General features: G+C 45.7%; 49 protein-coding genes and 1 riboswitch (1 of these 50 running past the window's edge). Of the genes, 37 read left to right on the forward strand and 12 right to left on the reverse strand.

What is annotated here, in order from left to right; translation table 11 throughout:
• The first annotated feature begins 436 nt into the window (after positions 1 to 436).
• Together J2T20_RS21910 and J2T20_RS21915 are read left to right on the forward strand one after the other, a co-directional pair.
• Positions 437 to 592, forward strand: a complete 156-nt coding sequence (locus J2T20_RS21910) for a hypothetical protein (protein WP_307591543.1) — start codon at positions 437 to 439, stop codon at positions 590 to 592.
• Positions 593 to 828: 236 nt separating this feature from the next.
• The gene (locus J2T20_RS21915; RefSeq protein ID WP_307591545.1) at positions 829 to 1,659 is read left to right on the forward strand and encodes a prohibitin family protein; all 831 of its coding nucleotides are present in this window, start codon (positions 829 to 831) and stop codon (positions 1,657 to 1,659) included.
• Positions 1,660 to 1,733: 74 nt separating this feature from the next.
• On the opposite strand, the gene J2T20_RS21920 is transcribed toward J2T20_RS21915, so the two are convergent.
• Together J2T20_RS21920 and J2T20_RS21925 are read right to left on the reverse strand one after the other, a co-directional pair.
• Positions 1,734 to 2,729, reverse strand: coding sequence for a ketoacyl-ACP synthase III (locus tag J2T20_RS21920; RefSeq protein ID WP_307591547.1), 996 nt, complete (start codon positions 2,727 to 2,729; stop codon positions 1,734 to 1,736).
• Positions 2,730 to 2,740: 11 nt separating this feature from the next.
• A complete protein-coding gene (locus J2T20_RS21925) occupies positions 2,741 to 3,082 on the reverse strand; it encodes a hypothetical protein (protein WP_307591549.1) in 342 nt (113 codons plus the stop codon).
• Positions 3,083 to 3,375: 293 nt separating this feature from the next.
• Between J2T20_RS21925 and deoC the strand changes: the two genes are divergently transcribed.
• The 6 genes from deoC to J2T20_RS21955 all read left to right on the forward strand — a co-directional run bounded on the left by deoC (position 3,376) and on the right by J2T20_RS21955 (position 10,878).
• Positions 3,376 to 4,053: a deoxyribose-phosphate aldolase gene (gene deoC, locus J2T20_RS21930; protein ID WP_307591551.1), complete on the forward strand. Its 678-nt coding sequence runs from the start codon at positions 3,376 to 3,378 to the stop codon at positions 4,051 to 4,053.
• Between the two features lie 247 nt (positions 4,054 to 4,300).
• Positions 4,301 to 5,593: a homocysteine synthase gene (locus J2T20_RS21935; RefSeq protein ID WP_307591553.1), complete on the forward strand. Its 1,293-nt coding sequence runs from the start codon at positions 4,301 to 4,303 to the stop codon at positions 5,591 to 5,593.
• A 272-nt stretch (positions 5,594 to 5,865) separates the two neighbouring features.
• A complete protein-coding gene (locus tag J2T20_RS21940) occupies positions 5,866 to 6,927 on the forward strand; it encodes a hypothetical protein (protein ID WP_307591555.1) in 1,062 nt (353 codons plus the stop codon).
• A gap of 334 nt (positions 6,928 to 7,261) precedes the next feature.
• Complete coding sequence (locus tag J2T20_RS21945) at positions 7,262 to 9,229, forward strand: heavy metal translocating P-type ATPase (protein ID WP_307591557.1); 1,968 nt, start codon at positions 7,262 to 7,264, stop codon at positions 9,227 to 9,229.
• Between the two features lie 163 nt (positions 9,230 to 9,392).
• On the forward strand, positions 9,393 to 10,334 hold the full coding sequence (gene trxB / locus J2T20_RS21950) for a thioredoxin-disulfide reductase (protein WP_307591559.1): 942 nt from the start codon (positions 9,393 to 9,395) through the stop codon (positions 10,332 to 10,334).
• A 310-nt stretch (positions 10,335 to 10,644) separates the two neighbouring features.
• Positions 10,645 to 10,878 carry a glutaredoxin family protein gene (locus tag J2T20_RS21955; protein WP_307591561.1) on the forward strand — a complete coding sequence of 78 codons (234 nt, stop codon included), beginning with the start codon at positions 10,645 to 10,647 and terminating at the stop codon, positions 10,876 to 10,878.
• A gap of 100 nt (positions 10,879 to 10,978) precedes the next feature.
• On the opposite strand, the gene J2T20_RS21960 is transcribed toward J2T20_RS21955, so the two are convergent.
• Positions 10,979 to 11,179, reverse strand: coding sequence for a hypothetical protein (locus J2T20_RS21960; protein WP_307591563.1), 201 nt, complete (start codon positions 11,177 to 11,179; stop codon positions 10,979 to 10,981).
• Positions 11,180 to 11,328: 149 nt separating this feature from the next.
• Entirely contained in the window at positions 11,329 to 12,489 is a 1,161-nt protein-coding gene (locus J2T20_RS21965; RefSeq protein ID WP_307591565.1) for an ROK family transcriptional regulator, read from the reverse strand.
• Between the two features lie 278 nt (positions 12,490 to 12,767).
• Between J2T20_RS21965 and xylA the strand changes: the two genes are divergently transcribed.
• From xylA to J2T20_RS22010, 9 genes are all read left to right on the forward strand, one after another.
• Positions 12,768 to 14,084, forward strand: coding sequence for a xylose isomerase (gene xylA / locus J2T20_RS21970; RefSeq protein ID WP_307591567.1), 1,317 nt, complete (start codon positions 12,768 to 12,770; stop codon positions 14,082 to 14,084).
• 140 nt (positions 14,085 to 14,224) lie between these two features.
• Positions 14,225 to 15,721: a xylulokinase gene (xylB, locus tag J2T20_RS21975; RefSeq protein ID WP_307591569.1), complete on the forward strand. Its 1,497-nt coding sequence runs from the start codon at positions 14,225 to 14,227 to the stop codon at positions 15,719 to 15,721.
• A gap of 210 nt (positions 15,722 to 15,931) precedes the next feature.
• Entirely contained in the window at positions 15,932 to 17,719 is a 1,788-nt protein-coding gene (locus J2T20_RS21980) for a sensor histidine kinase (protein WP_307591571.1), read from the forward strand.
• Positions 17,716 to 19,263 (forward strand): response regulator transcription factor, encoded by a 1,548-nt coding sequence (locus J2T20_RS21985; protein WP_307591573.1) that lies wholly within the window; start codon positions 17,716 to 17,718, stop codon positions 19,261 to 19,263. The genes J2T20_RS21980 and J2T20_RS21985 overlap by 4 nt, the downstream gene beginning before the upstream one ends.
• Before the next feature lie 798 nt (positions 19,264 to 20,061).
• The gene (locus J2T20_RS21990) at positions 20,062 to 21,021 is read left to right on the forward strand and encodes an ABC transporter permease (RefSeq protein ID WP_307591575.1); all 960 of its coding nucleotides are present in this window, start codon (positions 20,062 to 20,064) and stop codon (positions 21,019 to 21,021) included.
• Positions 21,022 to 21,036: 15 nt separating this feature from the next.
• Positions 21,037 to 21,945 (forward strand): carbohydrate ABC transporter permease, encoded by a 909-nt coding sequence (locus J2T20_RS21995; protein ID WP_307591577.1) that lies wholly within the window; start codon positions 21,037 to 21,039, stop codon positions 21,943 to 21,945.
• Between the two features lie 109 nt (positions 21,946 to 22,054).
• On the forward strand, positions 22,055 to 23,797 hold the full coding sequence (locus tag J2T20_RS22000) for an ABC transporter substrate-binding protein (RefSeq protein ID WP_307591579.1): 1,743 nt from the start codon (positions 22,055 to 22,057) through the stop codon (positions 23,795 to 23,797).
• 99 nt (positions 23,798 to 23,896) lie between these two features.
• Entirely contained in the window at positions 23,897 to 26,272 is a 2,376-nt protein-coding gene (locus tag J2T20_RS22005; protein WP_307591581.1) for a glycoside hydrolase family 95 protein, read from the forward strand.
• Between the two features lie 1,035 nt (positions 26,273 to 27,307).
• On the forward strand, positions 27,308 to 28,453 hold the full coding sequence (locus J2T20_RS22010; protein ID WP_307591583.1) for a transglutaminase domain-containing protein: 1,146 nt from the start codon (positions 27,308 to 27,310) through the stop codon (positions 28,451 to 28,453).
• A gap of 220 nt (positions 28,454 to 28,673) precedes the next feature.
• On the opposite strand, the gene J2T20_RS22015 is transcribed toward J2T20_RS22010, so the two are convergent.
• Together J2T20_RS22015 and J2T20_RS22020 are read right to left on the reverse strand one after the other, a co-directional pair.
• Entirely contained in the window at positions 28,674 to 30,155 is a 1,482-nt protein-coding gene (locus tag J2T20_RS22015; RefSeq protein ID WP_307591585.1) for an amino acid permease, read from the reverse strand.
• A 120-nt stretch (positions 30,156 to 30,275) separates the two neighbouring features.
• Positions 30,276 to 30,476: riboswitch (Lysine riboswitch) on the reverse strand.
• Positions 30,477 to 30,580: 104 nt separating this feature from the next.
• Complete coding sequence (locus J2T20_RS22020) at positions 30,581 to 31,717, reverse strand: virulence factor (protein WP_307591587.1); 1,137 nt, start codon at positions 31,715 to 31,717, stop codon at positions 30,581 to 30,583.
• 296 nt (positions 31,718 to 32,013) lie between these two features.
• Here J2T20_RS22020 and J2T20_RS22025 point away from each other — a divergent pair, with 296 nt between their 5' ends.
• The gene (locus tag J2T20_RS22025) at positions 32,014 to 33,009 is read left to right on the forward strand and encodes an MBL fold metallo-hydrolase (RefSeq protein WP_307591589.1); all 996 of its coding nucleotides are present in this window, start codon (positions 32,014 to 32,016) and stop codon (positions 33,007 to 33,009) included.
• A gap of 108 nt (positions 33,010 to 33,117) precedes the next feature.
• Positions 33,118 to 34,743, forward strand: coding sequence for an ABC-F family ATP-binding cassette domain-containing protein (locus J2T20_RS22030; protein WP_307591592.1), 1,626 nt, complete (start codon positions 33,118 to 33,120; stop codon positions 34,741 to 34,743).
• 219 nt (positions 34,744 to 34,962) lie between these two features.
• On the opposite strand, the gene J2T20_RS22035 is transcribed toward J2T20_RS22030, so the two are convergent.
• Positions 34,963 to 35,145: a hypothetical protein gene (locus tag J2T20_RS22035; protein WP_307591594.1), complete on the reverse strand. Its 183-nt coding sequence runs from the start codon at positions 35,143 to 35,145 to the stop codon at positions 34,963 to 34,965.
• 100 nt (positions 35,146 to 35,245) lie between these two features.
• On the opposite strand from J2T20_RS22035, the gene J2T20_RS22040 reads away from it, so the two are divergent.
• From J2T20_RS22040 to J2T20_RS22095, 12 genes are all read left to right on the forward strand, one after another.
• On the forward strand, positions 35,246 to 36,115 hold the full coding sequence (locus J2T20_RS22040; protein ID WP_307591596.1) for a cation diffusion facilitator family transporter: 870 nt from the start codon (positions 35,246 to 35,248) through the stop codon (positions 36,113 to 36,115).
• A 219-nt stretch (positions 36,116 to 36,334) separates the two neighbouring features.
• Positions 36,335 to 37,393, forward strand: a complete 1,059-nt coding sequence (locus tag J2T20_RS22045) for a C40 family peptidase (RefSeq protein WP_307591597.1) — start codon at positions 36,335 to 36,337, stop codon at positions 37,391 to 37,393.
• A gap of 654 nt (positions 37,394 to 38,047) precedes the next feature.
• Positions 38,048 to 38,554, forward strand: coding sequence for a DUF948 domain-containing protein (locus tag J2T20_RS22050; RefSeq protein ID WP_307591599.1), 507 nt, complete (start codon positions 38,048 to 38,050; stop codon positions 38,552 to 38,554).
• A 54-nt stretch (positions 38,555 to 38,608) separates the two neighbouring features.
• The gene (locus tag J2T20_RS22055) at positions 38,609 to 39,139 is read left to right on the forward strand and encodes a hypothetical protein (RefSeq protein WP_307591602.1); all 531 of its coding nucleotides are present in this window, start codon (positions 38,609 to 38,611) and stop codon (positions 39,137 to 39,139) included.
• Between the two features lie 89 nt (positions 39,140 to 39,228).
• Positions 39,229 to 39,576, forward strand: coding sequence for a general stress protein (locus tag J2T20_RS22060; RefSeq protein WP_307591604.1), 348 nt, complete (start codon positions 39,229 to 39,231; stop codon positions 39,574 to 39,576).
• A 178-nt stretch (positions 39,577 to 39,754) separates the two neighbouring features.
• Entirely contained in the window at positions 39,755 to 40,930 is a 1,176-nt protein-coding gene (locus J2T20_RS22065) for a PP2C family protein-serine/threonine phosphatase (protein ID WP_307591606.1), read from the forward strand.
• Complete coding sequence (locus J2T20_RS22070; protein ID WP_307591608.1) at positions 40,927 to 44,589, forward strand: response regulator; 3,663 nt, start codon at positions 40,927 to 40,929, stop codon at positions 44,587 to 44,589. The genes J2T20_RS22065 and J2T20_RS22070 overlap by 4 nt, the downstream gene beginning before the upstream one ends.
• 81 nt (positions 44,590 to 44,670) lie before the next feature.
• Positions 44,671 to 45,540, forward strand: a complete 870-nt coding sequence (locus J2T20_RS22075; RefSeq protein WP_373457843.1) for a CheR family methyltransferase — start codon at positions 44,671 to 44,673, stop codon at positions 45,538 to 45,540.
• Between the two features lie 18 nt (positions 45,541 to 45,558).
• Entirely contained in the window at positions 45,559 to 47,229 is a 1,671-nt protein-coding gene (locus tag J2T20_RS22080; RefSeq protein ID WP_307591610.1) for a response regulator, read from the forward strand.
• An 86-nt stretch (positions 47,230 to 47,315) separates the two neighbouring features.
• Positions 47,316 to 47,654, forward strand: a complete 339-nt coding sequence (locus J2T20_RS22085) for an STAS domain-containing protein (RefSeq protein ID WP_307591612.1) — start codon at positions 47,316 to 47,318, stop codon at positions 47,652 to 47,654.
• An 18-nt stretch (positions 47,655 to 47,672) separates the two neighbouring features.
• The gene (rsbW, locus tag J2T20_RS22090; RefSeq protein WP_307591614.1) at positions 47,673 to 48,125 is read left to right on the forward strand and encodes an anti-sigma B factor RsbW; all 453 of its coding nucleotides are present in this window, start codon (positions 47,673 to 47,675) and stop codon (positions 48,123 to 48,125) included.
• On the forward strand, positions 48,122 to 48,892 hold the full coding sequence (locus J2T20_RS22095; protein WP_307591616.1) for a sigma-70 family RNA polymerase sigma factor: 771 nt from the start codon (positions 48,122 to 48,124) through the stop codon (positions 48,890 to 48,892). The genes rsbW and J2T20_RS22095 overlap by 4 nt, the downstream gene beginning before the upstream one ends.
• Positions 48,893 to 49,004: 112 nt before the next feature.
• Here J2T20_RS22095 and J2T20_RS22100 read toward each other — a convergent pair whose 3' ends face one another.
• A complete protein-coding gene (locus J2T20_RS22100; RefSeq protein WP_307591618.1) occupies positions 49,005 to 49,337 on the reverse strand; it encodes a DUF5665 domain-containing protein in 333 nt (110 codons plus the stop codon).
• Positions 49,338 to 49,475: 138 nt separating this feature from the next.
• The gene (locus tag J2T20_RS22105) at positions 49,476 to 49,907 is read right to left on the reverse strand and encodes a YtxH domain-containing protein (protein WP_307591620.1); all 432 of its coding nucleotides are present in this window, start codon (positions 49,905 to 49,907) and stop codon (positions 49,476 to 49,478) included.
• A gap of 257 nt (positions 49,908 to 50,164) precedes the next feature.
• Here J2T20_RS22105 and J2T20_RS22110 point away from each other — a divergent pair, with 257 nt between their 5' ends.
• The gene (locus J2T20_RS22110; RefSeq protein ID WP_307591622.1) at positions 50,165 to 51,166 is read left to right on the forward strand and encodes an asparaginase; all 1,002 of its coding nucleotides are present in this window, start codon (positions 50,165 to 50,167) and stop codon (positions 51,164 to 51,166) included.
• 136 nt (positions 51,167 to 51,302) lie between these two features.
• A complete protein-coding gene (locus J2T20_RS22115) occupies positions 51,303 to 52,022 on the forward strand; it encodes a pirin family protein (RefSeq protein WP_307591624.1) in 720 nt (239 codons plus the stop codon).
• 129 nt (positions 52,023 to 52,151) lie between these two features.
• Here the strand turns inward: J2T20_RS22115 and J2T20_RS22120 are convergent, their stop codons facing one another.
• On the reverse strand, positions 52,152 to 52,376 hold the full coding sequence (locus J2T20_RS22120; RefSeq protein ID WP_307591626.1) for a DUF1128 domain-containing protein: 225 nt from the start codon (positions 52,374 to 52,376) through the stop codon (positions 52,152 to 52,154).
• A gap of 134 nt (positions 52,377 to 52,510) precedes the next feature.
• On the opposite strand from J2T20_RS22120, the gene yyaC reads away from it, so the two are divergent.
• Complete coding sequence (gene yyaC, locus J2T20_RS22125) at positions 52,511 to 53,038, forward strand: spore protease YyaC (RefSeq protein ID WP_307591628.1); 528 nt, start codon at positions 52,511 to 52,513, stop codon at positions 53,036 to 53,038.
• 491 nt (positions 53,039 to 53,529) lie between these two features.
• Positions 53,530 to 54,324, forward strand: coding sequence for an alpha/beta fold hydrolase (locus J2T20_RS22130; protein ID WP_307591630.1), 795 nt, complete (start codon positions 53,530 to 53,532; stop codon positions 54,322 to 54,324).
• A 9-nt stretch (positions 54,325 to 54,333) separates the two neighbouring features.
• Here the strand turns inward: J2T20_RS22130 and J2T20_RS22135 are convergent, their stop codons facing one another.
• Both J2T20_RS22135 and J2T20_RS22140 read right to left on the reverse strand, forming a co-directional pair.
• Positions 54,334 to 55,662, reverse strand: coding sequence for an MFS transporter (locus J2T20_RS22135; protein ID WP_307591632.1), 1,329 nt, complete (start codon positions 55,660 to 55,662; stop codon positions 54,334 to 54,336).
• Entirely contained in the window at positions 55,663 to 56,196 is a 534-nt protein-coding gene (locus J2T20_RS22140; RefSeq protein WP_307591634.1) for a winged helix-turn-helix domain-containing protein, read from the reverse strand. It lies immediately after the preceding gene.
• A 227-nt stretch (positions 56,197 to 56,423) separates the two neighbouring features.
• Between J2T20_RS22140 and J2T20_RS22145 the strand changes: the two genes are divergently transcribed.
• Positions 56,424 to 57,095: a DUF6483 family protein gene (locus tag J2T20_RS22145; RefSeq protein ID WP_307591636.1), complete on the forward strand. Its 672-nt coding sequence runs from the start codon at positions 56,424 to 56,426 to the stop codon at positions 57,093 to 57,095.
• A gap of 155 nt (positions 57,096 to 57,250) precedes the next feature.
• Positions 57,251 to 57,671, forward strand: the start of a protein-coding gene (locus J2T20_RS22150) for a class I SAM-dependent methyltransferase (RefSeq protein ID WP_307591638.1). The gene runs 773 nt beyond the window's last position; 421 of the gene's 1,194 nt are visible here — the first part of the coding sequence; its start codon is at positions 57,251 to 57,253; its stop codon lies off the right edge, out of view.

The following is a 57,671-nucleotide window of genomic DNA, read 5'->3' on the forward strand; positions in this document are numbered from 1 at the left end:
CCGTTCCCCCAAAACAGCGAAGGTGGCTTAAAGCATTTATTACTTTCTAACCTGCAGCCGATCAATTCCCCGCCCTAGTAGGCCGATTCCAGCCAATTCAAATGTATAAATACACTTGATTCCGCACCAGTAGCTCGATTCCAGCCAATCAAATGTAATAATACAATTGATTCCGCGCTAGTAGCTCGATTCCAGCCATTCAAATGTATAAATACACTTGATTTCGCCCTAGTAGGCCGATTCCAGCCATTCAAATGTAAAAATACACTTGATTCAGCGCTAGTAGGTCATGGCTTATGGGACACCCTCTTTTTTACATATTTAGAGACAATATAGAACCCATTTCCTTCAATTAAGTAACTTAACTGTCCTTAGCTTCACTTGTAATTCTTCTAAACTAATCTTTAAGTCATCAATTATAAGAGGGAGTGTATATATGATTAAGCTTTGCAAAAGAACGGCAGCAGCATTGCTAGCAACGCTGCTGCTTGGATTGCTTGAGGGGTTTGCCGTCCATGGAACACCAATGAATGTATATGTTACCGCTGGAATAAGGATCATGCAGAGGTCACCTACATTAATGAAGCATTGAAAGCCTATTCTGTGAATCTGACCGACGATAAAGTGTTTAATGTGAGTTACCAGAGCGGTAAACAAACCGAGAGGTATAGTCTTATACCTGAAGGTCTTATACTTGGATTTCCATCTGCTCCATAATTTGAGACCTTTTTAAAGCAATGGCCGTATATAGTGATATCAAATGTTGGAGCCAACTTTTCTTGTAGAAAGCACACGGCTTCAACATCACTCAGGGAGGTCTTAATGAATATGGACATTAATCCAAAGATCAAGCCATTTCGTACAGGGAAATTAGTCAGCGGGGTAGCAGCGGTCTTGATTGTGCTGATTATTGGGGGGAATGCATTTACATCCGTAGAATACGGGCACGTAGGGTTGTACAAAACATTCGGTAAGCTGAACGATAATACGCTGGCGCCGGGTATCCATTTTAAAATACCTTTCATCCAGACGGTTATTCAGGTGAACACACAGGTAACGAAAGCAGAGACAGATACAACAGCCTCCTCGAAAGATTTACAGCCGGTATCTACGCATGTAGCTGTGAACTATTCAATTAATAAAAGCTCGGCATACAACTTGATGAATAACATCGGCGGGAATTTTGATACGGTTATTATTAATCCGGCCATACAGGAAATCGTCAAGGAAGTAACAGCGAGATATCCCGCAGAGGATTTAATTAAACGAAGAGATGTGGTGGCAGCTGAGATCAGCGAGTACTTAACCTCCAGGCTTGCCAAATATGATCTGGTTGTAAACGATATTAATATTGTGAACTTTAAATTCTCCGAGGCTTTCGATCAGTCTATTGAAGCGAAGCAGGTCGCCCAGCAGCAGGCACTGAAGGCTGAAAATGATCTTAGACGGATTGAGATCGAAGCCAAACAAAAAATCGCACAGGCTCAAGCAGAGGCAGAATCTCTGAGGTTGAAGAAGCAGGAGGTAACTCCAGAGCTGGTGCAGCTAAAACAAATTGAGGTATCCGAGAAAGCACTGGAGAAATGGGACGGCAAGCTGCCAAGTGTAACTGGCGGGGCCACTCCCTTTATTGATATTGATTCACTAACTCAGAAATAATAGGTTATATTTCGAAGCCAAAAAGGCCCTGCTCCCCTTGAGCAAGGCCTTTTTGGTGAAGATTAATACTATAATCAGTATCTGAAAAGCATCGTCGGAATCTGCCATCCCGCGCCTACTGACCAGAAAAACACATAGTCGCCTCTTTTAATGACTCCATCCTCAACTCCGCGCTGAAAAGCGATGAAAGGACTGCTTGTACCTGTATAGCCGAATTCGTCACCAACGTAGATGAATTTTTCATGCGTTGCTGCAAGGCCGCTCTGAATCAGTTCAATATTTTTAAGGGAAAACTGTGACAGGCAGAAAGCGGAAATATCCTCAATCGTTAGTTCATATCGAGCTAAAAGCTCTTTTATATCATTTATTGCAGCATCTACGCAGACCGTACCGTCAAAAGGGATCCATCGGATGCGCAGTTGCTCTGGCGTAACATCCTTACTGTAAATGTTCGATAAACCGCAGGCCGGGAACGTAATATTAGCGCTGCCCTCTGAATCTATGTAGAATAAGGAGTCGATAAATCCCTTACTCTTGTCGGTGCTGCGTTCGAGAATGACAGCTGCTGCTGCATCTCCGAAGTTAGGATAAGTAATCTCGTCATCGGGATTACAATGAATAGAGCTGTGGTCACATCCAACGACTAATGCGTATCGGACATGAGGATTAGACTGCATATAACGGCTTGTTTGCTCTACGGAGGTCACCATTCCGGCGCAATTGGCGTTGGAATCCATAGTAATGGTGCGGTGTTTTCCCTGAAGCTTATGGTGCAGCAGAAGAGCATTGGTAGGATAGGTATATTCCGGTGTCTGAGAGACAAATACGATCATATCCATATCTTCTCCGGTTAATCCGGCTTCCAGCAGCACCTTTTGGGCTGCCTTCAGACCCATCGTAAATGCATTCTCCTCTTCGCTATCCGCAATATATCTCCGTTCCCGACCCATTACTTGCAAAAATCGTTCAATGTCCTTGCCCATGCTGTTAAAATGGTTCAGGTAAAAATCATTATGCACGACACGTTCCGGATGGTAATAAGCGGCTTGGCGAATCGTAATAGAGTCCAAATTAAGTCCTCCTAAACTTCTACTATTTCATAATTTTCCAGCTTAGTAGAACGGGCAACACGGCCGAGCTGCATCTTGAGAACCGGATTCTTGGCAATCGTAAAAATAACCTTTTTGAAGCCGGATTCTTTATACATGATGTAGCATTGCTCCAGCATAGGGAGCACGTCCGGGGAAGAAACATTTAGACCTGTACAATCCAGAACGATTTCATATTGTGTAGGGTCAAATTTACTTACATGTTCGTTGTACTCCTGGATGAAGCGGCCGGCATCTTCTTGTGACATTGCACCCTCTACCATTACCTTAAGTGTGCGGGTTTCAGTGCTTGGTGAAAAATTGAAATTTCCCATTTGTGAAAGATCTCCTCCTAATATTTAATATTAATAAAACAAAAGAAAAAATATGTCGAAACATATGAGAGTTATTATACCTATATTCCCTATTTTGGAAAGTGTTATTTGGCATATTAACCCTATTTTTTTTAATCTTTATTAATCAGGGAACCACATCCATTTCGTACAGTGATATACAAGGCACTGTGCTTTGCAGTAGTAGAGCCCTTTAACTTTGCAAAGAAGACATCTATTGGTATGATGAAGGAATGTGAGAACATACATTACTCAAATTATGGAGGAATACAACGATGAGTGAAAATACCTTATCCCGAATGATTGATCATACGCTGCTTAAAGCGGACGCACGTAAAGAAGACATTATTAAATTGGCAGAGGAAGCTAAAGAATATAAGTTTGCCTCCGTTTGCGTTAATCCAACATGGGTGGCTGTTGCCCACGAAGTGCTGAAGGATACCCCGGAGGTCAAAGTGTGTACAGTTATCGGTTTTCCTCTAGGCGCTTCTACTCCAGAAACCAAAGCATTTGAAACGGCAAATGCCATCGCTAACGGTGCAGGAGAAGTAGATATGGTTATTAACATTGGTGCACTGAAGGGTGGCGACGATGAGTGGGTACTACGCGACATTACTGCTGTCGTTGATGCAGCCCGTGGCAAAGCACTCACCAAGGTTATCATTGAGACCAGTTTGCTATCCGATGAAGAAAAGGTTCGCGCCTGCAAGCTTTCTGTCCAGGCTGGGGCGGATTTTGTAAAAACATCTACAGGTTTCTCTACAGGAGGGGCAACGAAGGAAGACATCGCACTTATGCGGGCGACTGTGGGTCCCGATATTGGTGTGAAAGCTTCTGGTGGCGTTCGCAGTGCAGAGGATGCGCTAGTAATGGTCGGAGCCGGTGCAACCCGTATTGGAACAAGCGGCGGCGTAGCTATTGCGAAGGGTGAACAGAACGAGTCGGGATATTAAATCCGGAATTAGAGGAAAATGAACGGCGGCATGTGTAGAGAGAGTGATGCACGCCGCTTTTTTGTTCATTCGGATTCCTTATTAATAAAGATTTATGTAAGCGTTATATAAAATGTTCCGTGGTAAAGTGATAATTCACAGTGGAATAATAAGAATTTTCTTTTCAAATAACATGAAATGTGAGAGAATACTTACAATTCTTAATTGTTAAAGTTTTCTATTATTTATTATAAGGGAGGAAATATCGATGTCAGAAGATCGTAAACTGTCGTTCGAAACCTTGGCCGTCCATGCGGGTCAGGAGATTGATCCAACTACCTTTGCCCGTGCTGTTCCGCTTTATCAGACAACCTCTTATGGATTCCGTGATACTGAGCATGCTGCGAACCTCTTCGGACTTAAGGAATTCGGCAATATTTATACCCGTTTGATGAATCCGACCACCGATGTTTTCGAGCAGCGGATTGCCGCTCTTGAAGGCGGTGCGGGTGCGCTTGCAACCGCTTCTGGGATGGCGGCTATTTCCTTCTCCATACTGAATATCGCAGGTGCCGGTGATGAGATCGTGTCTGCAGCCAGTCTATACGGCGGTACATATAATCTTTTCTCTACAACGCTGCCTAAGCTTGGGATTAAGGTTCATTTTGTGGACTCGGATAACCCGGAGAATTTCCGCAGCGTAATAAATGATAAGACCAAAGCAATATTTGCTGAAACTATCGGCAATCCGCAGGGTAATATATTGGACATTGAAGCTGTCTCCGCCATCGCTCATGAGCATGGAATTCCTCTTATTGTTGATAATACCTTCCCAAGCCCCTATTTACTTCGTCCTATTGAGCATGGTGCAGATATTGTCGTGCATTCTGCCACGAAGTTCATTGGTGGGCACGGTACCTCTATCGGGGGGGTAATTGTGGATGCTGGGAAGTTCGATTGGAAGGCCAGTGGCAGGTTCCCGGGTCTGACCGAACCGGACCCAAGCTATCATGGAGTCGTCTACACTGAGGCTGTCGGACCTATAGCTTATATCATAAAGGCGCGTGTTCAATTGTTGCGTGATCTAGGTGCTGCTATATCCCCATTCAACTCATGGATGCTGCTGCAGGGCCTGGAAACACTGCATCTGCGGATGGAACGTCACAGCGGGAATGCATTGAAAGTAGCCGCTTATCTGGAAGCTCATGAAGATGTGGAATGGGTAAGCTACTCTGGACTTCAGAGTCACCCGTCTTATGAACTGGCCCAAAAGTATTTGCCTAAAGGACAGGGAGCCATTCTTACCTTTGGGATTAAGGGTGGAATTACGGCTGGACGTAAGCTAATTGAGAATGTAAAGCTCTTCTCTCATCTGGCTAATGTCGGAGACTCCAAGTCGCTTATTATTCATCCGGCGAGTACTACGCATCAGCAACTTACTGACGAGGAGCAAATCTCTGCCGGGGTATCCTCGGAGCTGGTTCGCCTGTCTATTGGTACAGAATCCATTGATGATATTTTGTATGATCTGGGGCAGGCGATAGCGGCCAGCCAGCAATAATAAAGTACTTATGAAGGGCACTTTACCCACTAGATCCAATCCTCCTTCGATATAGGAGAGAGGAAGATCAGAGCGGTAAAGGCCCTTTTTTTAAAATATACGAATCTATAGGTTCACCATATAAAGTGTGTAATTTCACATGTTTTGATACCGCTTGCATAATTCCAAGGCGTCCCCCGTATTTATAAGTAAAGCATTAGAGCCGGCGGGAACCAATACATCTAATGAATAAGCCGGCAGCAATCCAAAGCCGAAAAGGGTGGGTGCAGATAATGAAGGATGAGCATCAGCAGGATGGTTTTCGAAGTAATGAAGAGCGCCCGTTGAAGTTTAACGCTGGTGACCAAGCATGGGATGGAGTTAGCTTTTCTGTATCTCTAAAATCTGCATCTGCGGAATCTGAAAGCGTAGGAGGCAGCCGGGAAACAGCAGAAAGGTTTAACCGGAGCTACTTCAGCCGGACTGAATTGCATCCGGAATTCCTGGTCCTGCGTGAAGGAGAAAATGATCGACGCGTAGTAACTGCGGGCAATCCGGCAACGGCGGCTGGCCCGTGTCTCGTTAGGAGTGAAGCGTGGCTGCTGAAGCCGGAGCTTGAGAAACTTTATAATACTTGGATCACCAGTGACAATGAGGCTGAGACTGATCGGGTTTTGCAGCGTATTTATTATATACTCCGTTCCACAGCAGCTGGGCTCTTGGAATCATCGGACGGCAACTGGGTTGCAGTCACTCTTCCGTTCACCCCTGAGCTGTCCGCACGACCTCTCAAGTTGAATGCACTTCAGGATGTACAGCTTGAAGCACTGTTCGCTGCACTCGGCGAGCGCTACCGGCAGGGCTGCGATAGCCGGGTGGATCTGCTGGCGCCGTACCCCGCCAGCGGAGCCGAATTCGCGGCCATGCGCGAATTCATCGAGACCGTGGCCGAGCAGACCCTCGGCCACGCCTTTGCGGCGACTTGCCGCATCGGGGCGCTGCTCGCCCCCGATGCGCATCGCGCCGCCGAGGAAATCGTGCGTATCGCCGATTTCCTCGTGCTGGACGGCGCGGCTATGGCCGCCGCGCCGGAGGACGATGCCGCCGCGGAGGGCTTCGCCCTGGCGGCGGGGCAGGTCTTGACCGCCGTGCGGCGCATCAAGCCGGCGGCGGTAGTGCTCGCCGCGGGGGCACCGGCGGCGTCTGCATTGGCCGATCTGTACCGGATCGGCCTGAACGGGATCTTCTGCAGCGCGGACCAGCGGACTGAAGCGCTGCTGAGAGCAGCCTGCCTGACGTGGATGGCCCGGCAGGAAACCTTCGAACATACCGAAGGGGTAAGGGCTGTTAAGTAAGCCTATTCTCATTAAGAGTATTTGTGCTTAAAATAATGTAAAGCAGCTGTCACCGTTCAACTTTCGAACGGTGACAGCTGCTTTTTTTGTGTTTTTAGGCTTATCCACCTGTTTACAATAAGGTTTAAGGTGGTATAGTATATGTATAAGTTGCACTAAGGAAATATATTTGCACTATTACAACAATGATTATCATTCTCATTCACATTTAAATCTATCATGCTGTCCCGGCTTAGCCGGGGCAGCATGTGTCATTTTAAGGGACCTAATAATGGATCTCATTCTCAATGATCAATTGAAAGAACCACAACTCTATTAGGGAAGGTGATTTATTATGCAAGCAACATCTAAACATTTAACCCAAGGCAAGGCATTATCTCCAAGCTCAAAACGACCACAATTACCAAACCGCCGAAAGTTTGATCTGCAGGCGGTAATGAGCAATTCCGAAATGCAGGCCGCGCTGGGCAGCGGTATCTTGATGCTTATAGCATGGGCTGCAGGTGGGTGGTCCGAGATCATATCTGTTCTGCTCTATGTAATCTCATATACTGTAGGCGGATGGGTCAAGGCTAAAGAAGGTGTAGAGACACTAATCAAAGAACGGGATCTTGATGTGAACCTGCTGATGATTGCCGCTGCACTTGGTGCTGCTTCTATCGGCTACTGGAATGAAGGCGCGATGTTGATTTTTATATTTGCCCTAAGCGGGGCTCTTGAGAGCTACACGATGGAGCGTAGTAAAAAAGATATTTCTTCACTTATGGCACTTAAGCCGGCAACGGCGGTGCGAATTGAGAATGGAGCTATGAATGAGATTTCGATTGACCAACTGACCATTGGAGATCTGCTGCTGGTTCGCCCTGGGGAATTGATTCCATCAGACGGCAAGGTATACCGCGGGGAATCATCCGTGGATCAGGCCTCCATTACCGGAGAGTCGGTCCCTGTCGACAAATTTGCCGGTCATGAGGTTTTTGCAGGTACAGTCAATGGCGAAGGCCCTCTGTATATTGAAGTAACCAAATCTGCAGAGAACACCCTTTTTGCGAAGATTATCAAGATGGTAGAAGATGCAGAATCGGAAGTGCCTAACTCGCAGCGCTTTATCAAACGGCTGGAGTCTATTTATGCCCGGGTGGTAGTGGCTACAACGTTAGCTCTGGTTTTGCTGCCGCCGTTACTGCTGGATTGGAATTGGGCAATCACATTTTATAAAGCCATGGTGTTTCTCGTTGTTGCTTCCCCATGCGCGCTCGTCTCCTCCATCATGCCGGCGATGCTGTCCGCAATATCTAAGAGCGCGCGCAGAGGGATTTTATTCAAGGGCGGTGTCCATCTGGAAAATATGGCCCGCACCTCTATTGTCGCCTTTGACAAGACAGGTACATTAACCGAGGGAGCCCCGCAAGTTACTGATTTTATTGCTGGCGAGGAGTACGATCGGGATGAGCTGCTCATTATATGTGCCTCCCTTGAGAATATGTCACGGCATCCACTAGCGGAAGCCATTGTACGCAAAGCCGAGGATGAGTATCTGGTGCTTCGGAGTGTACAGGAGACTAAGTCCTTAACCGGTTGGGGGATTGAGGGTCAGATTGATGGACAGCAATGGCGGATTGGGAAAACCAACTTCCTTGATACGGAAACGATTGAAGGCTCCACTCGTATCCTTGACCATTGGAGAGCCCTTCGTCAGCAATTGGAAGATGATGGGAAGACCGTATCCATTATCATAGAGGGCGAGAAGGTTGCGGGCATGATTGCGCTGCAGGACACAGTACGTCCACAGGCAGAAGCAGCTGTGCGAAAGCTGCAGGCATTAGGGATTAAGGTGGCCATGCTGACTGGAGACCGTGCTGCTACTGCAGCGGTAATTGCCCGTAAGACAGGAGTAGATCTGGTGTATTCTGATCTTCTGCCGGAGGATAAGGTTAGATATATCAAAGCGATGCGTGAGACCTATGGTAATGTGGTTATGGTAGGAGATGGAGTTAATGATGCACCAGCTCTAGCCACGGCAACTGTGGGAATAGGGATGGGAATGAAGGGCAGCGGTGCTGCGCTCGAAATTGCAGATGTGGTTTTAATGAACGATAACATTGAGGAAATCGCCGTTACGATATCCTTGGCCCGCCGTACCCAAAGAATTGTTAAACAAAATATGATTTTTGCGGTAAGTGTCATCTCGGTTCTCATATTGAGCAATTTCCTGCAGGGAATCGCGCTTCCTTTTGGTGTCATAGGTCATGAAGGAAGTACTATTCTGGTTATCCTGAATGGGCTGCGGCTGTTGCGCTAGAATGTTAATTTTTAAAAATTAAATTGTTCACAAAATAGTTCCTGTAATAGGAGTCTGGCATATTGACAGAATCGTTTTCTGTTATCATAATAAATACTACATTGTAATCATTTTAAATAAGGACTGACGCATTGCCGTACAGCTCCATAAGGAGGATATAGTCATGTATAAATCAATTATTGTGGGAACAGGTCCCGCCGGATTGACTGCTGCAATCTATCTGGCTCGCGCCAATTTGAAGCCATTGGTTATTGAGGGACCTCAACCGGGTGGACAACTAACCACTACAACAGAAGTCGAGAATTTTCCGGGGTTTTCTGAGGGCATAATGGGACCGGATCTGATGGACAATATGCGTAAGCAGGCGGAGCGTTTTGGTGCAGAATTTCGTACGGGTTGGGTGAATAGTGTAGAACTGGGGGAACGTCCGTTTAAGCTGAATATTGAAGGGATGGGAGTCCTGGAGACGGACACACTGATTCTATCCACTGGAGCTACTGCGAAATACTTGGGTATTCCCGGTGAACAGGATAATATCGGACGGGGTGTGAGTACTTGCGCAACTTGTGACGGATTTTTCTTCCGCGGCAAAGAGATTGTGGTTGTTGGCGGTGGGGATTCTGCGCTGGAGGAAGCGGGTTTCCTGACTCGTTTTGCTTCAAAAGTAACTCTGGTTCACCGCCGCGGTGAACTGCGTGCCTCCAAAATCATGCAGGACCGCGTACGTGACAACGCTAAAGTATCTTGGGGCCTTAACCGTACTCCTCTAGAGGTGACTTCAGGCGATAAAGGTGTGAACGGACTGAGAGTGCTAAATAATGAAACCGGTAAGGAAGAGATTATAGAAGCCAGCGGTGTGTTCGTTGCCATTGGACATCATCCTAACACTGCATTCTTAGGCGGTCAGATCACAACGGATGCGAACGGCTATATTGTAACCAATCCAGGTACCTCAGAAACCAATATTCCGGGCGTATTCGCTTGCGGTGACGTTCAGGATACACGCTATAAACAAGCAATTACTGCAGCAGGCAGCGGTTGTATGGCGGCTATTGATGCTGAGAAATATATTGAAAGTTTAGAGCATAGCGCGGTCATTCTATAATTTAGTATTTAACGCCGGCTCAACTTCATATCATATAAGTGTATTTTATGCATCTATTTGGGTTTACTTAGTCGCTAATGCTCGTTTAAGTGTACTTAATACACTTATTCGGGCGAGCTTGGGCTATAATCGGTGATTTGCTGTTTTTTAGTTGCATCAAGTACAATTAAAGTTAGAAACAGCTCGTCAAATCACCAAATAGATGTATGAAATACAATTAACTTTGGGATCATCAGCCTAGTTAAGTGAAGTGAACGTTCAAGATTTATAGAAGCGGAGTTCCCGCAAAATTATAGGAGGAGATCATACTATGGAAAATGTAATTGTGTACACTTCGACCAATTGTCCGCATTGCCGTCAGGTGAAGAGCTTTCTGAGTGAGAAGGGCGTTTCCTACGAGGAGCGCAACATCGAGCAGAATGATGATTTTGCACAGCAGGTATGGGATATGGGGATGAGAGCTGTGCCTATAACCGTAATTGGCGAGTATAAAATTGTAGGCATGAACAAAACTCAGTTCTCCAAAGCTTTGGCGACAGAGTAATTAATTCTATAAATACCAAGCAAAAAGCAAGTTTCCGGGATTAGGAAACTTGCTTTTTTGTTTGTTGGAGACATTTTATTTGTACAAAAAATGATGATCGCTAGGTATCTAGAAACAACGTACTAATCTGAAAGATCACATATACCGCTATGCCGGAGCCAATTAGCATCAATCCGGACTTCTTCCTGGACTGGAACAGACGTAGTACGCCGAGGCTGATGAGCGGTGCAATGACAAGCAGAAACAGAAGAACAGCAATGAACATTTTCGCCGAAATATCGGACGTATCAACATAGGTCATGGGCGATCACTCCATTTCAAAAAGAGGCTTTGTGGTGACAAATGTCACACTATTATAACCTTCATTATATAGAATTGAAAGCCCTTAATCTGCACCTGAGAGTACCCTAAATACGTCAATATTACGTCAATTTGTTAACTGTTCATTACTCACAGGGTGACACGGATATTCCCAAGGAAATGCATAACCGCCGAGAATCCAGCACCAATCACAGTGCCGCGGCTGCCCAGCTTGGAGAATGTAATCTCCAACTGCTGCTTATGATAAGGCAGAGTGCGTTCCGCAACCACCTTTCGCAGCGGTTCACCGAGCCATTCTTCAGCCTCTGACAGTGCTCCTCCAATTACAATAACCTCAGGATTGAAGCTATTGATCAGATTGGTTATACCGATGCCTAGATATTCCCCCACCTTTGCAAAATGGCGCAGAGCATCCTCCTGCCCCTGAGATGCATAACGTACAAGCTCCGGCGTAGTTCGTGCCGGTAGATCGATATCCGCGTGATCATACGTTTTCTCCGAGGCATACAATTCCCAGCATCCGCGGCTTCCACAGCTGCATAGCTTGCCGTCGGCTTCGATAGACATATGCCCGGTCTCTCCCGCATACCCGCGTGCGCCTTTATACAATTCCCCGCCGATGATGATCCCTGAACCGATACCGGACCCTGCACTGACGTATAGAAGATGTCGCACATCCCGCGCGGCCCCAAAGTTCAACTCACCTTGGGCTCCAGCATTCGCTTCATTATCGATTGTAACGGGAACGGAAAAGGATGATTCCAGCAGGCCTCGCAGATTCACCATTTCCCAACCTAGATTGGGTGCAAATAAGACCACTCCGTTCTCATCCACCATACCGGGAACACCTACCCCAATTCCCACAATGCCATATGGTGTTACGGGAGCAGCGGCCATCAGCTCAGAAATTATTTTATGTATTTCTTCCAGAACATACGGCAGGTCGTGATGGTTCAAGGTGTAATCACGTTCACCCAGCACATTTCCACCGAGATCACAGAGGACAGCAGTCAGCTGTTTTACACGTAGCTCTATGCCGATAACACTGCCTGCCATCGCATTGAAATGCAGGATTAACGGTTTACGACCTCCGCTGGACTCTCCCGGGCCGGCTTCAATAACCAGTTCTTGCTGGCATAGCTCGGCAACCAAGTTGGATACAGTTGCTTTATTTAGTCCTGTCATTTCCGATACCCTTGCCCGTGAGAGGGGGGAGTGTTTTCGAATCATATGGAGGACAATGGATTTATTAATTTTCTTGACCAGTGCCTGGTCACCGGTAACTTTCACGAATTACACTTCCTTCTGGGAACGTTCTCATTTAGTTCTACGCAACTTAGTCTAGAGCCATGTGCTGTAAATTGCAACAGGATCGCGATCCCTTTTTCGGAATATTCAAGGATTGAGAACTTCGATTTAAGGTCATCATAACATGGGTTCGTTGTAAAAAACGCAAAATTTACGAGAATAAAAAAACTTTGTTTAACCAATATACAAAGTCTTTGCGATGTGTTAATATGAGTTTGTAACCGCTTGCGGACAAAGCACAATATGAGGAGGATTTTATAATGGCTTATTTTGAAACAGTAGGTAAGATTTCTTATGAGGGAAGCCGTTCTACCAACCCTTTTGCATTCAAATTCTACAATCCTGAAGAGATCGTTGCAGGGAAATCAATGGAGGAGCACCTTCGTTTTGCGATGGCTTACTGGCATACATTAACAGCTGGCGGTTCTGACCCGTTTGGTGCTGAAACTGCAATTCGCGGCTGGAATCATCTTTCTGGAATGGACAAGGCAAAGGCACGCGTTGAAGCTACTTTTGAATTCTTGGATAAGATGAACATTCCTTTCTACTGCTTCCACGATTTAGATATCGCTCCTGAAGGTGAAAGCCTGCGTGAATTCCATAGCAACATTGACACAATCGTTGATCTATTGGCTCAAGGCATGAAAACTTCCGGCAAGAAATTGCTGTGGAACACAGCTAACATGTTCACTAACCCACGTTATGTGCATGGTGCAGGATCTGCTTGCAACGCTGATGTATTTGCTTATGCGGCTGCTCAAGTGAAGAAAGGTCTGGAAGTTGGTAAGCTGCTTGGATCTGTAAACTATGTCTTCTGGGGCGGACGTGAAGGTTACGAAACACTGCTCAATACGGATATGGGACTTGAGCTTGACAACATTGCCCGTTTGTTCTCAATGGCTGTTGACTATGCGAAGGAAATCGGTTTTGAAGGACAATTCCTGATCGAGCCAAAACCAAAAGAGCCAACAAAACACCAATATGATTTCGACTCAGCTACAACGATTGCTTTCTTGCAAAAATACAACCTCGACAAGCACTTTAAGCTGAATCTTGAAGCTAACCACGCTACGCTTGCAGGCCATACTTTTGAGCATGAGCTTCGTGTAGCCCGTATCAACGGCATGTTGGGATCACTGGATGCCAACCAAGGCGATCCATTGCTGGGTTGGGATACAGATGAGTTCCCTGTTAACCTTTATGATTCCACACTGACGCTGTACGAAGTACTGAAGAACGGTGGCCTTGGTAAAGGCGGAATTAACTTTGACGCTAAAGTACGTCGTCCTTCCTTCGAGCCTGATGATTTGTTCCTGGCACACATTGCCGGCATGGACACTTATGCTAAGGGCTTGAAAGTGGCCGCTAAGTTGATTGAAGATCGCGTATTCGAGAACTTCATCGACAAACGCTACAGCAGCTTCACTGAAGGTGTTGGAGCTGATATCGTGTCCGGTAAAGCTACACTGGCTTCGCTGTCCGAGTATGCACTGAACAATGAGAACCCGCGTGCTAACCAATCCGGTCGTCAAGAGTATTTGAAAGCTACATTGAACCAATACATTTTGGCTGAATAGTAGAATAAGAATAGACCAAAGGTACAAAGCTTTATCGTAGTTTATTGCAACGGGGGTTGCTGAAGAAAGCATTCTTCGGCAGCCCCTTTTTCTACATGTATGCTCTCGAAGTGCTGACCGAACTTATAGGAGGATAATATATGAAATATGTAATTGGTATTGATCTAGGCACCAGTGCTGTAAAGTCGGTTCTCGTAGACCAGAAGGGAACAGTCATCGGTGAGCATTCAGAAGCTTACCCGCTGAGCAGACCGCAACCGGGCTGGAGCGAGCAGAACCCTGAAGATTGGGTGAAGGGTACACTTACCAGCCTTCGCCGCTTAATGGAAGGTACAGGAATAGACGCTTCCTTGATCGACGGAATCAGCTTTTCCGGGCAAATGCATGGACTTGTATTAGTGGATAGTGAAGGTACAGTATTGCGTCCGGCTATGTTATGGAATGATACCCGTACTACTGCTCAATGCCGCAGAATTGAAAGCACGCTCGGTCCGAAGCTGCTGGAAATCGCTAGAAACCGTGCGTTAGAAGGCTTTACACTGCCTAAGATTCTGTGGGTACAGGAGAATGAGCCGGAACTGCTGTCCCAGGCTTATCAATTCCTGCTGCCTAAGGATTATGTGCGCTATCGTCTAACGGGTGATTATGCTATGGACTATTCCGATGCAGCCGGAACTCTTCTGCTAGATGTAGGCTCCAAGCAATGGAGTGCCGAAATCGCAGAAGCCTTCGTCTTACCGTTGTCTCTCTGTCCGAGACTTGTGGAGTCATTTGAATCAACAGGCACTTTATTGCCTGAAATTGCTGAAGTCTCCGGTCTGCTCCCTACGACCCAAGTATTTGCAGGCGGTGCGGATAATGCTTGCGGAGCGCTTGGAGCAGGGATATTGGGTGAAGGTCGGACGATGTGCAGTATTGGAACCTCAGGCGTAGTGCTGTCCTATGAGACTAATAAGGATTTGAATCTGGAAGGTAAAGTTCATTTCTTCAATCACGGAGAGAAGGATGCTTACTACATCATGGGTGTTACCCTTGCGGCTGGACACAGCCTCAACTGGTTCAAGGAAACCTTTGCTGCTGACAAGAGCTTCGATGAATTGCTGGATGGCGTGGATTCGATTCCGGCAGGAAGTGCTGGTCTGCTGTTCACACCGTATATTGTCGGGGAGCGCACACCGCACCCGGACGCGGATATCCGCGGGAGCTTTATTGGTATGGATTCAGGACATACTCAGTCCCACTTTGCCCGTTCAGTATTAGAGGGAATTACCTTCTCACTACGTGAGTCCATTGAAATCGTGCGCGAATCCGGTAAGTCGATAACCGAGGTAGTAGCGATCGGTGGAGGCGCCAAGAATGAAACCTGGCTGCAAATGCAGGCCGATATCTTTAATGCTTCTATTATCAAGCTCGAAAGTGAGCAGGGCCCGGCGATGGGGGCGGCTATGCTTGCTGCATACGGCATCGGTTGGTTCCCTTCTCTCGGAGAATGTGCGGATGCCTTTATCCGCCAGGCTGGACGGTATACCCCGAATCCGGAGCAGGCGGCTATTTACAACGAGCTGTTTGGTTTGTATCAGGAAGTATACGGAGCCACTCGTGAGTTGAATAGCAAACTGGCATCTTACCGTAAATAAAGCGGTAGGGAGCTGTTGTCTGGGATTAAGAAAGAACGGCCTTCCGCTGTCAGCGGAGGGCTGTTTGCCTAACTATAGTAAGAACAATAGAAATAATAAAAGGTAAATGTACACAATTGTAGTACTTATGTTTCTTCTGTTATTCTAGGGTGTATCTGCAGTCATACACCATCTACTGTGTAATGATTGTCTTGGGGAGGGCGGAGCACCATGTTTCACTGGGGAGTCAAACTGCTAAATGATATCAAAATACGGAATAAGCTGCTGCTTTCTTTTCTGCTCATTACAATGCTGCCAGTATCGATCGTTGGCGCCTATCTAACACTGGAAATGAGATCCATGGCATTTGAAAATGCTATTGAGCAGGCATCCATTAACGTAGACCGGGTCAAAAAAAGAACCGAAGAAGTAATCGGCGTATCCCAGGACATATCTTATCGGCTGTCGAACGATGCCAGGTTAAAGAGACTGGCTGTCCGTCGATATGAAAGTATATATGATGTAGTTCAGGCTTATCAGAATTATCCCGATATACGTGAGTATTTAAGATTATATAAAGAAGTATCCAATATACGTATGTATCTGGATAATAAAACACTGCTGAACAACTGGGAGCTATTGAATCCTTCAGAAGAGATCAAGGCAAGCGATTGGTACCAGAGAGGTCAGAAGTCAGATAGTATGGTCGGATGGGAGTATATTGAGGATGAGCGCGATCATCGTAAATACCTGAGTCTTACCCGTAAAATCGAGCTCGAGGGCCTTAATAAAACAGGTCTGCTCGTAATTAATGTAAATAGCGCTCAACTGCGGTCCATTCTGAATCAGGAATCCTTCGAGACGTTAATCGTAGATGATCAGAATAATATTATCGCGGCTAACCGTACGGAGTTGACCGGAAAAAAACTGGCCGACATATCATTTGATAATGAAATTTTGGGTCAGGGCAACGGTAGTTATGAAGCAAAGGTAGACGGCAAGGATTCCAAAATATTAATTGAAGAATTAACACCGGAGTCGAGTCGGAACAGTCTGCGGATTATCTCCGTTTTTTCAATCGAGAGTATTGTAAAGGAACCCAATCAGATTATCCGGCTTGCGCTGATGGTAATCATAATAAGTGTAGTATTGGCTTTCTTATTGGTATACAGTTTTTCATCGTTATTTTCTAGACGCTTGTTAAGACTTAGCAAACATATCAACCGTGTTGGAGCGGGTGATTTCGATACGACGCTGCAAATCGATGGCAAAGATGAAATTGGGCTGCTTGCCCGTCAATTCAATTCCATGGTACGCAGTATCAATGATTTGATGTATGAAGTTCAGAAGTCTAACAATCAGAATATCCTTTTGGAGCAGAAGCAGAACGACATTCGCTTTAAAATGCTGGCCAGCCAGATTAATCCCCACTTCCTATTCAACGCTTTGGAGTCCATCCGAATGGAGGCCCACATGAATGGACAGACGGAGATTGCTCGTGTAGTCCGTCTTCTTGGGAAAATGATGCGCAGTAATCTGGAAGTAGGCAAGAGCAAGATTCCGTTAAAACAAGAGCTTGAAATGGTTCGCTGTTATTTAGATATTCAGCAATTTCGTTATGAGGAGCGGCTTCAATATCAATTTAATGTAGACCCTGCAACAGAGAGTCTCTATATGCCGCCGTTAATTATACAGCCTTTGGTCGAGAATGCAGTCATCCATGGACTGGATAACAAAATGGAAGGATCGTTTGTAACGGTGGATATACAAAAAATTGATGGACATGCCCATTTCACCATCAGAGACAACGGTGTCGGGATCACCCAGGAAAGGCTCGAACAGGTAAGAACAACCTTGAACAAGCAGGAAGAGGAGGAAGGTGACCGAATTGGATTACGGAATGTCCATGACCGGTTGAAGTTATCCTACGGTGAACAATACGGACTGAACATCGAGAGCTATGGAAATGATGGCACGTATATCACTTTCCGCATCCCGATGAAGGAGGGCAATATATGATCAAAGTACTGATTGTTGATGATGAGCCGAAGCTGCGGGAAGGGCTGCGAACTCTTATTCCTTGGGAAAAGCATGGATTTACAGTAGTAGCTACTGCGGCTAACGGTTTACAGGCTTTGGAAAAATATCACACCTATTATCCAGAGCTGATGGTAGTGGATATTCGTATGCCGGGTATGGACGGTTTGGAGTTGATAGGTGAGTTGCGGGAAGAGGGATCAGGATGTCATGTGCTTATATTAAGTGGACATGCCGATTTTGATTATGCCAAGAAAGCCATAGTCCATCGAGTGGATGGTTATCTATTGAAGCCGGTGGATGAAGAAGAAATGATCTCTTATCTGGAGCAGCTTCGGGAGGTAATCGCACAGGAGGATCGATACAGCCAGTGGTATGAGGATGAACCGGCCAGAAACAGAGAGGCCATGCTTCGATCGTTACTAGTACGGGCAGAAGGGGAGTCGGACCTTAAGAAGTATACTTCGGCTCTTGAATTGGATTCTGGAAGCTGTGAAGTGGTGCTGATTGAGCTTCTGGAAACGGGAAACGCCACGGAGGAGCAGACCGCGGGGATTAGGGGGATCCTGGAGCAGCATTTTTTGAAAAAGGGAACAGGACATTTCTTCAACATACCGCCGTATATGGGGGTTTTGTTAAAAGAGCCGCTGCTGCAGGAGTCTGACAGATTAGAATTATACGGGGAACTCTCAGCAATCATGATCAAGGAGAATTACAAGTTCAATATAGCCGCAGGCGGGTCTGTGTCCCAGGCGGAGGCTGCTTTTGTGTCCTACACTGCGGCTCAGGAGTTGTTGAAGCGGGCTTTTTTCTTCCCAAAAGACACTATAATCAGCCCTGAGTCCACATCCCTTTCAGATCTGCGTAAAGATGCGCTTAACCAACCGGAAGAATTTAGTGAAAATGCCGAAACCCGTCTGCTGCTAGCGGTAGAGACAGGGAGCACCGCTGTTATTGAAGCTCTGGTAAAGGAAAAAGTCTATGAACTGGTGGCTGAGAATACGGATGAGCAGCGGATCAAGGAGAGTTTTGTCCGTCTCTTGAGCACTGTGCTGGCCCGTCTTGAGCCAGCCTATCCGGAAATTCGCAGCTATGCAGCAGAGCACTCCCCTCCGATAGGGGAGCTGTACCATAGTTATTATCTGAGTGATTTGCAGGAGCAGGCGATTGCTTTTCTGGAAGAAATAGCGGGTCAAATGAACATCGGCGGGCGGGGAAATGAGATTAAGAAAATTACCGAGCTTATTCAGCGCCGGTATAACGAGAACCTGAAGCTGGAGACTTTATCCGAACTCTTCAATTACAATAGTGCTTATTTGGGGGAAATGTTCAAGAGCACCACGGGAGAGTATTTCAATACCTACGTGGATAAGGTCAGAATCGAGAAGGCCAAGCAGTTTTTGACCCAAGGAATGAAGGTTTATGAGGTAGCAGAGAAGGTGGGTTATATGAATCCGGATTATTTTAACGCTAAATTCCGTAAATATGTCGGGGTATCTCCAACATCCTATCGCAAAAGCACATAACTATGAAATTGGATACGATAATATTTAAGGCTCAGGCGTCACTACCGTGAAGATTTGGACTTCCGGCCGCTGTTGTAGTAAGACTTTCTTTGATTTAACCCGCTTTTAGCGGTTGAAATCCGGATACAGCTTATGCTTTCGAAGCGAGCTTTCCTACGGAAAGCTTTCGGGCGGTCGCTATCGCTCCTACAGTTCCAAACTTCCCTTTCGTTCCTTTTCGCTTTTTGTTATTATCTTTTGTTCAGCTTATATAAAAAGGGCATTCCAAGGATATTCTCTGGAATGTCCTTTTTATGCTTTCACTCATCTTCTCAACCCAGCTGAAAAAGGAGCGTAGAGAAATTTTGGAGTTGGAGAAGCGCAGCGTTCGCCTTTATCCTCGAATTTCTACCGCAAATATATAGAGAGAACTTAATAACTAAACAAAAAGGCAAAGGTAACGAAGAGGAATTTTTGGAACTGGAGGAGCGGTAGCGTCCGCCTTTGTCTCCGGATTTCATCCGCGAACAGCGGTTTAATCAAGAAATCGGGAGACAACAGCGGCCGGAAGTCCAAACATTCATCGTAGTTACAAACTCACCCAAATGGTAAAATCTTAAGTTCAATTTATATAGCGGTTCAAATCAGAAAATTCGAGGATAACAGCGATCGGTAGTCCAAATATTTCTTGCAGCGACTGTCCCAGCTGTTACGCCCCACTCAAAATCTCTAATTTTGATCTGATTTCATGTCAAATTTGTAGGGTACTGGAATCGCTTTCAGAACCTTAAAATTAGGACATAGAGAGGAGGGGGCTTTATGAAAGCGGCAACAAATTTGCAAGATTTACCTACCAAAAAGTCGTCTTCAGGACGGGCTTGGAAAACCTTGAAAAATCAAAAGTACTTATGGATGATGTCAATTCCCTTCGTCATTTGGGTGTTTGTATTCAGTTATCTTCCGCTATGGGGATGGACAATGGCTTTTCAGAAGTACAAGCCGGCAAAGGGGTTCTTCGAGCAGGATTGGGTCGGATTTGACCATTTCAAAACGCTCTTTGCGGATGAAACGTTTTTCCTTGCCTTACGCAACACCTTAGTGATGAGTGGTATGGGCCTCGTAGCAGGATTTATATTTCCGATTACGTTTGCTATTTTACTCAATGAGGTAAGATTAGGCTTTTTCAAAAGATTCGCGCAGACGATTTCGTATTTGCCTCACTTTGTATCCTGGGTAGTAGCAGCAGGTATTGTAACTAAAATGCTATCCGGTGACAACGGTCTGATTAACGATATGTTATTAGGATTAGGATTCATTGAAACACCCATTCAGTTTATGGCACAAGGCCACCTCTTCTGGGGAATTGTTACTTTATCGGATGTGTGGAAAGAAACCGGATGGAACGCGATTATATATCTGGCGGCCATTGCGGGGATCGGACCGGAGCTGTATGAAGCTGCTCGTGTGGACGGCGCCAGCCGGTTACGGCAGGTATGGCATATCACATTGCCAGGTATTCGCCCAACCATCATCGTGCTGCTCATCATGTCTATCGGGAATTTACTTAACATCGGTTTCGAGAAGCAATTTTTGTTAGGAAATAACTTAGTGACCGATTACTCTCAAGTGCTTGACCTTTATTCTTTGAAATACGGTCTGGGCATGGGACGTTATTCATTCGGTACTGCGATTAATATATTCAACTCGGTTATCAGTGTAATCCTGTTGTTCACTATCAACGGAATCTTCAAACGTACTACTAAAGAAAGTCTTCTCTAGAAAGGGGGCGCGGTTATGGATAGCTCTACATTCGCCAGCCGTAAGTCATGGTCCGACCGGATTTTTGATATCATCGTTTATCTTGTCGTAACGTTCGTTGTTATAGTGACGGTTTATCCGTTCCTCAATGTACTAGCCATTTCATTGAATGATTCAATAGATAGCGTACGTGGCGGAATTACGATTATCCCGCGGGAATTTACTTGGGATAACTACGTTAAGATCTTTTCCTTCAGCGGTTTGATTACCGGCTTCAAAATTTCAGCCTTGCGTACAATACTCGGCACATTGCTTGGTTTGCTGACTGCCTCCATGCTGGCGTTTACTATTGCCCGTGAAGATTTTCAGGGTCGCAAATTTGTTTCCACCTTTCTGGCACTGACTATGTATGTTTCTGGCGGATTAATTCCAACATACATGCTGATGCGGGACTTGCACTTAATGAATACCTTCGCTGTCTATATTCTTCCCGGCGCGGTTAGTGCCTTTAACGTATTCATTATTCGTTCCTTTATCGACGGTATCCCTTATGCACTACAGGAATCTGCTAAGCTGGATGGTGCCAATGACTTTACCATCTACTGGCGGGTCATCCTGCCGCTAGCCAAGCCGGCACTGGCTACCATTGCATTATTCCTTGCTGTAGGGCAATGGAATGCATGGTTTGATACCTACTTGTATAACGGTTCTAATGAAGCGTTAACGACATTGCAGTTTGAACTGATGAAGGTGCTCCAGAGCACCACAACAGGTAATGGTGGAGACTATCGTTCCAAAATTGTATCCGCTGCAACGAATCAGGTATCACCGGAATCGATCAAAATGGCGATTACCATTGTCGTCACAGTCCCTATCTTGATCGTTTATCCTTTCCTGCAGAATTACTTCGTGAAAGGTATGACACTTGGAGCAGTAAAAAGCTAATTCTTACCCTAGGCTATCCGTGGTAATTTCTTCTGCGGATAGCCGCCATATGGTATCTACAGGAGTTCCTGTTGTTATACAATAGATATATCAATCGAGGAGGGTTTACATGATGTCAAGCAAGAGAAGCAGTAAGACTAAAGCTTCGGCATGGCTTTTGGTTTCTACATTAATGCTCAGTATGTTGGCGGGTTGTGGAGGAAATAATGCTGCGAACACAGGAAATACAACGGATACTAACACCAATACTGCGAACAGCGGCACCAATACGGAAAAAGAAGATCTGACACCGGTTACATTCTCATTCTTTAGTGCAGATCCAAGTCCGAACTGGACAGGAATGCAAGATGAGACAGGTAAAGTGATCACAGAAAAAACCGGCGTAACTCTAGATGCTGAATTTGCTGTAGGAGATCCTGCTCAAAAGGTTGCACTAATAGCTTCAAGTGGTGAATATCCTGACCTTATCAGTGCAAAGGCCGATATTTCCAAGATGGTAGATGCAGGCGCAATGGTTGATCTTACAGAACTGATTGATAAATATGCTCCTAATATTAAAAAGGTACTTGGCGAAGATAACTTGAAACGTGCCCGTTACAGCAATGAAGATAAAGCGATTTATGCTATCCCTACTTATTCAGCTGTAGATCAGCAATACTTTAATGCTGGCGGCGGTTTTGAACTTCAGCACCGTGCAGTAAAAGAAGCAGGATACCCACCAATTAAAACAGTTAAAGATTATGAAAACGTAATCAAATCTTATCTGGACAAACATCCTACAGATGAGAATGGAAATAAAAACATCGGATTGACCCTGAACGCTGATGACTGGATGATGTATATCACCGTTACTAACCCAGCCTTTACCACTACGGGTTCCCCTGATGATGGAGAATACGCAATCGATGTGGATACTCAAGAAGTAACTTATCACTTCCGTCGTCCTGAAGAGAAAGAGTACTTCCGTTGGTTGAACCACATGAACGATATTGGTTTGCTGGATCCAGAAAGTTTCGTACAAAAGACTGACCAATACAAATCTAAAATTGCTACAGGCCGTGTAATTGGCTTGATTGACCAAGACTGGTCTTATGGTGATGGTGAAAAAGCACTTAAAACTGCTGGTAAATTCGATCAAGGTTATGGACACTATCCTGTAACCCTGTCTGAAGAATACAAAGAAACATCTTTCTGGCCTACAGGCTTCATGGCTGGAAATGGTGTAGGTATCTCAACGGATTGTGAAGATCCAATTCGTGCAATCAAGTTCTTAGATTACCTTGCATCCGATGAAGGACAGGTTCTGCTCAACTGGGGTATTGAAGGTAAACAGTATAACGTTGAGAACGGCAAACGTGTAATTCCTGAAGATGTTAACAATCGTATTGTTAATGATGCAACAAACTTTGCAAAAGAAACAGGTATCGGTCTTTACAACTTGTTGTCTGTTCACTATGGTGACGGTGTTAAAGATTCTACTGACAACTACTACACAACAAAATTCCCTGAACAAATTAGTTCCCAATTCAATGCTGTTGAGAAAGAAACTCTAGCTGCGTACAAGGTTGATACATGGAGAGGTCTGTTCCCTAAAGAAGACGAATTCAAAGTTAAACCTTGGGGTGCGGCTTGGAACATTCCAGTTCCTGGAGAAAGCGAGATTGTTGTACTGGACAACAAGCTGAAAGATATTACGTGGAAACGTATTCCAGAAGCTATTCTTTCTAAACCAGCAGAATTCGATAAAATTTGGGATGCTTATATGGCTGACCTGGAGAAAGCTGATGTAGAAAAAGCAGAAGATCTGCGTGAAGAACTGGTTAAAGAGCGTGTAAAACTGTGGACTGAATAATTAAAGAGGTATGGTTGTAAATTGTAAATAGTAGCGGGAAGTTCGAGCGAAAGCCCGGGCTTCCCGCTAACTTTCGTTTATACGCCTGGAGGTGTACATGTGTTAGATAAGGTCAAGGGGAGTAGTAAGCTGCTATGGTATGACAAACCAGCCGAAGTTTGGGAAGAGGCATTGCCACTGGGCAATGGCCGTCTCGGAGGTATGGTATTTGGCGGAGTAGGTCAGGAAGTGATTCAGCTTAACGAGGATACGTTATGGTCTGGATTTCCACGGGATACGGGAAATTATGAAGCATTACGGCATTTGGAGTCGGCCAGAAAGCTTGTTGCGGAAGGAAATTACAGCCAAGCCGAGGCTTTAATTGAAGCTAAAATGCTTGGTAGAAGAACTGAATCTTATCAGCCTCTCGGAGATCTGCGAATTTCGATCCAGACTGAAGAATATGAATTAGGCAGCTATCATCGGGAGCTGGATTTGGATACGGCGATCGTCTCAACGCATTATGAAATAGCTGGAATGCAAATAGAGCGTGAGTCTTTCATTAGTAGACCTGACGGAGTGCTGGTTGTACGAATTCGAGCAGATAAAGGTTATCTGCCTATCATCACCGCAGACTTGTCATCCTTGCATCCCTATAGCCTTGGCAACAGCGGTGCATCTCTCCTAATGAGGGGCCGTGCCCCCTCTCATGTGGCTGATAATTATGTAGGGGATCACCCAAGGGCAGTATTGTATGAATCGGACCGCGGACTGCAATTTGCGTCCTGTCTGGAAGCCCGTTTGGAGAGTGGGACACTCGTTGTTGAGGAAGGGCGCATCATTATTACCGGAGCACGTTCTGTTATCTTCTTATTGGCAGCAGCTACGGATTATGAAGGATTTGATGTGATGCCGGGATCGGGAGCGGTTGTCCCTTCAGCAATTTGTCTGAATCAGCTATCAAGCGCTCCTTACAAGTATAGTGAGCTGCGGAAACGGCATATCGCAGATCATCAAACCTTGTTTCAGCGGGTTGAACTGGAGCTGGATGATAAATCGGGCACAGCGGGTGCCCAGAGTGAAAGCTTGCCGACCAATCTACGACTGGAGCGATATAAAGCTGGCTCTGATGACCCGAGTTTAGAGGCATTATTGTTCCATTACGGACGTTATCTGATGATTGCCGGCTCCAGACCAGGGACTCAGGCGCTTAACTTGCAAGGGATCTGGAATCCACATCTTCAGCCCCCTTGGAACAGCAATTACACGACAAATATCAATACGGAAATGAACTACTGGCCTGCTGAGAGCTGTGGGCTGGGAGAATGTCACGAACCGCTTCTGGATTTAATCTCTGAGCTCAGTATTGCAGGTAGCCGAACGGCTGCCGTGTATTATGGCGCCCGCGGCTGGGCGGTTCATCACAACACAGACCTGTGGCGGATGTCCTCCCCGTCAGACGGCAAGGCCATGTGGGCTTTTTGGCCAATGGGAGGAGTATGGCTGTCCAGACACTTATGGGAACGGTATGCTTTTCGCCCGGATCAGGATTATTTGCGGGACAAGGCTTATCCCTTGTTAAAGGGAGCGGCATTGTTCTGCTTGGATTGGTTAGTAGAACGTCCGGATGGATTCTTGACCACGGGGCTGTCCACCTCACCTGAGAATGTATTTTTGACATCACAGGGTACCCCTTGCAGTGTATCTGCCGGTTCAGCGATGGATATGTCTTTGATTAACGAACTATTTACTCATTGTATAAAATCCGCTGAAATATTGGGCACGGATGATGATTTCCGGGAAACGTTGAAACAGAAGAAAGAAAGGTTAGCCTTCCCGGGGATCGCTCCAGATGGTCGGTTACGGGAATGGAATGAGGATTTCACCGAACAGGAAGTCGGGCACCGGCATGTGTCTCATTTGTATGATTTATATCCGGGTCATGTTATATGTCCACAGGCAACACCAGTGCTGGCGGCAGCCGCATCGTTGACGCTGCAGAAACGGTTGGAAGCGGGTAGTGGGCATACAGGCTGGAGTGCAGCTTGGCTGCTTAACCTGTACGCAAGGCTTTCGGATTCTGCAAGCGCTTATGGCTGCATTCGGCGTATTCTTTCTGCAGCAAGCTTACCGAATTTGTTCGGTAATCACCCCCCTTTTCAAATTGATGGGAACTTCGGGGTGACCGCAGGAATTGCGGAGATGCTGCTCCAGAGTCACCAAGGGAACATCCGTCTTCTGCCGGCTTTGCCTAAACAATGGAATAATGGCAAGGTCAAAGGCTTGGTGGGTCGAGGGGGATTCACGGTGGATATCGAGTGGCATGAAGGCAGACTAGTGCAGGCTGAATTAACTTCAACCCACGGTTGCTCATGTAACCTGCATTATGATTTCCCGGTAATTCTGCAAACACCAAGCGGATCAACAATAAAGATCGTGAAAGATACAGAGTTCCCAACAAAGGTTGGAGAGACTTATATCGTTACACCTCAGTAGGCCTCTCCACTACCAAAGTCTGGCTAAAATTGGCTGGCTTGTTAGCGAATAAATATAGGTTCATAAGAATATCAATAGTATAGTAGAGCTGTTTTATCAGTAGAATGTTTACTGGTAAGGCAGCTTTTTTGTATAGTTGGATTGATAATGATTAGGTGTGCATGTAGGACCACGCGGGGAAAACTATTCAAAGGGGGGAATTACCCCTGTAAAAATCCAGCTCAACACCAGAATCGTGTTTGACAAGTGACGAGAAGGACTGAAATCCTTTACGCCCAACAGAGGGGTTTTCTCCCTCTATTTCTGCATTAGGCACCCTGTTTGGCCAATTAGATGGAATTTCGCCCGCTAATTTTGAGGATATTTCTCGGCGGAGGTAGTCAGTGAAATAGATGTATTTTATACACTTATTTCAGGCTTTTGGTGCTCGTATGGATGGATAGATGTACTTTGTGCAACTAAAAACACGGAAAACGCCGGTTAAAACCCGGAATATCAAAAATAAGTGTATAAAGTGCAATTAAGCACCCCACAGTGTGCTAAGAGAGAAATATAATTGTACTTTGTGCAACTATACATATATATATTGAAAACCAAGACATACCCTAGGAGCTACTTCTACTCTCATACACAAACTTCTTGATGCTACCTCTTTGGAGCAGGGATAATTTCCCTATAATCTCAAATTAATTGCCTTTCGGTCGGTATTAGCGGGCATTTTCCCCTCTAATCGTCGAGGGACTGGTCCGCAACTCGGATTCGTCTACCTGTAGGGCGTAGTTGCCCCAAACCCGGTGAAACATCAGGGGTAGTTAGATGGAAATCGGTCCCGGTACAGTGACGTAAACAGTAAGTCAAGCACTGATTTCGAGAAAGAGCCAGAATTCCCTCTAAAGGCCGAATAAAAGATCTTAAAAATTAAAGATATTTATGTAGCTAAGCTGAAGGACCGATATTAATATTAAGGTACAAAGGAACAATAATTTGTGAACATCATCTCTTACTTAGTAATCAGCAGGAGGAATTAATATATATATGAGGAAAATACGCTTAACGCTGGTTAAGAGCATATTAACCGGAGTACTGGTCGCTGCTGCTATCCCCCCAACTCTGTATTGGGGCTGGGATTATGCTTATGCTTCCGCTGCTGCAAGTCCGGCAGCCCTTCACTCCGTAAATGAAATGACCGGTAAGCTGACCCATGCCATGAACAACCGTAATGAGACGATTATCTTCACCTATGAAGGTAACACTGTGAATCTGAAGTCACAGGTTCAAGCTGCCCTAGACAAGAGTATGGAGAGCGATTATTACCTGCATTATATAGTAGACAGCTATGCTTTTTCATACCGGGGCAGTAGCAAGTCAGCAAAGGTTACGGTAGAAATTAAATATTTGGAGAGCCTGCAGCAGACTGCTTACGTTACTAAGGAAGTTAAGGCTGCTCTGAGTAAGATTATAAAACCGGGAATGAATAATCACGAGAAAGTAAGGGTTATTCACGATTGGGTAGTTCTTCATTTGAAATATGATAACTCGTACCGTAAATATACGGCTTATGAAGGTCTGCAAAGCGGGAGCGCCGTATGTCAGGGTTATTCGCTTTTAACGTATAAGATGCTGAAGGAAGCAGGAATTAACAACAGGATCGTGGAGGGAACAGCCCGACCGGAAGGAGCTCGGAGTCAATCCCATGCCTGGAATCTGGTGCAGCTGGATGGACGATGGTATCACATGGATACCACCTGGGATGACCCTTCACCGGATCAGGCAGGCGTAGTCAGCACGGCATACTACTTGCGGACGGATAACCAGATGAGGGCAGACCATACCTGGAACAAACCTTACCCTGCAGCATCGGTGGCCTATCATCTAACACTGTCTGAGCTTATAAAGAATGGCGGAGAGAAGAAGAACTTCTATCTAAATCTGCAGCAGCAGCTTAATTACGGATTATATGATGAAGCGAAGGTGGTCACTTCCGCAGCGGGGATTTTGACATTGGCTAAGGAAGCGGTGAATTCGGGGGAAGATTCAGTTCTGTTTCGGTACCGGGGGAACAAGGTTTTGCTGAAGAACGACCTTAAGAAGCTTTATGAATTGGGCTTGGATAACTTGTCCTATACCAGCTCTGCATTTGATAATACAGGTGACCTCAAAGTATATGTAACCTGGAAATAATGCCATATAAACATAGAGGGGGTATCCCATAGCCATACAACTGGCTGCTGGGATACCCCCTGTTTATCGTGTAACTATATAAGGTGAATAAAAGAAAATAACAAAAAGCGAAAAGGAACGAAAGGGAAATCTGGATACAACAGCGGCCGGAAGTCCAAATCTTCACGGTAGTGACACCTGAGCCTTAAGTTAATATCTTAAGTTCATCTTATATAGAAATCTAGTCGACGTTTGTACTTAAATCGCATTGATCCAATGGAACAATACTGCTTTTTCTGAACCAACGATAGCCAAACCAGATTAACATGAACAACGGTAGGCTGATGTAAGAGACAAGGATACCATACCAGTCAATGGAATCCCCGGTGAAGGCTCCGAGATTCTGGCCGAATACGGCGATCAGACATAGTATAAAGGCGAAGATTGGTCCAAACGGGAACCATTTGGCGCGGTATGGCAGCTCAGAAAGTGAATGACCCTGTGCTACAAATGCTTTACGGAAGCGATAGTGACAGACCGCAATTCCTAACCAGTTGATGAACCCGCACATGCCGGAAGCATTCAGCAGCCAGTTGTAGACAGCTCCATCTCCGAAGAACGAGGCAAGGAACGCCAACATACCTACAGCGGTTGTTACCAATAAGGCTCCAACAGGAACGCCTCGGCTGTTAAGCTTACCTAATGCTCTCGGCGCCATACCATCTTTAGCCATGGCATAAAGTACTCGTGTGGAGGCATACATTCCGGAGTTACCAGCCGATAATACAGAACTAAGAATTACGGCATTCATTACTGAAGCTGCGATAGCCAGACCGGCTTTGTTGAACACGATGGTGAACGGGCTTACCCCGATGGCATCAATACCGCCGCGCAACAGATCCGGATTCGTGTAAGGAATCAACATGCCGATTACAAAAATGGCCAGGATATAAAAAACTAAGATGCGCCAGAAAACCTGACGTATTGCGATGGGAACGTTACGGCGTGGATTCTCACTCTCACCAGCAGCAACGCCGACCAGTTCGGTACCTTGGAAGGAGAAACCGGCAGCCATAAAGACGCCGACGAAGGCAAAGAAGCCTCCATGGAAAGAACTGCCTCCCAAAGTGAAATTGCTGAAGCCTACTGATTTACCACCCATGATGCCGAAGATCATCAGTACCCCCACAACCAGAAAGACAATTACGGTAATAATCTTGATAATAGCGAACCAATACTCCGACTCACCGTATCCTCGAGCTGACAGGAAATTGAGGCCAAACATAAGTAGCAGGAACACCAGACTCCATAGGAATGATGGACTGTCCGGGAACCAGTATTTAATAATTACAGTAGCAGCTGCCAGCTCTGCAGCAATAGTAACGGCCCAGTTATACCAGAAGTTCCAACCGATGGCGAAGCCGAAGGCAGGACTCACAAAGCGGGTTCCGTAAGTACTGAAGGACCCGGAATCCGGTAAATAGGTTGCCAGTTCCCCCAGACTTGTCATTAAAAAGTAAACCATAATACCTACAGCCGAGAAGGCCAGAAGAGCGCCACCGGGTCCGGACGAGGCGATTGCACCGCCACTGGCCAGGAAAAGTCCTGTCCCAATCGAGCCGCCGAGGGCGATCATTGTTAAATGCCGTGCTTTAAAGGTCTTTCTTAATCCCGGTTGATTATCAATGCTGCTTGGAGCATTGTTTTTCTGGTTGCCTTGCATGAATGTACACTCCTTCTATTTGATTGTATTTCTGTTCATGAACGGGGAGTGCAGAACGCAAAAAAAACCGCAGACTGTATCTGCGGCGTCTATAATTAGAGCTCCGCATCATACTCTCCCTGTGAAGATAGCGCAACACGCAGTCAGCTTGGATAAGGTGACAACGTGACAGTTCCGTCCCTTTCGGTAACGGCCCCAGCCCACGCCGCTGCAAGAACGGCGGCACAGGCTTCGGCAAATATTCCTTTCAGCAGCGGATCATAGACGGCTCTTAACGTCTCCCCGTGCATACTCTTAATATTCGCGACCTCTACCTCATCGTAGGTATGATGAGGCTATCTTTACTTCATCGTTAATAAACACAACAAAAAATAGTATAAATCAAGTTACGATTTCAGGCAATAACAATTAATGGCACATTGATGTTATTTATGGCGGTGCTCCGACATTTGCTGCCAGACAGTTCCGGCGGCTTCTTCTCCCGAGGCGATACGCTCTAAGGCCATCTTAGCCTGCAGTCCGACTTCGAACTCAGGGTCCTCTGCTGCAACACTCAGGGCTCCTTCCGCCTCAGAGGTACCTACTTCATAGAGGAAGCGTGCGGCTCGCCAGCGGACAAGCTTGCTGTTGTCCGCAAGTGCTGTGATCATCACCGGCGTAGCGGCTGGATCACCGATATCCGATAACGTATCGCCAGCAGTCCGCCTTACGGCGGGTGCGCTGTCCGTCATCGCCTCGAAGAGCAACTCCAGCGCCTCGGGCGTGCGCAGATCGCCCAGATACACGACCGCAAGCCTGCGAATATGCAGCTTGGGGTCGCGGAGCGCCGTACGAAGCTGCGGTAGCAGCTCCGGCGTAGGCGCCAGATCCTCCAGCGCGGCATAACGCACGCGCCAGTCGGCGTCCTGGAGATCCTGCAGCAGCTCATCGCGTTCCCGCTTATGCCGCTGCTCGACGAACTCGCCCTGCGCGCCGTGCGCAATGGCTTGCTGCACAAGGGAGTCGAGGCGTTCCTGCGGATACGCCGCTTCAAGCTCCTGCTCCACCTCGCGGGCGATCTCTGCCGGATCGCCGTAACGTACGCCGTAATCGGTCAGCTTGCGCTCCTTGATCATTACGGCGCTGGCTACATCCGTTACTGCCTTGGTGAAGCGGGAGGAGAGGGCGATTCGTTCCTCATTGGCTCCGGTCTTGACGCGGATCTGCATAGGAATCGCCCGGAACATTTGTACAAATACCGCAGCCTCCCCGAAATGAGCTCCCGCATGCTCATCGGTCAGGCTCCAATCATCGTTTAGACCGGTTGCTCCACCGAACCGGGATTGCACCTCTCTAAGAATCGCGGCCCAGTCCGCGTTTCCTTTCCGTTCCAGAGCCGCGAAGTCAGCAGCGTGAAAAATACTGGTAACCCCAGGGATATTCAGCATTTCCTGCGCCCAGGACGGGGCAGATCGCTGACTTTCCGGTGTGTAGGTTCTACGGATTCCCGGTTCCAGACTTTCGTCCAGATGAAGCTTCATCGTATTGGGACTTGGAGTCGGTTCAATAAAAGTAATCTTCATACGCGCATAACTCCCCCTTAAACGGTAGTAGGTACCGCTGTCTTTACCCGCATTTTACATCATACTCAGCGCTAAACACAAAAGAGGGCAGACTCATTTTTCGCTTAATTATCGTTTGGAATGGGTAAAACCTGTACTGAGAAGGTAGCGAATTAGGCAGAATCTAAAAAAAGGGCGCACAAATATATCAGTACAAGGATATTTTACTGAGTAGACTGCCGATAAATAGAGTAACAGTATATTTTACCTGCCAGCACATAGTGTTTACAGGTAAGTCCTATAAGGAGAGAATCCAAATGGCAAGAATACGTTACGACAATATCGATAATGTCAGCACAGATAAAACGCTCAAGGAATTCCGCCAGTGGCGTGAGGAACGCCGGAAAAAGAAAAAAGACTATTCCTATGTCGTGCCCAATATCCCGCCGCAGTTGTCATTTTTAGCGGAGAACCGACTGGATACCACTGTTACATGGGTCGGACATTCCACCTTTTTTCTTCAATATGAAGGGCTGAATATTATCACTGACCCCATTTGGGCCCGAAGACTGGGCTTTGAGAAAAGATTGGGTGAACCTGGTCTGCCTATTGCAGAAGTTCCGCATGTTGATTTAATTCTGATCTCGCATTCCCATTATGATCATATGCATATCGCTTCTATACGAAAGCTGTACCGCGCGGGAACCACTTTAATTGTTCCGGTGGGACTCAAAAGAAAGTTGATGCGTAAAGGGTTCCGCAACTGCATAGAGATGCAATGGTGGGAGACGATTACGGTGGGGAATATCAAGCTCTCCTTTGTCCCTACTCAGCATTGGACGCGGCGAACCCCCTTTGATACCAATACCTCTCATTGGGGAGGGTTTATTATGGAGCCGGCAATGCGGGGGCAGCATCCTGAAGGATCTGGAGGACATGGAAAACACAAACTGCCTCCCAATCTGTATTTTGCCGGAGACAGCGGTTATTTCCCCGGGTTTAAGGAAATTGGTCAACGCTTTAAGATCCACGTAGCTCTGATGCCAATTGGCGCCTACGAGCCGGAGTGGTTCATGACCTCGCAGCATGTCAATCCTGAGGAAGCTGTTCAGGCCTTTCTTGATGTAGGTGCCGAGACCATGATTCCTATGCATTACGGCACGTTCAGACTTGCGGATGACACGGCTCGGGAAGCACTGGATCGGATGGAGCAAGCGAGGGAGAATCATGGAATTGCTGCGGACAGGATCAAGATTCTAAGCTACGGCGAGACATTAGTAGTACATCCCGAGAGCAGGAGAGCGGAACAGTAGGATATTGGAATGAAAAAGAGCTTGCAAATGCCTTGCATAGCAGGCATTTATGCAGGTTTTTGTGATATAATTGTTCGGAACCCTAAGTGAAAAGGATGGTAATGCTTAATGATTAGTACAAGCGGCGTAACACTCCGCTACGGAAAACGCGCACTTTTTGAGGATGTAAATATAAAATTTACCCCTGGTAACTGTTATGGTCTGATCGGTGCCAATGGTGCTGGCAAATCAACCTTTCTGAAAATTTTGTCCGGTGAGCTTGAGAGCAACTCCGGCGATGTTCACATTACACCCGGCGAACGCCTGGCTGTATTGAAGCAGAATCATTACGAGTATGATGAGTATCCTGTGCTGGAGACCGTTATTATGGGTCACGCACGTCTCTACGAAATCATGAAAGAAAAGGATTCGCTATATGCCAAGACCGACTTCACAGAGGCTGATGGCCTTCGTGCCGGTGAGTTGGAAGGCGAATTCGCAGAATTGAACGGCTGGGATGCTGAACCGGATGCAGGAGCTATGCTTATTGGTCTGGGAATCCCGCGTGAAATGCATGATAAGAATATGGCAGAGCTTAGCGGCAACGAAAAGGTACGGGTATTGCTTGCTCAAGCCCTATTCGGTCGTCCGAATAACCTGCTGCTGGATGAGCCTACCAACCATTTGGATTTGGAATCCATTGGCTGGCTTGAGAATTTCCTCATGGACTATGAAGGTACCGTTATTGTCGTATCCCATGACCGTCACTTTCTGAATAAGGTATGTACGCATATCGCGGATATTGATTTTGGTAAAATTCAGATGTACGTAGGTAACTACGATTTCTGGTATGAATCCAGTCAGTTGGCGCAAGCCTTGCAGCGTGATTCGAACAAGAAGAAGGAAGATAAGATGAAGGAGCTTCAGGCGTTTATTCAACGCTTCTCGGCGAATGCTTCCAAGTCCAAACAGGCCACTTCACGTAAGAAGCAGCTGGAAAAAATTACGCTCGATGACATTCGTCCTTCGAACCGTAAATATCCGTTCCTTAACTTTAAGCCTGAGCGTGAAGCCGGCAAGCAACTGCTGACTATTAGCGGACTGTCCAAGACGATAGAAGGCGAGAACGTGCTGGATGAAGTTAGCTTCGTGGTTAATAAAGGCGACAAAATTGCCTTCGTAGGCCCGAACTCTCTGCCTAAGTCCTTGTTGTTTGATGTACTTATGGGTGATAAGGAAGCGGATAGCGGAGAATATGCGTGGGGCGTAACAACAACTCAAGCCTATTTCCCAAAAGACAATTCCAGCTATTTCGACGGTGTGGAAATGAATCTGGTAGAATGGCTGCGCCAATACTCCAAGGATCAGGATGAGACTTTCCTGCGTGGTTTCTTGGGACGTATGTTATTTGCCGGAGAAGAAGCATTGAAGAAAGCGAGCGTACTGTCCGGTGGTGAGAAGGTTCGTTGTATGCTGGCCAAAATGATGTTGAACGGTGCAAACGTACTGATCTTTGATGAGCCGACGAATCACTTGGATCTGGAATCCATTACGGCGCTTAACAACGGCCTGATTGATTTCGACGGTACGATTCTGTTCACTTCACATGACCATCAGTTCATCCAAACCATTGCAAACCGTATTATTGAGATTACACCGGCAGGTGTGATTGACCGGTCTATGGCTTATGATGAGTACCTGGAAAGCCCTGAAGTGAAGGAACTGCGCCAGCGTATGTATCCTGTAGAAGTATAATCTTCCATCTATAGTGGAGGATGTCATAATAGCAGCAGTCTAATCCTAAGGGAAAGGCCTGCTGCTTTTTGATTTATCGTTAGCATTGGAAGCATACGGTCCTATAAGAACGGCACAAGCCGTTTCCTCATATATAGAAAAACAGCTGCGTTCTCCCATAAGGGATTACGCAGCTGTTTATTCTAATCATCCGTGATTCCGCAGGGGAGTCAAGCTTGCTTATGATCCGCCTGTACGACGGCGCTGATTGTTTGGCTTTTTGTTGTTTTGGCTTTTTAGCGGTTTTGCAGAACCGGCCTGAAATGATGACCCGGGCTTGAAAGCCTGTTGTTTCTTCTGCTCCAGCTTTTGCTTGATAGCTTCTGCCAAATTGATTTTTCCTTTTTCATTACTCTCGCTCATTGTGATAACCTCCTTCGAAGCAAGTACATAACATTATATTAATGGTTTTTAAATGCGGCCACAAGGGTAAGAATAATTGAAATAGAGGAGGGGCTAACAATTGGCCGATATTTATGAAGATATACGGAAGGGTGAACGGGGGGCATGGGTAAGTATCGCTGCTTATTTGATCCTTTCGAGCCTCAAACTGATCAGTGGATATCTGTTTGCATCAAGCGCATTGCTTGCGGACGGTTTTAACAATTTAACGGATATAGTTGCTTCATTAGCCGTGTTGATTGGTTTGCGTATTTCACGGAAGCCGCCGGACTCTGATCATGCCTATGGGCATTTTCGAGCAGAGACGGTTGCAGCATTGGTGGCTTCTTTTATCATGGCGATGGTTGGGATACAAGTCATTGTAGAGGCCGTACGTTCTCTCTTCGAAGGAGCGAAGGCAACGCCGCAATTGTGGTCGGCGGGTGTTGCTCTGGTCTGTGCAGTCGCTATGTTTGGGGTGTACATATACAACAAGAGACTCGCACAACAGATTGATAACAATGCTCTTATGGCAGCTGCCAAGGATAACTTTTCCGATGCCATGGTTAGTGTAGGCGCTGCAGTAGGGATTGTGGGTGCACAGTTTGGACTGCCTTGGATGGATTCAGCGGCCGCTATTGCGGTCGGGCTTTTGATTTCCAAAACAGCTTGGGATATTTTCCGGGATTCAACCTACCGTCTGACCGATGGATTTGATGAGGATCGTCTGATGGACTTACGCAGTACCATTGCCCGTACGCCGGGGGTAGAAGGAATTAAGGATCTGAAGGCGCGTGTGCATGGAAATCATGTTTTGGTCGATGTTGTAATAGAAGTGAATGCTGAGCTCACAGTTATGGAAGGACACCACATTAGTGATTCGATTGAAGAGCGAATGCAGAAAATGCACAATATTATGAATATTCAGGTGCATGTCGAACCCAAGGCATAATTAAAGACAGAGTAAAAGGCTCCTAATAGAATGTAAAATCTGCAAATATGAAGGAGAAATCAAGACTATAGACCTGTGTCTTACCATAAAGTGGAATTGTTATTTGTGAAATTTGGAGCATGTTCGCAGCTCCGGGTAAGCCTATAATGAGGGCAGAAAGCAACAAGCGTAGCGCGCACCTTTGTTGAATTTCTCATTAATGCTATTCGGGGGAACCGTATGATCCAATCGCATAAGAAGCTTAAAGCCTCATTGTTGGTCTCGGCCGTTCTTGTCGTATCTTTGGGAGTGGTCAGTCCTGGGTCGAGCGCTGCCGCTTCAACCTCTTCCGGTATTTCGGTTACGGCTTCTGCCGTACAGACAGCTCTTATTCAGTCCAGCGTTCGGCTTCGAACCGCTCCTTCTACAAGCAGCAGCGTTTTGTCTTACTTGAGTAAGGGTGATGTTGTAACGATTCTGGGGAAAGCTAATGATTACTTTTATAAGGTGCGTAACGCGGACGGAGAGGTTGGCTACACCAGCTCGGGTGCTCAATATATTAGCTTGATTCCCGTGCCAGTAACTTCTACCCTACAGACAGCTCTCATTCAGTCTAGTGTTCGGCTTCGAACCGCTCCTTCTACAAGCAGCAGCGTTTTGTCTTACTTAAGTAAGGGCGATGTTGTAACGATACTGGAGAAGACGAATGATTACTTTTATAAGGTCCGCACCGCGGGCGGTGAAGTGGGCTATTCCAGCTCTATGGACCAGTATATCCGGTTAATTCCTGTTAATGATGAAGTTCCAGGAACCATCCCCCCACAACCTGCACCTCCTGTACCTGAAGCTCCTTCCAGTGCAAAGGTTATAGAGGATGTTATCAGTGCCGGGATGAAATATCTTGGGACCCCATATGAATTCGGTTCTAGCCGCAGTAACACAGATACTTTTGACTGCTCCGATTTTATCCGACAGATGTTTCTAGATGGTAACCGTTTGTCGCTGCCTTTTGATTCCCGTCAACAGGGAGAATGGATCAAGGGAAACAGCAGGGCAGTTAATGACATTTCCAGCCTGAAACGCGGAGATTTGATGTTTTTTATGAGCTATAAAGGCAGTTCGGCTTCTGCTTATGCAGGAGTTGACAAGTCGGTGGAGAGAATTACCCATGTAGCCCTTTACCTGGGAGACGGACAGATTTTGCATACGTATTCTGTTAATTCCGGTGGAGTAAAGGTGGACAAGTTAAGCGCTTCTTGGATGAACCGCTTCCTGTACGGAGGCTCAGTTATCCATTAAGATATAGGGTATTAGAAGCGGAGCATTACCAGTTTGTGACGGGTGAATTACAAATAACGGGCCATTAAAAAGGTTATTCCTTAGCAGGATTTTCTGCATAAGGGATAACCTTTCCTGTTTCCATGAGTATAAATCTCTCTCCACTCGTTGCCCCATTGATCAGTGATTACGGCTCCAGTAGTGTCTAGGACTTGTGCTCCCAGAAGGGCAACAGGAAAGCCATCCGTTGAGAAGTAGAAAGGAGTTACTCTTGTAAGTATGATTTGCGAAATTTACATTATTTTTGGGAATCCATGACAACGGGGGAAAAAAGACCTATACTTTCTGCATAACAAGTGTTGGAGCAGAATAGAAAAGAAGGGAGGAAGCCCTAAGCTGAAGAGTTATGATCCTTCAGATAAAGACATAAGCTACAGTTACATAGATCTGCCCTTGCGACCGGTAAAGAGCGAGATTACAAACAGGACGAGGAAAATATAGAATAGTATGTTTGCGATGTATTGATTGTTTAAACGAGCCTTTTGGGTTTGAAACATTCACTTCAGAGCGGCTTCGGGAGTCGTAGGAGGTTTTGTTTCGGCCTATTATAGAAGGGGTAACTATGCAATATTAAGGCCAGTAAAGCCGTCATAAATGATTGGAAGGGGTATGTATATGATTATTGAACTAAGCGTTGCTCTGGTTGCTGTAGCTTTTGCTATTCTCGTTTTCTTTTTAATTAAAACCTTAAAATCAGCGAAGGATTCCCTCGACAAAGTAAGTCAAACTCTGCAGGAAGTTCAGAAGACCATAGATGAACTTACGTATGAAGTGAAGACCACTGTAAGACATGCGAATGATATTACTCTGGATGTCCAGGGGAAAATCCAAAAGATAGACCCGATTATGGATTCTGTTAAAAACCTGGGTGATGTGATGAGTGAACTGACCCTAAGTGTGAAGCAGGTATCGGTGACGGCTATCGAAAAGCTTCGCAAATCGCGAGAGCTAAAGGAAAAGGCCAAAAGCGCATCCACTGAATCGACACCTGTGACGCCTGCTGAAGAGCGTACAGTAAAGACCTATGATACCGTGTATACGAAAAACGATTCGGGAAAAATAGGAACCCTGCTGAAAGCTGTAGATGTAGGCGCTGCTGTTTGGCAAAAATTCCGTCGTTAATTGTAGGCAAAGTCGCCTAGCGGCGAATGCAGCTTAGAAAGGTGGGACCACAACATGAATGTGTTAATCCTTCTGCTTAGTCTTCTCACTCCTTACTTTGAAAAGCCAGCCCAGCAGGAACCTCTTTCTGCTGCTTACTCCCGCCCGGCTTCTGCGGTGTTTGCTCTTCAGCATACACAGGCGGTTACTTCATATATAAACCGTTTTGAATCTTTGTCAGATGTGGAGTTGTTTGCTACCGAAGAGGAGCTGCTTGAGCAAAGGGGCTTACCTTTGGATATCAAGAAGGATCCTTGGCAGGGCTGCTTGGAGTATCAATACGAAGAGTTGTCCGCCGGGATCTGTGAGGGTATAGTGCTCTATGTTCATGTCACTCCTTACCAAGCTCGTGAGCATGTTCTTTCTGTGAACGGCATTGAATTGGATCCGGAAAAAGGGGATATCCAAGACCTTCTTGGTGCTCCGGACTTCAAGGCTGAGGATGGGGACGTATATATAAGAGGAAGTAATGCTCTTAAAATATATAGGGATCAAGTGTCCGGGGAATGGCTCGGAATTGACTTATTTGATGGAAACTCATCCTAACCCGTTTCAAAAGGTGTTATTGAGGTTAATGAGAGATCAGTTCTGTTTTCCTGCAAATCGTTCTAAATACTTCTAGGGAGAGTGATCTCATGGATTCAATAGGTGCACAGGTATTTGCAAAAGTGCTCCAGAACAGTGTTCAGGCGATCGAAGAAGTGAACCTTCTGCATAACAGCGGGTACAGCAGAGAAAATATCTATGTCATTAGCCACGATCAAGTGCGTGAAGGTCGTATTGTTGATGTTGCAAATACTAATGAGGTAGGCTTAAAGGAAGAGGGGCTGTTTGGTGCGATTGCCAATATGTTTCGTTCACGAGGTGATGCACTTCGTTTCAAAATCACTTCACTGGGATTCAGTGGAGCGGAAGCGAACTTCTATGAGAAAGAGCTCGATTCAGGGAAGGTGCTCGTGATCGCCAGAAAACCATCCTTTTAATGTCTCTATGCGTTAATTAAAGAGGGATGATCCATAGTTTAAGAGTGCAACCTCCAGCTCCACTATCCATAGTGGGGCTGGAGGTTAATTTGTTGAACATATCCTGTTATGATTACTTCATATAACTCATGAAACACAGGATTTACGGTCGGAATACTATTCGTGCGAGGTGAAAGTGATGAGAATTTTAATCGTAGATGACAATCCTACTAACGTAATAATCATCCGTGAAATCCTGAAAAAGGAAAACTACAGAAATTTTATAACGGCTTCTTCCGCTAGAGAGATGCTTGACTTGCTTGGTGTCTCAGACAAAGAGGCAGTTGGGAACCGGACGCGTCCTTCGGGCATCGATCTGATTTTATTGGATATGATGATGCCTGAGATGGACGGGATTGAGGCCTGCCGTGTAGTACAGCAATATGAACATTTGAAGGATATTCCCATTATTATGGTAACTGCTGTAGGGGATTCGAAAAAGCTGGCGGAAGCATTGGATGCCGGTGCTGTGGACTATGTAACGAAGCCGATTAACAAAGTAGAACTTATGGCGAGAATTCGGCTGGCTCTGCGTCTTAAACAGGAAAAGGACTGGCACAAGGAGCGCGACCAGCATATACAGGATGAGTTAAAGCTGGCAGCCTTGGTTCAGAACGCAGTGCTAAGCCTGCCGATGGAGGATGAAAACTTTGAGGTACACGCCCTTTTTCAGCCTTCCTTTGAACTGGCAGGTGATTTATATGCCTGGTATTCGCTTGGAGACGGGCGGTACGGGGTAGTTCTCCTGGATATGATGGGGCATGGTATATCCTCGTCTCTGTTCTGTATGTTTATCGCTTCCGTACTTAAGGATACGGTAACCACCTATGTAGAACCGGAGAAGGTTATTCAAGAGTTGAACAGACGGTTCAACCAGCTCTATATTGAGAAGCAGCTTGTTCAGTATTACTTCACGGCTATATACCTTGTTATAGACACTCGAATGAAGCGTATTGATTACGTAAATGCAGGCCATCCGCCTGGACTATTCTTCGAGGGTGCGGCCAAACGTCCTGTATTGCTGGAGAGCAACTGTCATCCGGTGGGTTTGTTTGATCGTATGGAGATTCAACCTCAAAGCTTAACCTATGAGGAGGAAGGACATTTGGCGTTATACACGGATGGACTTCTTGAATTGGTTAAGGGAGAGCATGAGGATCAGCTTGATTTTCTAATTGGACATTTGAATGCTGTGCATAGCTGGGAGGAAGAAACCATGCGTGATGCCTTCTTCAAAGAAAATGATAATAAGGACCGGGATGACGATAAATGCCTGGTGTGGGTATCATTGAAGAAGGGAAAAGATAAGGAATGAAGATTAGAGCCAAATTGTTGATCGGTTTCACTACAATGCTGGCTATTATGCTGAGTCTTACGATAGTCGGATTTAATCGCCTTAACTATATGAATGGACAGTTGGATACGATATATCAGGAACGCTACCAAAAGATTCGTTCTTCTGCGGGCATGCGAGGAGAAGTGAATAGTATGGCCCGTACGTTAGCTTCTATTATGCTCCATTCAGATATACAATCTGTGAATGCACAAAAGGATGAAATTAAGGGCAACCAAAAAAGAGCAAGCGATTATTATAAACAGATGAACAAGCAAATTTCAAATTCCGAAGAATTTCAAATGATCAAGCGCATCGAAACAGCGGGTGTGAATTATTTGGAATATCAGGAAAAAATCCTGGAGTTATTAGATCAGAATGAACCAGATAAAGCGAGAACCTATCATAACAATAATGGACAGGCTGTTGTAAATGAAATGTTATCCAGCTTAAATAGCCTATCCGATTTCGAGAACTTTATGATCAATGAGGAGATAGCTAACGCGAAATCCGCTTATCATAGTTCCATTCAAATGGTTACCCTGATTATGATTATAGGGCTGCTGCTGGGCCTCGGTATCATTCTATGGGTTATCCCGAGTATTACGCGCGGACTGAATGTAGTATCAATGATGATCAGCAGCTTCGGTAATGGGAAAATGAGAGCTATTTGCCGTATTAAAGTCACCTCCAAGGATGAGATCGGTGATATAGCCCGTGTTTTTAAAGAAATGGCAGAGGATTTGGAAGAAAAACAGCAGATGGAAAAGGCATATACACAGGCACAAAGCGATCAGTCGTGGCTGAACGCAAATGTGGCAAAGGTAACAGAACTACTGCGCGGTGTGAATTCACTTGAAGAAATATCCCAGACCTTTATTAATGAATTTACCCCTGAGGTCGGCGCCCAATTTGGGGCGTTATATCTAAAAGACGTCAGCAATCCCAATGTGCTGAATATTAGTGCTACTTACGCCTATGAGGGCGTTAGTTCAACTAAGGAGAGCTTTGAAATTGGACAAGGGCTTGTGGGGCAGAGTGCGATGGACAAGAGGCCTATTAAGCTAGAGTCTACTCCAGATAACTATTTGAAAGTTACCTCCGGGCTTGGAGAGTCCCGGCCTAACCATATTTCCATTTACCCGCTTATATTTGAGGACGACTTGCTTGGAGTCATTGAATTTGCCTCATTTAATTCTTTTACCGGGCTGCATACCGAACTTCTGAAGCAGCTTGCTGCTAATCTGGCTATTATTCTTAACAATGTAAGCCGCAGCTTAGTGGTCAAGGAGTTGTTGCGTGAGTCGCAAGCTCTCACAGAAGAACTGCAATGCCAGTCGGAAGAATTACTGACGCAGCAGGAGGAGCTCCGCCGTTCCAATGAAAATCTGGAGGAACAGACGGATGCACTCAGACGTTCTGAGGATTTGCTGCAACGGCAACAAGAAGAACTGGAGCATTATAACGGTGAACTGATCTCCAAGACCCAGGCGTTGGAAGCACAGGTTAAAGAGGTCGAAGAGAAGAAGGATGAGATTGAAGGTGCGCGCAGTCAACTGGAAAAACAAGCCATGCAGTTATCTATAACCAGTAAGTACAAATCGGAATTTTTGGCGAATATGTCGCATGAGTTACGGACTCCCCTTAACAGCTTGCTCATTTTGTCCCAACTTTTGACTGAAAATAAGGATGGCAATTTGACCGAGAAGCAGGTTGAATTCGCCAATACTATTTATATGTCCGGTGCAGATTTGCTCAAAATGATTGATGAGATCCTTGACCTGTCTAAAGTGGATGCCGGAAAGATGGAGCTGAGTAGTGAATCTGTTAAGATGGTTGATCTGAAGAGCTTCGTGAAACAGAACTTCGGCCCTCAGGCTATTAAGAAGGGTTTGTCACTCCGCATTTCCTTTGAAGAACCGCTCCCTGATTACATTGTCACTGACAGTCACCGTTTGAAGCAAATTCTGCGTAATCTGTTATCTAATGCATTTAAATTTACAAGCGAGGGATTTGTGGAGTTTTGCGTCAGCAGGGCGACAAGTGATTCTCTTCCCCCATATTTGCGGCAGGATAAGGAGTATATTGCTCTTGCTGTGAAGGACAGCGGCATCGGGATTCCGGCTGACAAAACGGATCTTGTATTTGAAGCCTTTCAACAGGTAGACGGAACCACAAGCCGAAAATACGGTGGAACTGGACTTGGTTTGTCCATCAGCCGTGAGTTAGCCCGACTATTGGGGGGAGCCGTTGTGCTTGATTCCCGTGAAGGCCAAGGCAGTGTATTTACTTTCTATATACCGGTTGACGGTGAATACAACTTACATCCGAGTGCTGTTGAGGCTACCGCAGCGGGAAAAGCAGAGTCTCTTGTCGGGCTGGTGGGTACCTACAATCAGTCTTCCTCAAAACCTGTAAAGCAGGTGCAGGCCGTTATTGAGGATGATCGAGAATTAATGAATTCAGACGATAAAGTATTGCTTGTTATTGAGGATGATGCCAGCTTTGCAAAAATATTGCTGGGCATGGCCCGTGGACGAGGTTATAAGGGACTGGTAGCCCTTCAGGGTGACACCGGACTGCAGATGGCTAGAACATATTTGCCGGATGCTATTATTCTGGATATTCAACTGCCGGTTATGGATGGTTGGTCCATTCTGAGGGAATTGAAGGGGTCATCTCAGACACGGCATATTCCTGTGCACGTCATTTCGTTCAATGATGAAGTTAAGCAGGGGCTTATGATGGGGGCCATGGCATATATCCGAAAGCCGGCATCAAGGGAAGCGCTGGACCGGGCGTTCTCAGCTATTGAGAATTATACCTCCAGTACCTTGAAGCATCTTCTTATTGTTGAGGATGATGAAAATCAACGACGTTCCATCACAGAGCTGATCGGACATGATGACGTGGAGATTACTGCGGTTTCTACTGGCGCGGAGGCGCTGCAAGAACTTCGTAAGCAAAGATATGACTGTATGGTTCTTGATCTGATGCTGGACGATATGAATGGCTTTGATTTGCTGGACCAGATCCGTGATGACGAAGAACTAAATGATCTACCGATCATTATTTATACTGGAAAAGACTTGGACAGCAAGGAAGAGACCAAGCTTCGTAAATATGCGGAATCGATTATCATAAAGGATGTTCGTTCTCCTGAACGATTGCTGGATGAAACAACGCTTTTCCTGCACCGCGTTGAGGCAAATCTTCCAGAGGATAAGCGTAAGATCCTGCAAAAGCTCCATAATAAAGAAGAACTGTTCAATGGAAAGAAAATATTGCTCGTAGATGATGATATCCGTAATGTATTCGCTCTTTCCAGTGTTCTGGAAGGATATCATATGGAAGTTAAATTTGCTGAAAACGGGAAAGAAGCACTGGATATCCTTGCGGAGCAGGATGACTTTGATCTGATCCTGATGGATATGATGATGCCGGAAATGGACGGATACGAGGCTACTCGCCGAATTCGTCAAATGCCGCAGTTTGCGAAACTTCCAATTATTGCTCTTACGGCCAAGGCCATGAAAGTGGATCGGACAAAGTGTATTGAGGCTGGAGTATCGGATTACATGAAGAAACCTATAGGTACCGATCAGCTTCTTTCACTAATGCGTGTTTGGTTGTATTCGTAAAGCCCATTTTGGGGTAATAGGTTTACAGATCTACTTTCAGCCAGTCCGGAATAACGCAATATTAAGGGAGCCGGGATAACTATGAAGGCAATGGAACGTGAATATGAGAAGGAATTCGCTCTGACGACAGGTAAAAATGAATTGGAAGATATAGAAATTCAGCTGCTTCTCGAGGGCGTACACCGCCTGTATGGATATGACTTCCGAAATTATGCGCTGCCTTCTTTGAAACGGCGGATTTGGCATCATGTACATTCTGAGAATGTGCCCAACATATCCGCACTGCAGGAGAAGGTATTGCATGATCGGGCGTGTTTTGAACGCCTTATCTATAGCTTATCCATCCCTGTTACAGAGATGTTCAGAGATCCAGGGTTGTTTTTAACCTTCCGCAAGAAGGTAATCCCTCTACTACGTACCTACCCCTACATCCGGATTTGGCATGCCGGCTGCTCAACGGGAGAAGAGGTATATTCCATGGCTATCCTGCTGCATGAGGAAGGTCTTTATGACAAGGCGCGAATCTATGCCACAGACATGAATAACCGTTCATTGCAGCAAGCTAAGGAAGGCGTATATGAGATCAGTAAGATGAAGCAGTATACCAAAAATTATTTAGAAGCGGGAGGGACCCGCGCTTTTTCGGAATATTACTCCGCTAAGTATAACTCGGTTATTCTTCAGCCTTATTTACGGAAGAACATTATTTTTGCCGAGCATAATTTAGCTACAGATACTTCTTTTAATGAGTTTAATGTTATTTTTTGCCGTAATGTAATGATTTATTTCAATGATGAACTCCGGGATAATGTACATGGCTTATTTAATGAAAGTTTGAGCCGATTTGGAGTTCTGGTGCTGGGTTCTAAGGAATCCATTCACTTCACCAAACATAGCGATAGCTACGAGGCTTTGGACAGGGTAGAGAAAATTTATCGTAAGGTGAAATAGTGTGCTTAGGAGGATCTTATGGGGTTTCGCGAACCGATTCATATACTGCTTGTTGACGACCGTCCTGAAAATTTGCTGGCACTGGAGGCGGTGCTTGAGAGTCAGCAATATAAGCTTGTGAAGGCGAACTCCGGTGAAGAAGCACTGAGGTGTTTGTTAAGATATGAATTCGCGGTGATTGTACTGGATGTGCAAATGCCGGGGATGGATGGAATTGAGACCGCTCGATTAATTAAGGCCAGAGAGAAGACGAAGAATATTCCGATTATCTTTATTTCGGCCAATAGCAAAGAAGCGGAGCATTTGTTTGCCGGTTATTCTGCCGGTGCCATTGACTATATGGTAAAGCCGTTTATTCCACAAATTCTTAAATCCAAGATTGAAGGATTTGTAGAGATGTATTTGACGAATAAAATGCACCAGAATCAGTCTATGCTTCTGCAGCAAAAGACACAGGAGCTGGAGAGAATCAATGCCGAGCTCGTTAAAGCGAAAGAAGAAGCGGACATTGCAGCAAAGGCAAAAACCGAATTCCTGGCCATGATGAGTCATGAAATCCGCACGCCTATGAACGGTGTAGTGGGAATGATAGATTTACTTATGGAGACAGAACTAGGCCCCGAGCAGCAGGAATACGTAGATATTATCCGTAGGAGCGCAGATTCACTCGTTACTGTTATTAATGATATCCTTGATTTTACTAAGATGGAATCTGGAAAAATGGAAATGGAACAGCAGCTGTTCGAGCTTCAATCCTGTATTCAGGAAGTTTTTACTCTCTTTTCAATAGAAGCAGGCAAGAAAAATATTGAGCTGGCTTACTTTATTGATCAGAAATTACCGGCTCTTTTATATGGAGATATGGCCCGTTTGCGGCAAGTACTTATTAATTTGGTCTCTAATGCAATCAAGTTTACGAATCAAGGCGGCGTATACTTAGTTGCTTCTATTATAGAAACATCAGATAATAGAATAATCCTGGAATTTACGATAAGGGATACCGGAATAGGGATATCTCCGGATAAGCGCCATCGACTGTTCAAACCGTTCTCTCAGTTAGATTCTTCCATGACTCGCAAATATGGTGGCACAGGTCTTGGACTGGCGATCTGCAAGTCTCTGGTTGGAATGATGGGTGGGGACATCCGGGTAGAATCCATGGAGGAAAAAGGGACTACGTTTGTTTTTACGATTCAGGCTGCAGTGCCAGATGAAGTAAACCGTCTGACTAGCAAGGAGGAAGAGGTTGGGAGTGCGATTCAACCCAGAGAGAACAGAGCTAAAGTATTGGTGGTTGATGATCATCCCATTAATCAGAAGCTGTTGGTCAGTATGCTTAACAAGCTAGGCTTCCAGGCGGATACTGCTGAAGACGGCAGACAAGCCGTAGAGCTAGCTTATTCCTATCCGTATGAATTTATATTTATGGACGTTCAAATGCCAATTATGGACGGTTTGGAAGCGACAGCCCAAATACGCAGCGGAAACGGGCTTTCGGCTGAAAAAGCTATCATAATTGCAATGACTGCCAATATCATGGAGGGTATTCAGAATCGCTGTCTGGCCTCGGGCATGAATGATTATATTAGTAAGCCTCTTAAGATCAGCAGTTTAAGACAGACATTAATACGTTATTCCAACAATGAGCCTCTTTTATTCGATCGCACTTCGTCCAAGCATCATGCCTAAATCATTAATTACCAGTTCTGATTTGTTTCAAGGGTATGGCATTAGGGTTATTGGTAAAGAAAACATTTAATCAGGAGAGATTGTCTATGAATACACATAAAAGCGAAAAGTTTCAAGCAGTGACCGAAACTGTAGAAAATATTTGCACCGTTTATCTAACGGGCGAATTGGATTTATCGGTTGCCCCCGATTTCCGGTTGGTTCTGGAACCGCTGGTAGGTGACACGGGGCTGGACCTCGTTATTAATCTTAAAGAGCTAAAATATATCGATAGCACAGGCATTGGCATTTTATTGTCGATTTTAAAAGCAAGACATGGGATGGATGTTAAATTTAGTGTGGTGGAAGTTCCGTCGCAAATACAGAAACTGTTTGATATGACAGGCATCGCCAAATTTTTCGCCCCCCAAGAGAATTCCCACTAGGAAAGGATCGAGCTAAGGATGAGTGATGATGTGCAAAAAGTAATGCTTCAGTTGCCTGCCAGCGCAGACTATGTTGATATTGTGAGATTAAATCTATATGGAATTGCTTCAAAAATGGGTTTTACCTATGAAGATATTGAAGATATGAAAGTGGCAGTATCGGAAGCTTGTAATAACTCCGTGCTGTATGCATATGGTCAGAAAGACGGCATGGTTGACGTGATTTTTGAGGTAAGAGAAAGTGCCTTGTCCATTACAGTCAAAGATGAGGGGGAGAGCTTTGACAGCTTGGATTCGCCGGTAGAACGCATGACGCTCCATGACAAAGAGCTGAGTGATGTTCAAGTTGGCGGGTTAGGCTTCTACTTAATGCAAGCTTTAATGGATGATGTTAGCGTGGTAAGCGAAGCTGGGAGAGGGACTGTAGTAACCTTGACTAAGCGGCTTAATTTTAGTGAGGAGAAAGTATGAATGAAAAAGTGACTCCCCCCGAGTCCATGAATGAAGCAGTAAGCCTAATCTGGGAATACCAGCAAACGCAAAATAATGAAATAGCCACCGTACTCATTCGTAAATATGAGCCTATGGTCAAGATGGCTGCAGGTAAGATTGCACGTAACCGACCGGATTTATATGAAGATTTGTATCAGGTAGGTCAAATGGCTCTTATCCGCTTATTAAAGCAATATGATATCAGCATGGGAATTCCTTTCGAGCCTTATGCTATGAAAAGCATGATTGGCCACATGAAAAATTTCCTGCGGGATAAATCCTGGTACATTCAGGTTCCAAGACGAATTAAGGAAAAGGGCGCATTGGTCCAGCATGCTATTGATGAATTGACTATAAGACTGGAACGCTCACCTGACGTTAAGGAAATTGCCAAGTACCTTGATTTATCAGTAGAAGAAACTGTAGAAGTGTTAGCCGGGCGTGAATGCTACCATTACGTATCTCTGGATTCACCGCTTTCACAGGAAGAGACAGGGGCCACGTTAGGTGAGCTTATCAGCTCGGAGGCTAATGATTACGAAACCGTTGAGAAACGAATGGATCTACAACAAGCGTTGGGACAGCTTAAAAAGCAGGAGCAACAGGTGCTGCTGCTGGCCTTCCAAGATGGACAGTCACAACGGGCGATTGCTCAGAAGCTTGGTGTATCCCAAATGAGTGTATCCAGAATTCAGAAACGGGCTACAGAGAAACTGAAGCAGATTATGTCCAATTCAGCTTTTTAATCAGACAAGCCTAGCAAACCTCAATAGAGCGAAAACAAAAACTAGCAAGTCTCCATAGCGGAGATCCATGCTAGTTTTTTAAATCGTAGTCACTCTTTCTTAATCCGTGCCATTAATTATTAGCATCGATATACTTTTTAATCTCACCCAGGTACTCTCCGATGACAGGTACATTTAGAAATAGACTGGCGATGTATCCGAGTACACCGAGAATCACAAAGGTACCCAGAGATAAACCGAGTCCTCTGGAAATACCGGCCAAAAGGTTCGTAAGGATACGCTTTTTGGGATCTGTGTAATTCTCAAGTATATCTTTGAACTCCGACTTTTCCAGTAAATCAGCGATTTTATCGAGCCTGGCGTTTAAACGTCTAACTTCATGTCGAAGTTCGAAGGGATGCTCTTCCACTTCATAGGATTTAGCTTTACTTGTGTTAACTCCCATGGGCTATCCCTGCTTTCTTAGCCGTATAAGGCTTTATTATCCTTTATTATTATAAATAGAACTGTATTAACGCATGGGAATAGCCAGCTGCGAACAGCTGGCTATGGGTAAATGATTCATAGCTGTTTTTACCGCAAATTAATAGGAAGACTTATAGGAAGAAACCACTTCTTCTTTCGCATCCTTGGCTTCATCAGTGACTTTCTTGGAGGCGTCCTCCACATCAGACGCCACATCGGTGGAAGCGTCACTTATCGTTTCTCCAATCTTTTTGCCAGTTTCCTGTAAAGTAGCGGCAATTTGCTGCTTACTTTCAGTAACAGTGGTGTAAAGATCAGACGCTTTGGTCGACACTGTACTAGCCAGATCGGTTGCCTTTTCAGAAACTGTTGTGGCAAGAGCTTTCGTTTTATCGGTTGCAAGAGTGAGTTTGTCAGAAAGGTCGCTGCGCATTTGACTACCAGGTTTCGGTGCAAATAGTAATGCTGCCGCAGCACCCAGCAAGCCTCCAATAAAAATCCCTTTTAGAAAGTTGCTTCCAGTTTCCACTTCATGTTCTACGTTACTCATCACTAATCACTCCTTATTGGAATATTGTATTCTGAAGTTATCTTACTTCGTATTTAAACGTTGGAGATTAGGCTGAAACAATAGAATAGCAAGGGAAAGATTACCGGAGCAAGTGAAAGGATAGGTGAAGAATTGGGGCTTTTACACGGGTAAACAAGCGTTTATCCGACTTTACAAACTGCCCCGCCCATTAGAAAGATGTTATAATTTCTTATTGTTATGATTGTTATAGATAAAGAGAAACGAGGAGAGACATCATGGAGACAGTTCTTGTGCGCGAATATCGTGCTGAATTAATAGAATGCATTCATAGCGGACATATCGCTATTGTAGGAGAAGACGGTAAATTAAAGGGATATGCCGGTGATCCGGGATTTGTATCCTTCACTCGTTCAGCAGCAAAACCGCTGCAGGCCATTCCCGGCATCCGGGGAGGGATCGCTGAACATTATCATCTAACACAGGCTGAAATTGCATTGATGACTGCTTCTCACCGTGGAGAAAGCTATCATATCACTGCGCTGGAGAGTATTTCATCTAAGGTGGGCGTTGGTGAAAACAATATGTTATGTGCTACAAGTTATCCGCTTGATGACAACAGCCGTGAGGAAGCCATCCGGGGACTTGGCAAAAGAAAAATCTATCACAATTGCTCTGGCAAGCATCTGGGGATCTTATCCTACAGTCAATTGAAAGGTTTTCCTCTGGGGAAGTATGCGGACAGAGATCATCCTGTTCAACGGGAAATCATCAATACTCTCGCATATATGGCAGACGTTGCTCCTGAAAGTATCGGACTTGGAACGGACGGCTGCGGCCTTCCGGTATTTGCTTTGCCGTTGACCGCTCTTGCTGGTGCTTATCTGAAGCTGGCCTGTCCAAGTCTAATAGGAGATATGGCTACACGGGAGGCTGTAACCACGATTACCGCTGCGATGAATGCCCATCCCGAAATGGTCTCCGGCTACGGGCGTCTGGATTCCATTCTGTTGGAGGATGATAACATTATTGCCAAGGGAGGCTTTAAGGGCGTGTACTGCTTCGGCTTACGCCGCGAACGTCTCGGTATTGCCTTTAAGGTTCTGGACGGTTCTGAGGAAGAGTGGGGTCTCATCGTGCATAGCATATTGAAGCAGATTGGATATAGTAATGAAAATACAATGAAGAAACTCCATGCTGCTTATCCCGGAGACATATATAATGACGGTGGAACGAGGGTCGGTTCAGCGGAAGCAGAGTTCAAGCTGGAAATATTATAGAGGTCGATCATGATTGATGAGGAAAAGAAGCGGGTAAGAAATAATTAATTAAAGCGCCTAATTACTATTCGAGTGAGGAGTTACATTCTCCCGTTCAAGAATGGGGGATTTCCAACATCCTGGAGGTGCAAAGGTTATGATTAAAGTAGTAACTTCAGCAGAGCGGCATACTTCAAATAGAGAATGGATACACAGTGAATTCAGTTTTTCGTTTGCCGATTATGATGACCCCAGCAATGCTCACTTTGGTTCACTTTTAGCGCACAACGAGAATGAACTGAAGCCCAAGCAGGGTATGCATGAGCATCCGCATCATGATTTGGAGATTGTAACATATGTAGTCTCCGGAGTCCTTAGGCATGAGGATGACATAGGGAATAGAGCAGATCTGCAGGCCGGTACGGTACAGACGATGAGCGCAGGAACTGGAATAAATCATTCCGAGACCAATCCGTCAGAGGATGATAATGTACGTTTCCTGCAAATCTGGCTTCTCCCTAAGGAGCCGGGGCTTGCACCCAAATGGGATGCGAAATACTTTCCGCCTGAATTTCGAAGAAATCAGCTCCTTCCCGTAGCTTCAGGTACGCTAGATGAGGGTTCAATGACTGTTAATGAGGATGCAACAGTATATCTATCCACTCTGGAGACGGGCAAAGAACTCGTGTATCCGCAGCAGGAGGAAAGACGTACCCATGTGTTTCTGCTTTCAGGCCATGTGGAAATATCATGTTCTGAAGGTGCATTTAATTTACAGCCGGGTGATGCTGCACGCATTCGGAAGAGCTGTGATTTGAAGATCAAGGGGACAAGCAGTGAAGGTGAAGCTGAGCTAGTATTGATAGATCTTCCATGAAGGGAATGGACTCATGATAGTGTCGCCTTGGAAATATGATTCTGAATTGCAAAAGAGCCCACTGCCGCACGGAACCATCTAACAGGATGGACGTGAAATGACAGGGGCTCCTTTTTATGTTATTAGACTTTATTTCTGGCGTAAACGTCCGAGTTCTGACACAATGGCTTCAACCTGGGAAATACTAAGATTTCCACCGTTCATCGTTACCTCATAGATATCGTAGATATCCTCGTATTTATCCACCGAGAAAGCGGATGCCTGCATGGCTGCGGCGCTGGCCATTTTTAGTTTGTTCTTGATGCCTTCAATCATATATTCAACATTTTCCTGACTAGGCTGCGATAAATCCATTGTTTAAGTAACATCCTCTCTACTTAGTGATTTATGTATTTTACCATGTTTGAGTGCAGTATCACCATTTTTTTGTCCGCACAGAAAAATTCATGTAAAATTAAAGGGAAGTATTAAATATAAGGGGGACCCGCATGGCAATCAGGGAGCAAGGAAACGGAAAACGCAATAAAATGAACGCAGCAGGGCTGTCCCCTTTTTTTCAGGAGATTGCCGAACAACATCCTGTTGAGGGAATCACCTTTCTCTGTATAGGCACGGACCGTTCAACCGGAGATGCACTCGGTCCGCTCACAGGAAGCAAATTGCTCGAATATGGATTTCCCCATGTGATTGGTACACTTCCTTCGCCCTGTGATGCGGATAACCTGCTTGAACGAATGGCTGGAATTCCAGCTGAACACACCATTATTGCGATCGATGCCTGCTTGGGACCCCCTGTAGCATTAGGGTACTTTTTTGCCTCTAATGAACCGCTGCAGCCGGCCCAATCGATAGGACTTCTTCTTCCGGCGGTGGGTCATTACAGCCTTGCAGCTGTGGTTGATATCAATGGCCCGAAGCCGTATCAGACGCTGCAAACAACACCGTTGTACCGGGTAATGACTATGGCTGAGCATATTGCCAAGGCCGCAGCAGCAGGCTTCAGGCGGTATCTTTAAGACGATTCAACGAAAGCTATTTTGCTTAATAATAGATAATACTCTTGGCTCAACACCAAAATCAGTGCTTGACAGGTGACGGGAAGGACAGAAAGCCGTTATATCCAAATAGAGGGATTTTCCCCCTCTATTTCTGTGCCGGCACCCCGTTTGGGTAATTAGAAGGGATTTCGCCCGCTAATTTTGAGGATTTACCTCGTTGGGGCGGCATGGCTAAGATTAGAGGGATATTTTCCCTTTCATCTCAAAATAAAGTCGTTTCGGTCGGTATTAGCGGGCAGTTTCCCCTCTAATTCGCCGAAGGACTAGTCCGCAACCCCGAATCGGCTACTGTAAGGCGTAATTCCCCAAACCCGGTGAGCATCAGGCGAAGTTAGATCGAAATCGTCCCCGGTACAGTGAAGCAAACGGAAAGTCTAGCACTGATTTTGAGAAAGAGCCATACTTTTTAATAAAAAAAACTATTTGTACATAGGAAGAAGGAAGCAACCATGGAAATTGTCCATTCGGAAGGAACCAATATTGGCTATAGTGATCAGGGAGATGGAGAAGTTGTAGTGCTGCTGCATGGTTTTTGTGGAAGCGCTCAATATTGGGAGAAGGTGGCCCCTTTATTGAGTGGGAGCTACCGCGTTATTGCTCCTGATTTACGAGGTCACGGGACATCTGATGCTCCAAAGGGGGCTTACACCATTGATCAGATGGCCGATGATATTTTGGCTCTGCTCGATGCTCTGGAAATTCCTAAGGTAACCCTGCTAGGTCATTCTCTGGGCGGATATATTACGCTTTCCTTCGCGGAGAGGTATGGATCACGCTTAAGGGGTTTTGGATTAATTCATTCTACCGGCTATCCTGACAGTGAAGAGGCGAAGGAAAAGCGCCTGAAAAGTGTCAGTACGATTCAGAACCAAGGAATTACAGCTTTTGTGGATGACCTTGTGCCTGGACTTTTCTCCCCAGATACCCAGGGTCGCTCTCCGCAGCTGCTGGTAAGAACTAAGGAGATTGGCTACAAGACTCCTCCTCAGGGTGCAGTTGGGGCAGCTATGGCTATGCGTGAGCGCCCGGATCGTCGCGATGTAATCTCAGCAACAGAACTTCCCGTACTGCTTCTTGCCGGAGCAGAGGATCTTCTCATCCCTGCTGAGAGAACCTTTACCTCTGACCAAGCCAATATCACACAAGCAACGATCCCTGGAGCTGGTCACATGAGTCTGTTCGAAGCACCGGATCGTCTATCTGAGATTATTTTGGAGTTCTTGGGAACCTCTGTCGGGAAATGACAGAGGTTCTTATTGGAACTTACGAATAGCTGGGATACTTAGAACGAAAGCGATGGTAGCCATACCGATTCCGGCGCAAATGCTGATCGTTGCTACTCCTCCGATAAGATCTGCCAGCCAACCTACAGCAATATAGCCGATCGGGAGCAGAGCGAAGGATCCTAACATATCCAGGCTGGCTACACGACCGAAAGCCTCCTGAGGCACAAGCTCCTGCAGACTGATTTCCCAGATCAGACCAAAGATCATAATACCGAATCCCTCCAAAGCGAACAAAGCAATAGTCCAGCCGGCAGAAGGGACAAATGCTATCGCCATCAAAGCAGCGCCGCTAATAAAAGCCCCGCCGTAGGCCATAATTCCCCGATGTTTCCAAGTGGATCTCAACCCGAACAATAACCCTCCGATAATCGCGCCAACTCCTGAGAAGGTTACTGCTAAACCATAGAGATAAGGGTCCCATCCATGATGAACCTTGAAAAGCCAAGGAATAAGCACACTTATAATACCGGAATAACAAATATTAATGAATGAAAACGCCAGGATGGTGATCCACAGCCAGGGATGACTCCGTAGGACTGCAATCCCCTCCCTGAAGTCGTCTTTCCAATGGGTTGAAGGTAATGACCGAGAAGCTTCCTGAATCGATTGTGCTTCCGTTGAAGCTTCAGCTTGAATGCTCAGAGTAGACGGTCTCCGAAGGCTGTAACTTATTCCTCTCCTTAAATAGACCAGGCAGATCAAGGAAAGTACATACGTAAAAGCATCCAAGCCGAAACCAATACCCGCTGACCAATGCGTTATCAACAACCCTCCTAGGGCAGGGCCGATCAAACGTACAGCCTGAGTAGTCATCTGGGTTAGCGAATTAGCAGCTACACGAATATCCGGGGTGAATACGGTGGCTCGTACTGCAGCATAAGCAGGTTGGAACAGGCCGTCCAACAGGCCGTAGAATCCCACAAACAGAAACAGGAGCGGAATGCTTAGCAGACCTGACAGAGATAGCAGGGCGATGGCCAACATAATGAAAAATCGGGCGATATCAGCAATCATCATGATCTTAACTCGGTCATAGCGGTCAACGATATGTCCGGAAATAGGAAGCATGAGTACGTTGGGAAGCATGTAAGAAGCCATCACGAATCCCATAATAGTGGTTGATCCGGTTAAGGAATAGACCAGTACCGGGAGAATGACCATGGTAACAGAACTTCCTAGAAAGGAAATGAGGTGACCTAGCCAAAGAAAAAGGAAGGCCCGTGAACTCATAAAAGGCACAGCAAAACTGCGCAGCGGATTGCGGCTAACTTGTTCCGAGGTGTCTGCCGGTATCATCTAGGACTCACTTCCCGGTTCTGGAATGGCATCATCGAACTGTTGCAGGCGGCCTATATTAATATCCACGCCATATTCGTTACCGTGTGTCACTTCCGATTCCCATTTCGTAATGAGCTCTTTAAGCTCCGTTTGGAAACGCTCCAATTCATCGGCGGCCAATGTCAGCCTTGTAGTGAAATGTTCTATCTGATCCTCCGGGCTGAACTGTAAGCTGCTGACATTAGGTGCTTTAAACCAAGTCGCCTCAGAACGGTAGAATTTCTGAATGATTCCACCAACGGCCTCCGTTCCTACCAGTTCCAGCAGTCCACCTTCAAAAAGCTTTATAATGTGGTAATGTATGTTGCCCGGTGTCTTTTGCAGTTTCTCGGCAACCTGCTTGGAAGTAAGAGCCTCTTGGGCGAGTGCATGCATAATTTTGATGCGCAGTGCGCTTTCCAGCAGCTTCACCTGCTCCTCTGATATGGGGAGGGGTGCTTCTGAGGGCTGCTGGTTTGGTATTGGTGTCTTATCGATTTTCTTGTTACGCATGAGAACCTCCCTTAAAGTGCCAGCAATTATATTTAATAATTAGAGCTGTCACTGAATCTGCCATATAATCTGTTTCTAGTATGATCTGTAATCCAGATCGAGTTTTTTGTATTGTAGCCCAGTGATTTATGGACTGTCAATCGTTGTTTAACAGTTGGGCTTAGTGGCAATGAGCAGGGGAATGGTTTAAAATAATCTGAACCGTACAACGGAAGGGAGCGTGCTGAATGTTCCGCAGAGATTACATCGTCCGGATGATTGAAGATATGACACAGATGGTTGCCAAAGTGCTGACGCTTAAGCAAGAACGGAAAACAACGGAGGCTCTATGGGAAATTGATGAGTTGTTGAATAGGCATTTTCGGTTGAATTCACGTCTCCTCAACTCTTTGTCAGTGGAGGATGTTATAGATTTATTCCGTATCGGCGGAGGGCTTGAGGTTGACAAGCTGCAAGGTTTGGCCCGTATGCTTCAGGAAGAGGCAGGCATTTATATAGAGAAGAATGACGAGTATGCCGCCTTATCAAGGTTGATGAAGGCATTGCATCTGTACTTGTATGCTCATCTTCACGGTGCAGACCGAAAGCTGCTGCAAATCACGCAGGAAATCGATAAAGTAATAGCCGCAGTCGCAGCCTATCGACTCCCTATTAAGACGGAGTATTTACTGCTCCCTTACCTAGAATCTGCGGGACGTTATGGTAAAGCCGAAGATTGTCTTTATCGCTTAATGGAACAGGGAGAAGAAGTAGCCGATGAAGGTCACGAGTTGTATCAGCGACTAATGCGAATAGATCCTGATGTTCTGGTACTCGGTAATCTTTCGCTTGCAGAGGTTATCCAGGGTCAGGAAGAGTGGCTGAGCGTTATAGCCAAAGCTAAAGAGTGGAATGCTTAAGAAATAGCTTAATGGATATTTCAATGGATAATTCAATAGATAGTTAAATGGATAGTTCAATAGTAGCTTCTTGCCAGACTCTTAGGATTCATCCGTAGTATACTAAGGTTATACAAGAGACCGTATGGTCTCTATTTTTAGAACTGGAAAGTGAGATGTTCCCTGTGGAATCCTTGAATACCCTTATTGAAAAGGTAATTAGCGACCGTACCTTAATAACGGCGAGCTTAAGCCAATTACGCAAAAAAGAAGGTGTAACCTACACCAAGGTACAGATTAAGCCCATAGAATTAAAAGGCAAGCTGCACTACCAGTTTGCTTACTATATTGGACCCAAGGTTGAGCATCGCAACATACCTGCTGAACAGGCTGCCGAAGAGTTATTTACTTTGCTGAGCGACACGTTCCGTCAGGGACTGATTTGTACCCAGGAAGCCGATTATCAGGTTCTGCTTAGTAAAAAACAAAAGGTATCCATCCTCACCAAATCTCCGACAAAAAAGGAGCTGCCTGATCTGACCCACAACCGCCAAAAGCGTTATGTGCTGAATGAGGGAGAGCCCGTTCCCTTTCTCG

The sequence above is a fragment of the Paenibacillus wynnii genome, from assembly GCF_030812855.1.
In the GTDB taxonomy this organism is placed as follows: Bacteria; Bacillota; Bacilli; order Paenibacillales; family Paenibacillaceae; genus Paenibacillus_AQ; species Paenibacillus_AQ wynnii_A.

Bases quoted from the DNA above. Each gene is read 5' to 3' on its own strand.
- J2T20_RS22060 (WP_307591604.1), top strand. From the start codon at position 39,229: ATGGATTCAATAGGTGCACAGGTATTTGCAAAAGTGCTCCAGAACAGT.
- xylA (WP_307591567.1), top strand. From the start codon at position 12,768: ATGGCTTATTTTGAAACAGTAGGTAAGATTTCTTATGAGGGAAGCCGT.
- J2T20_RS22025 (WP_307591589.1), top strand. From the start codon at position 32,014: ATGGCAAGAATACGTTACGACAATATCGATAATGTCAGCACAGATAAA.
- J2T20_RS22100 (WP_307591618.1), bottom strand. From the start codon at position 49,337: ATGGGAGTTAACACAAGTAAAGCTAAATCCTATGAAGTGGAAGAGCAT.
- J2T20_RS21995 (WP_307591577.1), top strand. From the start codon at position 21,037: ATGGATAGCTCTACATTCGCCAGCCGTAAGTCATGGTCCGACCGGATT.
- J2T20_RS22050 (WP_307591599.1), top strand. From the start codon at position 38,048: ATGATTATTGAACTAAGCGTTGCTCTGGTTGCTGTAGCTTTTGCTATT.
- J2T20_RS22115 (WP_307591624.1), top strand. From the start codon at position 51,303: ATGATTAAAGTAGTAACTTCAGCAGAGCGGCATACTTCAAATAGAGAA.
- J2T20_RS22015 (WP_307591585.1), bottom strand. From the start codon at position 30,155: ATGCAAGGCAACCAGAAAAACAATGCTCCAAGCAGCATTGATAATCAA.
- J2T20_RS22000 (WP_307591579.1), top strand. From the start codon at position 22,055: ATGATGTCAAGCAAGAGAAGCAGTAAGACTAAAGCTTCGGCATGGCTT.
- J2T20_RS22085 (WP_307591612.1), top strand. From the start codon at position 47,316: ATGAATACACATAAAAGCGAAAAGTTTCAAGCAGTGACCGAAACTGTA.
- J2T20_RS22120 (WP_307591626.1), bottom strand. From the start codon at position 52,376: ATGGATTTATCGCAGCCTAGTCAGGAAAATGTTGAATATATGATTGAA.
- J2T20_RS21940 (WP_307591555.1), top strand. From the start codon at position 5,866: ATGAAGGATGAGCATCAGCAGGATGGTTTTCGAAGTAATGAAGAGCGC.
- J2T20_RS21960 (WP_307591563.1), bottom strand. From the start codon at position 11,179: ATGACCTATGTTGATACGTCCGATATTTCGGCGAAAATGTTCATTGCT.
- rsbW (WP_307591614.1), top strand. From the start codon at position 47,673: ATGAGTGATGATGTGCAAAAAGTAATGCTTCAGTTGCCTGCCAGCGCA.
- J2T20_RS22095 (WP_307591616.1), top strand. From the start codon at position 48,122: ATGAATGAAAAAGTGACTCCCCCCGAGTCCATGAATGAAGCAGTAAGC.
- J2T20_RS22110 (WP_307591622.1), top strand. From the start codon at position 50,165: ATGGAGACAGTTCTTGTGCGCGAATATCGTGCTGAATTAATAGAATGC.
- J2T20_RS22075 (WP_373457843.1), top strand. From the start codon at position 44,671: ATGAAGGCAATGGAACGTGAATATGAGAAGGAATTCGCTCTGACGACA.
- J2T20_RS22140 (WP_307591634.1), bottom strand. From the start codon at position 56,196: ATGCGTAACAAGAAAATCGATAAGACACCAATACCAAACCAGCAGCCC.
- J2T20_RS22035 (WP_307591594.1), bottom strand. From the start codon at position 35,145: ATGAGCGAGAGTAATGAAAAAGGAAAAATCAATTTGGCAGAAGCTATC.
- J2T20_RS21980 (WP_307591571.1), top strand. From the start codon at position 15,932: ATGTTTCACTGGGGAGTCAAACTGCTAAATGATATCAAAATACGGAAT.
- yyaC (WP_307591628.1), top strand. From the start codon at position 52,511: ATGGCAATCAGGGAGCAAGGAAACGGAAAACGCAATAAAATGAACGCA.
- J2T20_RS21955 (WP_307591561.1), top strand. From the start codon at position 10,645: ATGGAAAATGTAATTGTGTACACTTCGACCAATTGTCCGCATTGCCGT.
- J2T20_RS21935 (WP_307591553.1), top strand. From the start codon at position 4,301: ATGTCAGAAGATCGTAAACTGTCGTTCGAAACCTTGGCCGTCCATGCG.
- J2T20_RS22105 (WP_307591620.1), bottom strand. From the start codon at position 49,907: ATGAGTAACGTAGAACATGAAGTGGAAACTGGAAGCAACTTTCTAAAA.
- J2T20_RS22070 (WP_307591608.1), top strand. From the start codon at position 40,927: ATGAAGATTAGAGCCAAATTGTTGATCGGTTTCACTACAATGCTGGCT.
- J2T20_RS22045 (WP_307591597.1), top strand. From the start codon at position 36,335: ATGATCCAATCGCATAAGAAGCTTAAAGCCTCATTGTTGGTCTCGGCC.
- J2T20_RS21985 (WP_307591573.1), top strand. From the start codon at position 17,716: ATGATCAAAGTACTGATTGTTGATGATGAGCCGAAGCTGCGGGAAGGG.
- J2T20_RS22065 (WP_307591606.1), top strand. From the start codon at position 39,755: ATGAGAATTTTAATCGTAGATGACAATCCTACTAACGTAATAATCATC.
- J2T20_RS22130 (WP_307591630.1), top strand. From the start codon at position 53,530: ATGGAAATTGTCCATTCGGAAGGAACCAATATTGGCTATAGTGATCAG.
- trxB (WP_307591559.1), top strand. From the start codon at position 9,393: ATGTATAAATCAATTATTGTGGGAACAGGTCCCGCCGGATTGACTGCT.
- J2T20_RS22135 (WP_307591632.1), bottom strand. From the start codon at position 55,662: ATGATACCGGCAGACACCTCGGAACAAGTTAGCCGCAATCCGCTGCGC.
- J2T20_RS21910 (WP_307591543.1), top strand. From the start codon at position 437: ATGATTAAGCTTTGCAAAAGAACGGCAGCAGCATTGCTAGCAACGCTG.
- J2T20_RS22145 (WP_307591636.1), top strand. From the start codon at position 56,424: ATGTTCCGCAGAGATTACATCGTCCGGATGATTGAAGATATGACACAG.
- deoC (WP_307591551.1), top strand. From the start codon at position 3,376: ATGAGTGAAAATACCTTATCCCGAATGATTGATCATACGCTGCTTAAA.
- J2T20_RS22020 (WP_307591587.1), bottom strand. From the start codon at position 31,717: ATGAAGATTACTTTTATTGAACCGACTCCAAGTCCCAATACGATGAAG.
- J2T20_RS21945 (WP_307591557.1), top strand. From the start codon at position 7,262: ATGCAAGCAACATCTAAACATTTAACCCAAGGCAAGGCATTATCTCCA.
- J2T20_RS22055 (WP_307591602.1), top strand. From the start codon at position 38,609: ATGAATGTGTTAATCCTTCTGCTTAGTCTTCTCACTCCTTACTTTGAA.
- J2T20_RS22080 (WP_307591610.1), top strand. From the start codon at position 45,559: ATGGGGTTTCGCGAACCGATTCATATACTGCTTGTTGACGACCGTCCT.
- J2T20_RS21915 (WP_307591545.1), top strand. From the start codon at position 829: ATGGACATTAATCCAAAGATCAAGCCATTTCGTACAGGGAAATTAGTC.
- J2T20_RS22030 (WP_307591592.1), top strand. From the start codon at position 33,118: ATGATTAGTACAAGCGGCGTAACACTCCGCTACGGAAAACGCGCACTT.
- J2T20_RS21990 (WP_307591575.1), top strand. From the start codon at position 20,062: ATGAAAGCGGCAACAAATTTGCAAGATTTACCTACCAAAAAGTCGTCT.
- xylB (WP_307591569.1), top strand. From the start codon at position 14,225: ATGAAATATGTAATTGGTATTGATCTAGGCACCAGTGCTGTAAAGTCG.
- J2T20_RS22010 (WP_307591583.1), top strand. From the start codon at position 27,308: ATGAGGAAAATACGCTTAACGCTGGTTAAGAGCATATTAACCGGAGTA.
- J2T20_RS21925 (WP_307591549.1), bottom strand. From the start codon at position 3,082: ATGGGAAATTTCAATTTTTCACCAAGCACTGAAACCCGCACACTTAAG.